Genomic DNA, 41,140 nt, shown 5'->3' on the forward strand with positions numbered 1-41,140 from the left:
CTTTGCAGACCCGCCCGCCTCATGCTACCCCGGCGCTGGCGCGGCCGGAACCTGCCGGCGCCAATCGGTCGCGATCGGGAAGCCATGAGCACAGCCAACAGCATCGCTTTCGTCTCGTCCGAGACAACAGACGCCAAGGCGGCGCTGGAGAGCCTGTCGGGGCGCTATGGCCAATGTTCGGTCGCCGAGGCGACTGTCGTGGTGGCGCTGGGTGGCGACGGCTTCTTGTTGCAGACCTTGCGCGACACGATGGGTACGGGAAAAAAAGTCTACGGCATGAACCGTGGCACAATCGGCTTCCTGATGAATGAGTACCGGTCCGGAGGACTGACCGAGCGCATCGCGGCCGCGGTCGCAGAAACGATCCGCCCGCTGGAGATGCTGGCAACCACCTCGGATGGCGAACAAGTCACGGCGCTGGCGATCAACGAAGTTGCGCTGTGGCGTCAATCCTATCAGACGGCCAAGATCCGCATCAGCGTCGATGACCAGATACGGCTCGAGGAACTGAACTGCGACGGCGTCATGATCGCGACGCCGGCCGGATCGACCGCATATAATCTTTCCGCGCACGGCCCCATCCTTCCGCTCGACGCGCCCCTTCTGGCTCTCACGCCGGTCAGCCCGTTTCGTCCGCGACGCTGGCGCGGCGCATTGCTTTCCAACAAGGCGACCGTGCGCTTCGACATTCTGGAGTCGGAAAAGCGGCCGGTGAACGCAGCCGCCGACCACACGGAGGTCAAGGCAGTGACCTCGGTCACGGTACGGGAATCGCCGACTGCCACCGCGACTTTGCTATTCGATCCCAACCATTCCTGGAACGAACGCATCCTGGCCGAACAGTTCCGTTACTGAGCCGGCACAGAGACAAGCGGCCGGATTAAGCATCGCGATTAAGGTTACAACTTCACAATCGCGCCAATCCTGCCCGTTTCTGTTGACAAATCGTGGGCTTGCGCCTAATCGCAATACCAATCTTGCAGGCGCGTGGCGCTTGCCGCGACGAATGACGTTGCGCTTCCCCGAACCAGCCAAAGACAGCAACACTTGTCCTCAGACACGACGATCGCTCAAGAAGCGTTGACCTTTTCAGACCTCGGCCTATCGCCGAAGGTGCTTTCCGCAGTCACCGATGCCGGCTACACCCAGCCGACCCCGATCCAGGCTGGCGCGATCCCGCACGCCTTGCTCGGCAAGGACGTGCTGGGCATTGCCCAGACCGGCACCGGCAAGACCGCCTCCTTCGTGCTGCCGATGCTGACCCGGCTCGAAAAGGGCCGCGCCCGCGCCCGCATGCCGCGCACGCTGATCCTGGAGCCGACGCGTGAGCTTGCCGCGCAGGTCGAAGAAAACTTCGTCAAATACGGCAAGAACCACAAGCTCAACATCGCGCTGCTGATCGGCGGCGTGTCGTTCGACGAGCAGGACAAGAAGCTGGAGCGCGGCGCCGATGTGCTGATCGCTACGCCAGGCCGTCTGCTCGACCACCGCGAGCGCGGCAAGCTGCTGCTCAACGGCGTCGAGATCCTCGTCATCGACGAGGCCGACCGCATGCTCGACATGGGTTTCATTCCCGACATCGAGCGCATCTGCGAGATGATCCCGTTCACCCGGCAGACGCTGTTCTTCTCGGCGACCATGCCGCCAGAGATCACCAAGCTGACGGAAAAATTCCTGCATGCGCCGGTGCGCGTCGAGGTCTCCAAGGCCGCGTCGGCGGCCACCAACATCATCCAGCGGCTGGTCAAATCGGGTTCGAAGCCTTGGGACAAGCGCGAAACGCTGCGCAACCTGATCAAGGCCGAGGACGCGGAGCTGAAGAACGCGATCATCTTCTGCAATCGCAAGATCGAGGTTTCGGAGCTGTTCCGCTCGCTGCTGAAATATGATTTCGACGCCGGTGCGCTGCATGGCGACATGGACCAGCGCGCGCGCATGCAGATGCTGGCCAATTTCCGCGACGGCAAGCTGCGCTATCTCGTCGCCTCGGATGTCGCCGCGCGCGGCCTCGACATTCCCGATGTCAGCCATGTCTTCAACTACGACGTGCCGATCCATGCCGAGGACTATGTCCACCGCATCGGCCGCACAGGCCGCGCCGGGCGCTCGGGCAAGTCCTTCACCATCGCGACCAAGTCCGACACCAAATATATCGACGCCATCGAACGGCTGATCGGCACCAAGATCGAGTGGCATGACGGCGACCTGTCGACGGTGGTTGCCAGCGAAGGCGAGGACGATGCTCCGCGCCGCGGCAAAGGCGCGCCGCGCCGCGCCGGCCGCAAGGACGAGGACCGCAGCGACAGGGGCGGACGCAAGAAGGGCGGCGAGCGTCGCGGCAGACACAGCGAGGAAGATGCAGCGACCGCGGTTGCTCAACCGCAGCCCGATGTGGCCGAGACGGCCGATATTGTCGAACGGCGCGCGCGCAAGGATGCAATCCGTTCGGAAAACACCGAACGCAAATCATCCGACCGCAATGAGCCGCGCGCACCTGAGCGTGGTGACACCAGGCCGCAGCGCAGCAACAACCGCCCTGCCCGCCACCATCAGGAAGACAACGACACCACAGTCGGCTTCGGCGACGACATGCCGGCCTTCATGCGCATCGTCGCCAAGGTCTGATTCCAGCCAGCAAGCCGGCTACCCGGCTTGCCTCCTTTTTTGCCCTGCCGCCAAGAGCAATTCGAGGAAAAGCCGCCTGGCGCTTTTCCGTCCGGAATTGCGTGGAAACGAAGCATTGGCGCGGTTCAGCAATTCTATTGGACGCTGGTCCGCTCCAGGTTACATCGGCCCGGGCATCATCTTGGTCGGTTTCTCCAGCATCGGAAACTCGGCCTTGTCGCATTTCACCTTCGGATTCGTCGGACTGAACATGCCGTTCGGATTGTCATCGAGCCAGGCGTGAAGATCGTAGTGGACGAACTCCCTCGGGATCAGCGGGTAGTGCCCCTCCATCGGGCCCATGAAGGTTTGACCAAACAGCTTTGGTGGCTCCTTGACGTCCGGGGTCAGCGGCACCAGCCACTCCACCCCAACCAAATGCAGGCCTTTTTTCGTTGGTTCGTAGATCAATACATTGGGATGCATCGGATCTAGTTTCTGGCCGACACTTGGAACGTTGACGAAATGGATGCCCATGGCGCCCTTCGGATAATTCATGGAGCCGGGTATCTTTTCTCCGCTGTAATAGACGCAGCCGACTGTCGACAGGTAGAGATCGCGGACGGCGGCGGTGTAGTCCTGATATTTGGCGAGCGATTTCTTCAACGCGTCGATGTCGGCCTTGTTGGCGTCCTCGGCATGAGCCGTGGTGAGGCCTAACCATGCACCTACGACGCTTGTCAAAGCGAGGACGCCGCAGCGCCCAAGACTGGCTGTTCTTGTCATGCATTCCTCCCAGATTTCATGATCTGGCCGTGCAAGACCGAGGCGGCAAAGATGTCGATTGCGCGGCCGATTAAACCGCCCCATCCCCTCTGGAACAGCGTCGATGCTAATCCTTTCCACGGCTGCGGAAAAGCACTTATTAGATATTGCTAATTTTATTTGACCACCGTCATGAAACCGGGCGCCAAAATACGCCTGGATAAAAAACGGCCCCCATGGGAGCCGTTTTTCGCATGAGACGCGATTCTGCTCAGGTGAGCGGCGAAAGCTGGATCTCGACGCGGCGGTTCTGGGCACGGCCCTCGGCGGTCGCATTGGACGCGACGGGCCGCGTCTTGCCAAATCCGGTGACGGCGAAGCGGCGCTGATCGACGCCCTGGCCGGACAGATAGTTCGCGACCGCCAGTGCACGGCGCTGCGACAGATCGAAATTGTGCTGGTCGCCACCGGTCGAATCGGTATGGCCGAAAACGTCGACCGTGGTCTGCTTGAACTTCTTCAACACCAGCGCCACCGAATTCAGCACCTGGTAGAAGCCGGGCTTCACCGCGTCCTGGTCGGTGTTGAAGGTGATGTCGGACGGCATGTTGAGGATGATCTGGTCGCCGCTACGGGTGACGCTGACGCCGGTGCCCTCGAGCTGCCGGCGCAATTCAGCCTCGTTCTGGTCCATGGTGGCGCCGATCGCGCCGCCTGCCAGCGCGCCGATGCCGGCGCCGATCAGCGCATTGCGGCGGTCATTGCCGCCGGCAAGCAGACCAAGGCTGGCGCCTGCCAGAGCGCCAAGACCCGCCCCCGCGGCCGTGTTGGAAATCTTCTGGTCGCCCGTATACGGATCGGTGGTGGTGCACGCGGTCACGAGCAGAGCCGTCGCCATAACGACGAGCACGGTCTTCTTCATAGGATGGTCCCTCTCCAAGTCACGCCTTACGATGGCGCCAAATCAGCCCTTGTCGCGACTTGTACCATGAAATGCGGCGAAAAACGGAACGGGAAAAGTGCCCGTCGCGGCTTTTCCCCCGGGTCCGTTGCGCATCGAAGCACCTGGACGGGTTACCAAAGATTCTTGCCGTCAATGACCACCACTTCGACCTTGTCGAGATCGAAGTCATCGAGCAGCCGCGAGTTGACGCTGATCTTTGGATTGTCGAAATCCGGCTCGCCGGTCGACCAGTCCGGCGTTTCGGTGAAGGTGCCGCAGCCGCAGGTTGCGCAAAAACCATGCTTTACGGTCTTCGAGCCCCATTGGTAGAAGGAAACGTTCTTCAGCGGCGTGATGAGCTTGAACTGGGACGGGGTGTAGTAGGCCCAGAGCGAGCCGCGTTTCGAGCAGAACGAACAGGTGCATTGTGTCACCGTCCGCGGCGCCTCCGACACCTCGAATATCGTCGCCTTGCAGTGGCAGCTTCCCTTGATGGCCATGAACATCACCTCTCCATTGTCCGTCGCCCAAGCGGCAAGGCACCATAAAGAAGCGATCCTGACAACCGTCCGTCAGCAGACGCGTCTGCCGAATGGCGTTGGCCGCCGGCGCAGCATCAAAAAGAGCGCGGCGGCACGAACAGGCATATCGTCTTGCCGGCGTCGAGACCGGCCTGATGAGCGCACCAGTGAAACTCGCCGTCAGGGCTGTCCTTGATGCGCTTGTCCGTCATGGGAACCACCTCGCCGGTGCCGGCGATCACGTAGCCCTCGGGTTTCTCCAGAACCTCGCCGGTATGCGTGGCCCGACAGTCATAGTTGGCGCAGCAGGCGAATGGATAACTCCAACCCTGCGGCTTTGCCGCCGTGGGCTTGGCGTCATGAGCAAAGGCAGCTGGCGCGAACATCGCGATCACGCCGACGGCGAACAGGGAAAACATAAGTCGGCCGACCGGTTGAACGGCTCGGGCCGATCTGGGCGTGGCAGCGGACATAGGACGTTCCTTTCGAGCGTCAAGCATTTCGCCTGCCCGTTCCCGGAACGTTTCTTCCCAGTGGCCGGATCGTCAGGTCGCAGATATGCCGCGTCCGGCCATAAATGCTTTTTGTCTCCCAGCGCTTGGATGCTGGGCTGATTCCTTGGTCGGCGCAAGAAGCCGCGGCGCCCGGATATGGGCGCACGCGCATGACATACTGCTACCGCTGACGAGATTCAGGCCAGGTTTGTTCCCGGCAGGCGGGGCATGCAAACAACGGGATTGATCCGGAGTGGTTCCAGCCGGCCGATCGTCAGATGCGCGCAATCACATGCTCTTGATTGCCGATGACATTGCCGCAGATCGTCCGCAATGGAGAACCAGCCGCCCCGCAGCCACGAAGATGTGGGCAGCCGGACGAACGGCAAACATGCGACGCGCCCGTTTTGGGGACAGGAAAAGACCCTCTTCCCGTACGAGAGCAATACGCCGAATCAGAAACCTTGCGATGGCCGGCGCGCTTGTTGCTGGCACCGGCGGAAAGCGTGTGGTCAACCGCTCACCGCACGGCGATACGTCCGCTTTTGCGACGAGCTCGCCGTCATTGCCCGCATGAGCAGCCTAATCCAGGTCGGCTACCACTTCGCCCGCGCCGCCCTCGATGCGTTGCGACAGCGAGGCTTCCATGAAGTCGTCGAGGTCGCCATCGAGCACGCTAGACGGGTTGGTGCTTTCGACGCCGGTGCGCAGATCCTTCACCAACTGATAGGGCTGCAGCACGTAGGAACGGATCTGGTGGCCCCACCCGATATCGCTCTTCGACGCCTCGGTCGCGTTGGCGACCGCTTCGCGCTTCTTAAGCTCTTCCTCGTAGAGTCGCGAGCGCAGCATTTCCCAAGCCTTGGCCTTGTTCTTGTGCTGCGAGCGTTCGGCCTGGCAGGCGACCGCGATGCCGGTGGCGATATGGGTGATGCGCACGGCCGAATCGGTGGTGTTGACGTGCTGGCCGCCCGAGCCGGACGAACGATAGGTATCGATGCGCACGTCGGATTCGGAGACGTCGATCTCTATCCTGTCGTCGACGACGGGATAGACCCAGACGCTGGAGAAGGACGTATGACGGCGCGCATTGCTGTCATAGGGTGAGATGCGCACCAGGCGGTGGACGCCGGATTCGGTCTTCATCCAGCCATAGGCATTGTGACCCTTGATCAGCAAGGTGGCGGACTTGATGCCGGCCTCTTCGCCGTCATGCACTTCCAGCACCTCGACCTTGAAGCGGCGGCGCTCGGCCCAGCGCGTGTACATGCGCAACAGCATCGAGGCCCAGTCCTGGCTTTCGGTACCGCCGGCGCCGGCATGGATTTCGAGATAGGTGTCGTTGGCGTCGGCCTCGCCCGAGAGCAACGTCTCGACTTGGCGGGCCTTTGCCTCGCCCTGCATCGAGCGGATCGCGGCCTCGGCCTCGGCGATGACGCCTTCGTCGCCCTCTTCCTCGCCAAGCTCGATCAGGCCGATATTGTCTTCCAGCGCCTGGGTCAGGCCCTTGACCGCCGCGATGCCTTCCTCGAGGCCCTGGCGTTCGCGCATCAGCTTCTGCGCTTCCAGCGGTTCGTTCCAGAGGCTTGCGTCCTCGGCCCGCACGTTCAGGTATTCAAGCCGCTTTATGGCCTGATCCCAGTCAAAGATGCCTCCTCAGCAGGGTAATCGCCTGCCTGATCTCATCGACAATATTCTGCGTTTCCGCGCGCATGGCCTGATATTTTGTCCTGTTGCTGAATGACGCTTCGGTCGGCGCGATACATAGGGACGGTGCCGCCATGTGTAAAGCGAAATGGGCCAGCCTCAGGCTGGCCCATTCGGACGTTTGAATTCGTCAGTAAAGGCCGCCGCCGCCGTCCTGGATGGCCTGGTTGGCCTGCGGCGACAGTGCGCCGCCGGAAGCGTTGGAGCCATCGGCGCCCATGCCGATCACCCAGTAGCTGTCGGCGGGGCCGGTGCCCGGCTTAAAGGCCTCGATGATGGTGCCGGGATCGCCCGAGGAGGCGCGCATGCCGGTCTTGCGGTTGATGGCAATCAGATTCATGCCGTCAGGCACCTTGAAGTCGACATTGGGCGTGCCATCCAGCGCCACGCGCATGAAATCCTTGAAGATCGGGGCGGCAAGGCCGCCGCCGGTGGCGCCATGGCCAAGGCCGCGCGGCGTGTCGTAGCCCATGTAGAGACCAACCACGAGGTTCGGCGTATAGCCGATGAACCAGGCGTCCTTCTCGTCGTTGGTGGTGCCGGTCTTGCCGGCGATGTGGCGGCCAAGCTCGCCGATGGTGGCGCCGGTGCCGCGCTGGACGACACCTTCCATCATCGAGGTGATCTGGTAGGCGGTCATCGGATCGAGCACCTGCTCGGAATTGTCGACCAGTTCCGGCTCCGGCTGGTTTTTCCATTCGGGCGCGTTGCAGCCTTCGCAGCCACGCTCATCCTGCTTGAACACCGTCTTGCCGTAGCGGTCCTGGATGCGGTCGATCAGCGTCGGTTTGATCGACTTGCCGCCATTGGCCATGATCGAATAGGCCGAAACCATGCGCATGACGGTCGTCTCGCCCGAACCCAGCGCCATCGGCAGATATGGCGCCAGATGATCATAGACGCCGAAGCGCTCGGCGTATTCGACGACCAGCTTCATGCCCATGTCATTGGCAAGCCGCACCGTCATCAGGTTGCGCGACTTCTCGATGCCGGAACGCAGTGTTGCCGGGCCGGCGACCGTGCCGTCATAGTTCTTCGGCGTCCAGGTGGTGTTGCCGCTCTGGATGGTGATCGGACCATCCATGATCACCGAGGCCGGGGTATAGCCATTGTCGAGCGCGGCCGAATAGACGATCGGCTTGAACGAGGAGCCCGGCTGGCGCATCGCCTGGGTGGCGCGGTTGAATTCGGATTGCGAATAAGAGAAACCGCCGACCATGGCCAGCACGCGGCCGGTGTGCGGATCCATCGCGATCAGGCCGCCTGCCACCTCGGGAACCTGGCGCAAGCTGTAGGTATTGTCGGAACCGTCGTTCTTCTGGACGAAGATGACGTCGCCCGGCTTCAGCACGTCGGCCGGCGACCTGGCCTTGACCGTCTTGCCGTCGACCACATGGCGCATGGCAAAGCCCATGTCTTCCTTGCTGACGGTGCCTTCGACGCGTTCCTTCACGATATCGCCCGACGCCTGGCGTGCGGGCTGAAGGCCGATCGACAGCCCGGACGCCGAACTGTCGAGCACGACGGCCAGCGACCACTCGGGAACGTCTTCCAGTCCCTTGACGGCACCCAATGGCACACCCCAGTCCCCGGAGACGTCGATCGTCTTCACCGGCCCGCGATAGCCGCGCAAAGTGTCGTATTTCATCAATCCATTCTGCATCGCCTTGCGGGCAATGAGCTGGACCTTCGGGTCCAGCGTGGTGCGAATCGACAGCCCGCCCTCATAGAGGGCGTTCTCGCCGTAGCGGGCGATGATCTGCCGACGAACCTCTTCCGTGAAATACTCGCCGGCGAAAAGGTAGGAGCCGGTGCGGCGCGGAGCAACGCCAAGCGGCTCGGCCTTCGCCTTCGCGCCCTCTTCAGGGGTCACGTAACCGTTTTCGACCATCTGGCCGATCACCCAGTTTCGCCGTTCAATTGCCCGGTCAGCGTGTTTGAAGGGATTGTAGTTGGCCGGACCTTTCGGGAGCGATGCCAGATAAGCGGCCTCGGCCACGGTCAGTTCGTTCACCGATTTATCGAAGTAGGTCAGTGCGGCACCGGCAACGCCATAGGCATTGAAGCCGAAGAAGATCTCATTGAGATAGAGCTCGAGGATGCGATCCTTGGAATAGGCCTGCTCGATGCGGAACGAAAGGATGGCTTCCTTGACCTTGCGTTCCAGGGAGCGCTCGTTGGTCAGCAGGAAGTTCTTGGCAACCTGTTGGGTGATCGTCGAGCCGCCCTGCATGGGGCCACCCGAAACGTAAGTCATCACCGCTCTGCCCAACCCCGTTATGTCGACACCAGGGTGGCTGTAGAAGTTCTTGTCCTCCGCGGACAGGAAGGCAGCCTTGACGCGATCCGGGATGGCCTGGATCGGCAAATAAAGGCGCCGTTCCCGTGCATACTCCGCCATCAGCGCGCCATCCGAGGCATGGATACGGGTGGTCACCGGAGGCTCGTACTTGGCCAGCACTTCGTAATCAGGCAGATCCTTTGCCACATGGCCGATGTAAAGGGCAACGCCCGCCGCGGCCAGGAGGGCCAGCGTCGTGCCGATGCCGAAGAAATAGCCAATGAGACGAATCATACCCGCTCCAGTCCTTGGTTCGGGAATTTCCTAAACGAAGCCGCCTTCCACGCAAGCTTTCGAGCCGGTCCCAACCCGTAATCGAAAACCCATGTCGCCCCCATGTGGACAAAATACGGCAGGGCCGTGTTTCGCGGCCGCAAGCCGGAAATAAAAGCAGCGGGTGTTGTCATCCCGCAACGCCGCCTCTGGTTGCAGGCGCTGCCGGGCATTGTCAACCTCCGGTTCCAGCCCCGGCGCGGGCGGAAGCGAACAACGCGACGGCGTTGGTGATGCTTTGCGCTGCCTTGCCGCGCCACTCGGTGTCGAGCAGTTGCGCCTCGTCCTTGGCGTTGGAGAGATAGCCGAGCTCGACCAGCACGGACGGCACGTCCGGGGCCTTCAGCACCTTGAATCCGGCCGAACGCTGCGGATTGTTGATAAGGCCGACGCTGGTCGAGAGCTGACCGACCAAGGTGTGGGCAAAACTCATGGAGAAATTGTGCGTCTCGCGGCGGATCAGGTCGATCAGGATGTCGGTCACTTCCTTGTTGTCGTCCTTGATGACCATGCCGGCGAACTGATCCGACAGGTTTTCACGGTCGGCAAGCGCCTGTGCTTGAGGGTCGGAAGCCTTGTCGGAGACCGTATAGACAGTGGCGCCGCGGATGCCCTTGACGCTGATCGTGTCGGCATGGATCGAAATAAGCAGATCGGCCTCATGCTGGCGGGCAATGCGGACGCGGTCGTCCAGGCGCAGATATTCATCGGTATCACGGGTCATGAAGACATCGTATTTGCCGACGGCCGCGAGCTTGTCGCGCAGCTCGGTGGCAAAGGCGAGCGTGACGTTCTTCTCGATGGTGCCGTTCAGGCCTTCGGCGCCGCCGTCCACGCCGCCATGGCCGGGGTCGATGACGACGGTGAACCTGTGGCCGGGATTGGAGACAGGTCCCGTGCCGACCCGGCCGCCTTTATCGGTCGAAACCGTGGAACCGGTGGTCAGCGCCTGATTGGCAAGGGCGGCGTCAAACTCACGTTCGGAGGCCGCGGACATGTCGATGGCAATGCGATAGCCGGTTCCGTCCTCGTTCTTGAGCACATCGAGCTTGTCGACGGCGAACGGTCCCTTGCCGGTCAGGATCAGTCGCGAAACGCCCTCGCCGAGTTCGCCGAGCCGCACCCCCTTGACCAGGCCACGCGGCTTCAAATCCTTGGCATCGATGGCAAATCGGGTGTTCGCAAGATCGATGACAAGGCGGTTGGGTCCGCGCAGCAGGAACCATTTGATGTCAGGCTCGCGATCGAAATCCATGACGATGCGCATCTTGGTGGCATCGCCGGCCATTTTGTAGCCCTTCGCCACAAGCGGCGCGTCGGCGGCACTGGCAATCGTGGAAAAGGCGGACGAAAACACCACCAGCAACATGAGACAGAAGGCACGGAGAATCTGGCCGCCAACACGACATCCCTTGTCTGTGAAGTCCGCCAGTCCCATTTCTCTTCTAGTCGCTCCCGCTTTGGCGCCAGACGCCGGCTCGTTTCGTCAAAGTGCCGGTTAGGCCGCGAACTCGATTAACGATTGGTATCCAGAGAAGGTTAACCAAGCCTTTTCACGCAAGGATCGGAACCAGGCTTACGCTACGGAACTGCTTTTTGCCGGCATCGGAAATCGGGGTTGCCTTCCAACCCGCCAAATCATAAAAGCGATGGTGGATCACTGCAATCCTGGAACCGCCCTCCTCCGCAGCTTCCTGCTACAGGGTCAGATGAAAGGCGGCTCCTTTCGCTTCACGCGAAAAGGCTTCAGGTGGTTGCGACGAATTTCGCAGGTGTGCTCCCGTGGCGGGGGAATCGCCTGCGTGAGGAAAACGGCCGGGTTTGTTCCCGCGCCGGCTCTGTATGAGCAAACAAGCTGGTCCGGTTTCCGGGCTTTGGTTCAAAAGGTTCTGCTGGTGACGATGGCTTCAAGCGCAATCATGGAAAGGTCCGCATCAAACCGCGCCAATATGGCTGCGGGCGGCACCGCCATGACACGCAGGCAGCGTCCGGCGGACGTTCAATTATCCGGCACCCACTCTCATCCAGACACACAGCAGCGGGCTTTGCCCCGCCAGCTGCGGCTGACGGCTGCCGGGGGGAAACGAAATAATGCCCAACAAAATGCTGATAGACGCCTCCCACCCGGAGGAAACACGCGTAGTCGTCGTACGCGGTAACCGTATCGAAGAATTCGACTTTGAATCCCAGGACAAGAAGCAGCTCAAAGGAAACATTTACCTCGCCCGCGTAACGCGCGTCGAACCCTCCCTTCAGGCAGCCTTTGTCGAATATGGCGGCAACCGTCACGGTTTTCTCGCCTTCAGTGAAATACACCCCGATTACTACCAGATTCCGGTCGCCGACCGTCAGGCACTGCTGCGCGCGGAAGCGCAGGAGGCCGAGGACGAGGAGAACGAGGACGGCGAAGGCGACGATCGCCAGAGCCGGGATCGTGGACGGCGCGGTCGACGGCGCGGCGGCAAGACCCGCGACCGTGGTGAAAACAGACGCGATGCCGGCACGGCCGATTCCGGCGAGGCAAACGAAGCCGCCGGCGAAACAGACGAAAACAACGACAATGGCCCGGATGCCGTAACCGAGGACATGTCCGACGTTTCAGGGACCGCGGAATACGTGTCAGATGCCTCGGAAGACGCCGGCGCATCCGAACATGACGGTGCACCCGAACATGACGGGGGTTCTTCCGAACAGGATGAAAGCGAGGCCAGCGAGGGCGGCCCCAAGTCGATCGCCGCCTCCGTCGAAGGCGATGTGATTTCCGAGCCCGTGCCGCAGGCGGAACAGGGCAGCGAAGCCACTTCCTCCGACAATGATCGTGGGATGCTCGAGGAGGTATCCTCTTCCCATCCAGACGATCATGAGATCGAATCGGTCGGCGCCGAGGACGCGCTCGAGGAAGTGCGCAATCGCCGCAAGCCGGTGCGCCGCCAGTACAAGATCCAGGAAGTGATCAAGCGCCGGCAGATCCTGCTGGTGCAGGTCGTCAAGGAGGAGCGTGGCAACAAGGGCGCGGCGCTCACCACCTACCTGTCGCTTGCCGGCCGCTATTCGGTGTTGATGCCGAACACAGCGCGCGGCGGCGGAATTTCGCGCAAGATCACCAGCGCGGTCGACCGCAAGCGCCTCAAGGAAGTCGTTGCCGATCTCGAAGTGCCGCAAGGCATGGGCGTCATCCTGCGCACCGCCGGCGAGAGCCGCACCAAGGCCGAGATCAAGCGCGACTATGAATATCTGATGCGGCTGTGGGAGAACGTGCGCAGTCTCACGCTCCAGTCCACGGCCCCTGCCCTCGTCTATGAGGAAGGCAGCCTGATCAAGCGCTCGGTGCGCGATCTCTACAACAAGGATATCGATGAGATCCTGGTTTCCGGCGAAGAGGGCTATCGCGAAGCCAAGGACTTCATGCGCATGCTAATGCCGAGCCACGCCAAGGTGGTTCAGCCGTTCCGCGACACGACGCCTATCTTCGTGCGCAACGGTATCGAGGCGCAGCTCGACCGCATGCTGCAGCCGCAAGTGACGCTGAAGAGCGGCGGCTACATCATCATCAACCAGACCGAAGCGCTGGTCGCCATCGACGTCAATTCGGGACGCTCCACCAAGGAGCACTCGATCGAGGACACCGCGCTCCACACCAATCTGGAAGCGGCCGAGGAAGTCGCCCGCCAGCTCCGGCTGCGCGATCTTGCCGGCCTGATCGTCATCGACTTCATCGATATGGAGGAGAACCGCAACAACCGCTCCGTCGAAAAGCGGCTGAAGGATCACCTCAAGAACGACCGCGCCCGCATCCAGGTCGGCCGCATCTCGCATTTCGGCTTGATGGAGATGTCGCGTCAGCGCATCCGCGCCAGCGTGCTGGAATCGACCATGAAGCCGTGCCCGCATTGCGGCGGCACCGGCCATGTGCGCTCCGATTCGTCGGTGGCGCTGATGGTGGTACGGGCGATCGAGGAGTTCCTGCTCAAGGATTCGCGCAGCCACATCACGGTGCGCACGCCGGCCGCGACCGCGCTCTACGTGCTTAACCACAAGCGCGGCACGCTGGTGGAACTGGAAAGCCGCTTCGGCCTGACCGTCACCATCGAGGCCGACGATGCGGTCGGTGCCCAGCACTACGCGATCTTCCGCGGCGCGCTGGCCGAAAAGCCGGAAGGCTTCGTCGAGGCGCGCAGCCTGCCGGCCTATGTCGAGCCGGAAGAGCCCGAGGACGAGATTGTCGTTGTCGAGGAAGATGACGAAGCACCGGTACAGGCCGAGCAACCACGGCACGCCCAGCCGTCGCAGCATCAGCAGCCCAGATCCGGCGAGGAAGGCGAAGGCCGCGACCGCAAGCGCCGCAAGCGTCGCAGGCGGCGCGGCGGCAAGGATCGCGAACGCGAGCATGGCGCCCCGACGGACGGCGCGTCCCTCTCCACGTCGGATGACGGCTTCACCGCGTCGGAAGGCGCGGCGGACCATGACGATGCCGAGGCAGACGACGAGGCTGCGGTCGCCGCAACCGAGACCGTCGAAACGGCGGAAGCATCCGACGATGGCCAGGGCAAGAAGCGCCGGCGCGGCAAGCGCGGCGGCAAGCGCAACCGTCGCGAAGACGGCGAAGGCGAGACCGAGGCGGCAGCCGGCGAAACGACCGAGCCTGCCGAAGCTGACGCTTCCCTGAGCGAGCCCGTGTCGATCGAGCCGGTGGCTGCCGCTGCCGTCGAAGAACCGGCGGCTACCGTGAGCGACGAGGTGCCAAGCACCGAGAAGCCCAAGAAGCCACGCCGCGCAGCCAAGCCGAAGAAGGCAGCAGCCGAGGCCGTCGCCGAGGAGCCGACCGCGGAAGTGGCCGTGCAGGCACCCTCCGAAACGCCAGCCACGGCATCGGACGAGGCGGCGGTCGCCGGAGAGACACCGAAAGCCCGGCCATCACGCCGCAAGGCGGCAGCCGCCGATACGCCTGTCGTGCCGGTGGTTTCCTCGACCGTCGCCGATGAGCCGGAAGCCAAGACCGAAGAAAAGCCGAAGCGTGCCGGCTGGTGGCAGCGGAAAGGCTTTTTCTAAGCTTTTCAAATGCTTGAATTGATTTTCTAACAAAAAGAATCCCGCGCCGATCAAAACGAACGGCGCGGGATTTTTCATATCCGGCAGAGTCGTGATCCCTATGGCGCGAAGATCGACCAGTTCATCATCCTGGCGAGCTTTTCCAGCGCGAGCGAACCCAGCTTGGAATTGCCGTTGGCGTTGAGGCCGGGCGACCAGACCGCGAGCGAAGCGACACCCGGCACAATACCCAATATGCCGCCGCCGACGCCGCTCTTGCCGGGAATACCGACGCGGAAAGCGAAATCGCCGGAGCCGTCATAGTGGCCGCAGGTTAGCATCATGGCGCCGATGCGCCGCGCCCGCTCCGCCGACACCACGGAAAGACCGGTTGCCGGGTTCTTGCCGCCATTGGCGAGGAAGCGGCCGGCCATCGCCAGTTGCCGGCAGCTCATGGCGATGGCGCAATGGTGGAAATAGACACCCAGCGCCAGTTCCGGCGCATGATGGAGATTGCCGAAGGATTTCATGTAATTGGCGAGTGCGAAGTTGCGGTAGCCGGTGGCGCGTTCGGACGCCGCGACCTCGCGGTCGATGATGATTGTCTCGTCGTCGCAGAGGAACTGTATGAAGCGCAGGATCTCGCCGATCGCCTCGCGCGGCTGGTGGCCTGCAAGCAGGATGTCGGAAATGACGATGGCGCCGGCATTGATGAACGGGTTGCGCGGAATGCCGTTCTCATGCTCGAGCTGGACAATCGAGTTGAACGGGTTGCCGGAGGGCTCGCGCCCCACCCGCTTCCACAGCGCGTCGCCGACATTGCCGAGCGCCAGCGTCAGGGTGAACACCTTCGAGATGCTCTGGATCGAAAAAGCCTGGTCGGCATCGCCGGCCACCAGCGTGCGGCCGTCATTGGTGACGGTCGCGATGCCGAATTTCTTCGGATCGACCTTGCCCAGTTGGGGAATATAGGTCGCGACATCGCCGCGATCGGTGCGTTCAGCCATTTCCGCCGCGACTTCCGCCAGCGCCTGTTCGAGCTCCGCCACGGCGCTACCTCAACCAGCGTTCGATGCGCACCATCGCCTCGACCATGTCGTCGTGGCTGCCGGCATAGGAAAACCGCATCGTGCGGTGCCCCGCCCGGGTGTCGAAGTCGCGGCCGGGCGTCGCCGCCACATGCGCCTCGGCCAGCAACTTGCGGGCAAAGGCCATGCTGTCATTGCTGTGCCGGGTGACATCGCAAAAGGCATAGAAGGCGCCATCCATGGGTGCCGCCAGGGGAAAACCCAGCTCCGGGAGACGCTTCATCAAGAGCTCGCGATTCCAGGCATAGCGCCGTTTTACCGCCTCCAACTCCTCGGTTGCGGCAAAGGCCTCGATCGCCGCGATCTGAGACAGCTCCGGCGGCGAGATGTAGAGGCTCTGGCCGATGCGCTCGACGGGGCGCACGAGTTCGTCCGGCAACACCATCCAGCCGATGCGCCAGCCGGTCATGCAGTAGTATTTCGAGAAAGAGTTGATCACCGTCACGCTGTTGCCAAAGGCGAGTGCGGTGGTGTCGGGGGCGCCATAGGCCAGCCGATGATAGATCTCATCGGAAATGACGGCGATACCGAGCGACTCCGCCGTGGTGACCAGGATCGCCAGCTCGTCGGCCGGTATGACGGCGCCGGTCGGATTGGCGGGACTTGCGAACAGCACACCCTTCAGCGGCTTCTCGCGATGCGCGGCCTCAAGATGGCCGGCATGCAGATAAGCCGCGTCACCGAGCTCGATTTCGACCACGTCGATGCCGAGGGCTGCCATGATGTTGCGATAGGCGGGGTAGCCGGGAGCGGCGATGGCGACCCGATCGCCTGGATCGAACATCGCCAGGAAGGCAAGATTGAAGGCCGCCGACGATCCGGTGGTCACCGCTATCCGGCCGGGGTCGACATCGAGGCCATAGTGATCCGCGTAGTGCCCGGCGATCGCCTTGCGCAGCGAGGCCAAACCCAAGGTGTCGGTATAGCCTATGCGTCCCTCCTCCAGCGCCTTGGCCGCGGCGGCGCGAACCCGTACAGGCGCTGGATCGGATGGCTGGCCGACCGCCATGGAAATCACCGGTATGCCCAGGGCCTTCAGCCGGTTCGCTTCGGCCAGTACATCCATGGCATGGAACGGCTCGACATTGCCGCGATGGGAGAGCGAAACGACCATTTTTACCCCTGTCCCGAGGATTGAGCGCGCCAGGTCCTGACGCATGCGCCGCACAAATGCCCGATTGATGTGAGGATCACAAGTTGAGGAAGTTTTTCAGGCGCCGACTTTTCATCTTTGGCCCGCTCGTCTACCAGTGGACACATTATGTTGAGCCGACCCAGATCGACAATTGCAAAGGCGGCGCGTGTCCTCGCCACGGCTTCGCTTGCCGCCGCAGTTGCGGTGGCCGGTTCGGTGACCGCCTTCGCCCAGGGCGTGCCAGTCGTACGCGACGCCGAGATCGAAGCTCTGGTGCGCGATTATGCACGGCCGATCTTCAAGGCGGCCGGGCTCGCGAATGACGGCATCGACATCGTGCTGGTCAACGATTCCAGCTTCAACGCCTTCGTCACCGGGCGCCGGCTGTTCATCAACACCGGCGCGCTGATGACGGCTGAGACGCCGAACGAAATCATCGGCGTCATCGCGCACGAAGCAGGCCATATCGCCGGCGGCCACCAGCAGAAACTGCGCGAACAGCTCGAACGCGCCAAGACCATGGCCATCATCGCCACCTTGCTCGGTGCCGGCGCCATGGTTGCCGGTGCGACCACCAACAGCCGCGGCCTTGCCGGCGCCGGCATGGGCGTGGCGGCTGGCGGCGGCGAGATGGCGCAGCGCAGCATCCTCGCCTATCAGCGCACCGAGGAAATCACGGCCGACCGCTCGGCCATCACCTATCTCAATGCCACCGGCCAGTCCGGCATGGGCATGCTGAAGACCTTCCACCGCTTCCAGACAGCACTGTCGCTGTCGGGCGCGCAGGTCGATCCCTACCGGATCAGCCATCCCATGCCGCAGGACCGCATCGCCAACCTCGAAGTGCTGGTCAAGCAGAGCCCCAATGTCGACAAGCTCGACCCGCCGACGCTGCAGCAGCGCCACGACATGATGCGGGTGAAGATTGCCGTCTACATGGAAGGCCAGGCCGCCGCGGCGCGGCTGATGCAAAAGATGCGCGGCAGCATGGCGGCGCTCTATGGCGATGCCCAGTCGACCTATCTCTACGGCAATCTCGCCGCGGCGCTCGCCAAGACCAACGCCCTGATCAAGGCGCAGCCCAAGAATGCTTACTTCCAGGAGCTGCGCGGCGATATATTGATGAAGGCGAACAAGCCCAAGGATGCGGTCGACGCCTACGCCAAGGCGGTCAACCTCGATCCGGCACGGTCCGGCCTGCTGCCTGTCTCGCTTGGCCAGGCGCTGATGGCGGTCGGCACGCCCGACTCGCTCAAGAAAGCTGTCGTGCAGATCAACAATGGCCTGGGGCGCGACAAGGAAAATTCCACCGGCTATCGTTATCTGGCACAGGCTTACGGCGAGCTGGGAGACATACCGGGCGCCGAGCTTGCCACCGCCGAAGGCCATTTCTATTCCGGCGACTACAAGGATGCGAAGATCTTCGCCATGCGGGCGCAACAGCAGATGAAGCGCGGCGAGCCACGCTGGATACGCGCCCAGGACATCATAAACTACAAATCATCAGGCAAGAGCCAGTAATCTCATGAACCCTCCGGCCGCGTGCTGCGACAGACCGGAAAACAGGCAGAAGGAACGAGAACGATGAAAAAGGCACTGCTGCTGGGCACCACGGGGGTTGCGGTCGCCCTTGCCATGCTGGCTTTCGGTTTCGTGGCCGGCAGTCCGCAAATTGCGAAGGCCGGAACGGCACAGCCTGTCCAGACGGCCCAGCCTGTCCAGACGGCACAGCCTGTCCAGACGGCCGGGGCCGATACCAAAATCGACCGCACCGAGGTCGAGGGAATCATCCGCGACTATCTCCTGAAGAATCCGGAAGTGCTGCTCGAAGTGCAGGACGCACTCGAGGCCAAGCAGAAGGAGGAACAGCGGCTCGCGGCGCTCGGCGTCATCAAGAACGCCAAGGACCAGATCTTCAATTCCACCTTCGACGGCGTCGTCGGCAACCCGAATGGCAAGGCCACGATCGTGGAGTTCTACGACTACAATTGCGGCTTCTGCAAACGCGCCATAGAGGACATGCGGGCCCTGACCAAGTCCGACCCGGATCTGCGTTTCGTGCTCAAGGAATTCCCGATCCTCGGCCCGGATTCGCAGAAGGCCAGCGTCGTTTCGATGGCGTTCCACCTGATGATGCCGGAGAAGTACGGCGAGTTCCACAATGCGCTGCTCGGCGGCCAGGGGCGCGCCACCGAGGCAACAGCGATCAAGATCGCGCTTTCACTCGGCGCCGACGAGGCGACGCTGCGCGAGAAGATGAAGGATGCGTCGATCCCCGAGGCCTTCTCCAAGACCTACGATCTTGCCAACAAGCTGCAGATCACCGGAACCCCTTCCTACGTCGTCGGCAACGAGGTCGTGTTCGGGGCGCTCGGGCAGGAAGTGCTCGCCGAAAAGATCAAGGCGGCGAAAGCCGCGCTTTGACCGGCGAGCGGTTTTCTTCCGGGCGCATTTCGGCCTGTTGTGGACAGTGAAAGAACGCACTTGCGCTCTTTCCGCGGGCGACTATGCCCGGTATAGAGGCCCAGCGCGCCGGCTTGACGCCGGCGCCGGAAAAGGTCGGCTTTTTTGAAAACGGTTTTCGTCCTGAACGGTCCCAATCTCAACGCGCTCGGCAAGCGCGAGCCGGGCATCTATGGCGGCAAGACGCTCGCGGCCATCGCGGACGACTGCAAGCAGGCAGGCAAATCGCTTGGGATCGAGATCGATTTCCGCCAGTCGAACCATGAAGGGGAGCTTGTCGACTGGATCCAGGAAGCCGGCGACAAGGCCGCCGGCATCGTCATCAACCCAGGCGCCTACAGCCATACCTCGATTGCCATCCACGACGCCATCCGCTCGATCGCGCCACTGCCGGTCGCTGAAGTTCACCTTTCCAACATTCACGCGCGGGAACCGTTCCGCCACGTCTCCATGGTCGCGCCGGTCGCTGTCGGCATGATCTGTGGCTTTGGGCCGCTCGGCTACACACTGGCGCTGCAAGCGCTGGCCGCACGCCTATGACCGGCCAACAAACAGAAGGCTCGAAAATGTCGATAAAGAAGACCGGTGTTGACCAGCAACTGATCCGCGATCTGGCGGGCATACTGAACGACACCAACCTGACCGAGATCGAGGTTGAACTCGGCGACTTGAAGGTTCGGGTGTCACGGCAGGCCCCCACCGTCCATGCGATCGCCGCACCGCAACCGGCCTATGCGCCGGCAGCGGCCGCCCAATCTGCAGCGGCGGCTGCCCCGGCGGCTGTCGACGTGTCGAAGAACGCCGTCCCTTCGCCCATGGTCGGCACCGCCTACCTGGCGCCGTCTCCTGACGCAAAGCCGTTCATCGAGATCGGCCAGAAGGTCAAGGAAGGCCAGACGCTGCTGATCATCGAGGCGATGAAGACGATGAACCAGATCCCCTCGCCGCGCGCCGGCACCGTGACGGCGATCCTGTTCGAGGACGCGGCGCCGGTCGAATACGGCATGCCGCTCGTCGTGATCGAATAGAGCGGACCTGATGTTCCAGAAGATCCTCATCGCCAATCGCGGCGAAATCGCGCTCCGGGTGCTGCGCGCCTGCAAGGAACTCGGCATACAGACCGTGGTGGTGCATTCGACCGCCGACGCTGACGCCATGCATGTCAGGCTCGCCGACGAAAGCGTGTGCATCGGTCCGCCGCCGTCGCGTGACAGCTATCTCAACATCCACCAGATCGTCGCGGCGTGCGAGATCACCGGCGCCGACGCCGTGCATCCGGGCTACGGCTTCCTGTCGGAGAACGCCAAGTTCGCCGACATCCTGGCGGCGCACAACATCACCTTCATCGGCCCGTCCGGCGACCATATCCGCATCATGGGCGACAAGATCGAGGCCAAACGCACGGCAAAGCGCCTCGGCATTCCGGTGGTGCCCGGCTCCGATGGCGCGGTGACCGAAGAAAAGGAAGCCAGGCGCATCGCCGCCGAGATCGGCTATCCCGTCATCATCAAGGCGTCGGCCGGCGGCGGCGGACGCGGCATGAAGGTGGCGCATACCGAGGCAGACCTCGAAATCGCCCTGCAGACGGCGCGCTCGGAAGCCGGGGCGGCCTTCGGCGACGACGCGGTCTACATCGAGAAATATCTGGAGAAACCGCGCCACATCGAGGTGCAGGTGTTCGGCGACGGCTTCGGCGGCGGCGTGCATTTCGGCGAGCGCGACTGTTCTTTGCAACGGCGCCACCAGAAAGTCTGGGAAGAGGCCAATTCGCCGGCGCTCAACGCCGAGGAACGGTCGCGCATCGGCGGCATCTGCGCCAAGGCGATTGCCGATCTCGGCTATTCGGGCGCCGGCACCATCGAGTTCCTGTACGAGAATGGCGAGTTCTATTTCATCGAGATGAATACGCGCCTCCAGGTCGAGCATCCGGTGACGGAAGCGATCACCGGCATCGATCTGGTACACGAACAGATCCGCGTCGCTTCCGGCGGCGGCCTTTCGGTCAAGCAGGAAGACATCAAGTTCAACGGCCACGCCATCGAATGCCGTATCAACGCCGAGGATCCGCGCACCTTCACCCCCTCGCCCGGCACGATCACCCATTTCCACACGCCCGGCGGCCTCGGCATCCGCGTCGATTCCGGTGTCTATTCCGGCTACAAGATCCCGCCCTACTATGACAGCCTGATCGGCAAGCTGATCGTGCATGGACGCAACCGCGTCGAATGCATGATGCGGCTGCGGCGGGCGCTCGATGAATTCGTCGTCGACGGGATCAAAACGACATTGCCGCTGTTTCGCGATCTCGTCGGTAATGCCGACATTGCCAATGGCGACTACGACATCCATTGGCTGGAAAAATATCTGGCCAAGGGCGAATAGCCCCAACTTGGCGCTATGATGACGCGATGACCCGACCCTACGCGCCAGGCTATCGCATTCCCACCGACCTTCTGCTCAAGGCATACGCCTCGGGCGTCTTTCCGATGGCCGAGAGTGCTGGTGATCCGGAGGTCTTCTGGGTGCGGCCGGAGACGCGCGGCATCATCCCGCTCGCAGATTTTCACACACCCAGAAGCCTGAAGAAGGCGATCCGCAAGCACGCATTCGAAATTCGTTTCGACTTCGATTTCGAGGCGACGATCGACGGTTGTGCCGAGAAGCGCGAAGAGCGCCGCTCGACCTGGATCAATGCGCCGATCCGCGAGGCCTACGTGCAGCTGCACCGTATGGGGCACTGCCATTCGGTCGAGGCCTGGCGCGAGGGGCGTCTGGTCGGCGGGCTCTATGGAGTCTCGCTGGGGCGGGTGTTTTTCGGCGAAAGCATGTTTTCCAAGGAGACGGACGCGTCGAAGACCTGCCTGGTGCATCTCGTCGAGCGCCTGAAGGCTCGGGGCTTCGCGCTGCTCGATACGCAGTTCACCACCGAACACCTCAAGCGCTTCGGCGCCGTCGACGTGCCGCGCGGCAAATACGAAAAGATGCTGGCCGACGCCCTGAAAGGTGAAGCGGTCTTTTTTCCGTAGTGATCACGGCCTACTTGGCGAAGCCGCGAGCGGCGTCTGCGCATGGAACATCATCTTCCAGCCGTTGGCGCGATGGACGTAGCCGGTGCTGACCAGCGCTGCATAGGGCTCGCCATTTTCCCTCGTCGCGTGCGCTTCGTAAGTCAGCATGACGATATCGCTACCGGGTTCGATTATTCCCTTGAGCTCGATGTCGAGGTCGCGCCAGCGGTTGGGTTTGGTTGCGGTTTTGGCCAGATCGGCATTGTCCATCGCCTGTGCCATCTGCGGAAACGCTACCAGGCATTCGGTATCAACATTGGCAGCATAGTAGGCAGCGTCACCTGTCCAGAACCCTTTTTCGAGTTCCAGCAACTCGGCCTTGTTGGCCATGATCCGCTTGCTGTCCGACATTGGCGTGTCCTCCACGCGCGTGGTGATTGTCCAACGCGCGCCAGCCATGGCGGTTCCAAGAGATCAGTTGGTGTCCGTCGTATCCGGTTCCGCGGCGTCGTCGGGCTGTGCCGCGTCCGGACTGACCGTGGGCTTTGGCTTGGCCGAGGCAGACTGGGTTGCGGCTGGCTTCGAAGCGTCGGTTTTCGCCCCGTCGGCCTTGGTCGCACCACTCTTGCCAGCATCGGGCGCCGGCACATCCGACTTCTGCTTGCACGCCTTCAACCAGACGTCATAGACGGCATGTTCGACGGCATTGAGACCCGGGCTTTCGGCGAACATCCAGCCAGTGAAGATGCGGCGGATCTTGCGGTCGAGCGTGATCTCGTCCACCTCGACGAAGGAGTCGGTCTTCGGCTCTTCGTTCTCCGGCCGGGAATAGCAGACCCGTGGCGTAACCTGCAGGGCGCCGAACTGCACAGTTTCGTCGATATAGACATCGAAAGTAATGATGCGGCCGGTGATCTTGTCGATGCCAGCGAACTCGGCGACCGGGTTGGTGATGCGATCCGATCCCGCGGGCGCCGTCGGCGCCGGAGCGGCGGGTGCAGGTGCGGGTGAAGCCGAAAAGGCGACGGTGCTGACGGCGAGGCTGGCGGCTAGCGCCAGACCGCCTGTCGATATCAGGTTGAAAAAGCTCATGCAGGGGTACCGGTGGTTCGCGCCCAGGTGATTCCGTCGATCGCCAAGGCTAGTCGCCGTTTTCTGATCAGCAAGCAGCTAAACACCAATTGTGGCGATAAAGGACCGGCCTGCACCTTACCGTTACAACCCGCGCCGTTACGACCCCGGCGTCCATGCGTCGTAATCGCCGGTGACCTGCGGGCGATGTTGATTGGTCAGCAGCGAGCCCTTCGGACGATAGGCCGCTGGCGTGCCGGTCAGATTGGGTAGATGCGGCTTTTGCCAGTCGCGCGGCCGGTAGTCATCGCTGGGGGGAGCGACATCGACCCGATGGTGAATCCAGCCGTGCCAGCCAGGCGGGATGGCCGAGGCTTCCGAATAGTTGCGGTAGATGACCCAGCGACGTGTGCGGCCTTCCGAATCGATGCCGCCTTCGTAATAGACATTGCCGGCCTCGTCCTGGCCGACTTCCTTGCCGTACCGCCAGGTGTGCAGGCGCGTTCCCAGCGTCTGGCTGTTCCACCAGGTGAAAAACTGCGTCAGGAAAGTCTTCATTTCAGAACCCTCGCGCTGGCGGCGCCCGTTTCCTGCTTATGGCGTCAGGCCTTCGGGAAGGCAAGGGTTTTGCCACGGGGAGCGCGCAAATGGCGCGCCAGGGCCCGACACAAGCCTGTGATCCCAAGGGATGGCCGGATGCGCGCTTGCCAAGCCTTGCCGCTCTTTCTAAAGCTCTGCGCGCCCATGCGGAAATCCTATCCGGCCGGGGGCAGAAGGAGGCGACGATTGGCCACGCAATTGCCGACCACCGATATCCGCATCGGCGCCGACCTGATTCGCCGCCGCAAGGGCGGCACACCGATCGTCTGCCTCACCGCCTACACCTACCCGATCGCCCGCCTGCTCGATCCCTATGTCGACCTGCTCCTGGTCGGCGACAGCGTCGCCATGGTCCTGCATGGCCATGAGACGACGCTGGGCGCCTCGCTGGAGATGATGATCGCGCACGGCCAAGCCGTGATGCGGGGCTCGGCCAAGGCCTGCGTCGTCGTCGACATGCCGGCCGGCACCTATGAGGATTCAGCCGCGCAGGCCGTGGCCTCGGCGCGGCGCATCGTCGGCGAGAGCGGCTGCCAGGCGGTGAAACTCGAGGGAGGCGTCGACATGGCCGCTCAGATCGCGGCGATCGTGGCCGCCGATATCCCAGTCATGGGCCATATCGGCCTCCAGCCGCAATCGGTGGAAAAGGATGGCGGCTACAAGATCAAGGGTCGCACGGACGAGAATGTGGCCGCCCTGATCGCCGACGCGAGCGCGGTCGAGAAGGCCGGTGCGTTTTCCCTGGTCATCGAAGGAACGATAGAGACGGTCGCCGCGGACATCACCCGCCGCATCGCCATTCCAACGATTGGCATCGGCGCCAGCGGCGAGTGCGACGGCCAGATCCTGGTCATCGACGACATGGTCGGGCTGACGGTCGATCGCGTGCCTAAATTCGTCAAGCAATACGCCGACCTGCGCAGTGTGATCCAGCATGCCGCCGAGCGCTACGCATCGGAGGTGCGGGACCGCGATTTCCCCGGCCCCACCCACGTCTTCTCGAGAACAAATGGCGGGGATGAATCATGAGCCGGCCCGACGTCGTCGACAGCGTTGCCGCACTTCGCGCGCGAATTAGCGACTGGCGGCGCGATGGGCTGCGCATCGCCTTGGTGCCGACCATGGGCGCATTGCATGACGGGCATCTTTCGCTGATCAAGATCGCGCTCGAAAGAGCGGATCGCTGCGTGGTGTCGATCTTCGTCAATCCGACGCAGTTCGCGCCGAGCGAGGATCTCGACAAGTACCCGCGCCAGTTGGCGCGCGACCTCGACATGCTGGCGACGGCCAAGGCAGATCTTGCCTTCACGCCTGATGTCAGCGAGATGTATCCCGCCGGTTTTGCCACGAGAATCTCGGTCGGCGGCCCGTCGGCCGGGCTCGAAACGGACTTTCGCCCCACCTTTTTCGACGGCGTCGCCACCGTGGTGGCCAAGCTTCTCCTGCAGGCTGCACCCGACGTCGCCATCTTTGGCGAAAAGGATTATCAGCAGCTTTGCGTCGTCAGGCAGCTTTGCCGCGACCTCGACCTGCCTGTCGAAGTCATCGGCGCACCGACCATACGCGATGCGCATGGCCTCGCCATGTCGTCGCGCAACGCCTATCTCGATGAAGCCGAACTCCGGATCGCGCGGCAGCTCAACCTTATCCTGCGCAAGGCGGCGGCGGCGCTGGCGGCGGGCGCAGGTCAAGAGGAAACGATCGCAGACGCAAGCCGCGCCCTGATCGCGGCCGGCTTCCAGAAGGTCGATTACGTCAAGGCCCGCGAAAGCCTGACACTTACGCCATGGCGGCACAACCGAGCGGGCCGCGTTCTCGCCGCCGCCTGGCTGGGAAAAACCAGGCTGATCGACAATGTGGAAGTTCCCATCGCCTGATCGGCGCGCGCTGAAAGCTCCGGCCTGAGCCGCTGCCTGGCAGGATCCGGCTACTTTGCCTTCTTGTATTTTTCGAGAAGTTTATCGAGGTCGTTGACGTCCAGAGGCGGATGTCCCGCCGCCGGGTCGTCTGCGGGGTTGAATGTGACGACGATGTCGCGCCACAAATCATAGTGGGCGGCGTAGGATGCCAGCCCAGGGAACGGCGCGCAGCGCGCGATTACCCGAATGGCGGCTTCGGCAACCTTATCCCGTGGTGGTGTCACAGGACCGACGATTTTTGGCGGGCCGGCGAGCGATCCGTCCTTGTTCAGGCTGATCTGAACGCGTGCAATGCTTGTGGTATTTGCAGGCATGTTCCAACAGGCTTGGATAGCCTTCATGAGATAGTCGCCGATATCGCGCTGGACCGCTGGTTCCGCCCCGCTCGAGCCACTGCTCGACACAAGTGACGCGGCAAGAATGCCGGCGAACATGAGGTTATTGCACAAATGATCGGCCGTGCCCTGGCGGGACCCGCCCGCCGTCGTAAGGTCAAAGCCCACGCTCAGGCCGCTTCGTCGGCGCGCTTCTTTTCGATCTGGCCGATGGCGTCGACCACGGCGTCGAAGGTCAGCATGGTCGACGCATGGCGCGCCTTGTAGTCGCGCACCGGCTCCAAATAGCCGAGGTCGGCAAAGCGTCCTTCGGGTGGCGCGCCGTTCTCCTTCAGCATCTTCAGCATGGTCTCGCGCACCGCGCGCAATTCCTCGGCACTGGCGCCGACGACATGTTGCGCCATGATCGAGGACGATGCCTGTCCGAGCGCGCAGGCTTTCACGTCGTGGGCGAAGTCGGTGACCACGCCGTCCTCCATCTTGAGGTCGACGGTAACGGTCGACCCGCACAGCTTGGAATGCGCCTTCGCGGTCGCGTCGGGATGATCGAGCCGGCCGATGCGGGCGATGTTTCCGGCAAAACCGAGAATTTTCGCGTTGTAGACGTCGTTGATCATTATTTTCCAATCCGTCGCCGCCAAGCAAACAGCGATTGCCGTTGTTGCGTCTTTCATTCGCCCGGCACGACCATATATAATGCTGGCAGTCCGGTATCGACAAGGCGGCGAGAGCCACTGTCCTTGCCGGGAAGTTCACGCCGCTTACGGGGCTGGAAACGGGGCGAGTTTCCGACACCGAAAGGTCGTGGTCCGTTCAACTCGTTCCTCCTGAGAGAGGGACTACGGGAGACGCCTTTTATGGATGCCGTCATCAAGAAACTCATGCCCCAGTCGGCCTATATGGAAAAGCCGGTCACCGACCGCCCGAGCGAGGCCGAAGTCGAAGCCGCCGTGCGCACATTGCTGCGCTGGACCGGGGACAACCCGGATCGCGAGGGTTTGATCGATACCCCCAAGCGGGTGGCCAAGGCGTTCCGTGAAATGTTCGGCGGCTACGATATGTGCCCAGCCGAGGAGCTTGGCCGTACTTTCGAGGAGGTCGCCGGCTATGACGATCTCGTGATCGTCAAGGACATCCAGTTCCATTCGCATTGCGAGCACCACATGGTGCCGATCATCGGCAAGGCGCATGTCGGCTATCTGCCCGACGGCAAGGTCGTCGGCCTGTCCAAGATCGCGCGCGTCGTCGATATCTTCGCCCATCGCCTGCAGACGCAGGAAGCCCTGACCGCGCAGATTGCCGGGGTCATCCAGGACGTGCTCAACCCGCGCGGCGTCGCCGTCATGATCGAGGCCGAGCACATGTGCATGGCCATGCGCGGCATCCGCAAGCAGGGCTCAACCACGCTGACCTCCACCTTCACCGGCGTTTTCAAGGATACGCCCGAAGAGCAGGTTCGTTTTGTCACCATGGTGCGCGGCGGCGGCAGGGCGTAAGCCCCTTGCCGACGTCACGGTCAACAGGAAAATGGACCGGCAATGTCGGCACTGGAATTTCCGAAAGCTCCCTCGGACAAGAATATCCTGGAAGAAGGCACGGTGTTCTCGCCGCGCTTCGATGCCGCCGGTCTTGTCACCGTCGTCGTGACCGATGCCGCCGACGGCATGCTGCTGATGGTCGCGCATATGAATGCGCAGGCGCTGGCGCTGACGCTGGAGACCGGCATTGCCCATTACTGGTCGCGCTCGCGCAACGCACTCTGGAAGAAGGGCGAAACCTCGGGCAATTTCCAGCATGTCGTCGAGATGCTCACGGATTGTGACCAGGACGCCATATGGTTGCGCGTCAAAGTGTTGGGCCACGACGCAACTTGTCACACTGGCCGGCGTTCATGCTTTTATCGGACGGTGGGGCTGATCGACGGCAAGGGGACGCTTGCCGGCGACGGCAGCAAGCCGCTGTTCGATGCGGAAAACACCTATCGAAAGCCATCAGCTTGAACCTTCTGCCTCACACCGATCACATAGATTCATCATTTCGATACGGCCCATCCGTATAGTAGCCTGGGACAAGGGAGATCATGATGCTCGAATGGGCGTCATTGCCTAACAGACCAGATGTCAGGGAGGCCAACGGCCTGTCCTCGGCCGGCGGCGCATCCGCGACAAACTCTCCAAAGAAAACCGGCATTTCGCTCGCGCTCGGCGGCGGTTGCGCCAGAGGCTGGGCTCATATCGGCGTGCTGCGGGCGCTCGATGAAGCCGGCATCGAAGTTTCCATGATCGCCGGCACCTCGATCGGTGCCCTGGTCGGCGGCTGTTATCTCGCCGGCAAACTAAATGAGCTGGAAGAGTTCGCCCGGAGCCTCACAAGGCGGCGCATCTTCGGCCTGCTCGATCTCAACCTGCGCGGCAGCGGCCTCTTCGGCGGCATGAAGCTGGACGCGCGCCTGCGCGAGCACGTGGCTGGTATCCGCTTCGACGATCTGCCCAAGCCATTTGTCTGCGTCGCGTCGGAAATCCGCACCGGCCACGAGATCTGGCTGTCGAGCGGCTCGCTGATCACGGCCATGCGCGCGTCCTACGCGCTGCCGGGCGTGTTCGAGCCTGTCGATTGCAACGGCCGCGTGCTGGTCGACGGAGCGCTGGTCAATCCGGTGCCCGTTTCGGTCTGCCGCGCCTACGAGCAGCCGCTCGTCGTGGCGGTCAACCTCCACTACGACCTGTTCGGCCGCGCCGCCGTGATCAAACACAGTGCCGGCGAGCTGGTTATCGAAAAGGATGCGCCAAGGCCCGGCCAGGTCAACTCCCAGCACCAATCGCACCAGACGCGTCTGGGCATCACCGGCGTGATGGTGGAAGCCTTCAACATCATCCAGGACCGCATTTCACGGGCGAGGCTTGCCGGCGATCCACCCGACATGTCGCTGCAGCCCAAGCTCAGCCATATCGGCCTCACCGAGTTCCACCGGGCCGACGAGGCGATCCAGATCGGCTATCAGGCCACGATGGCGCAGATCGCCGAACTGACGCGGCTGCAGACGGTTCTCGCCTAGATCATCTCATCAAGCTCTATTCGCTTCGGCATAAACTGATTGCAAAATGCAATTGGTTATGGTGATCTGGGCCGACAAAAGCGGAGGTGCCGATGGCCAGGATTATCTATTCCATGCTGACGTCGTTGGACGGCTATATCGCCCGATCGGACGAGGACATCGGCTTGCCGGTGCCCGAAGCGGAGCTGCACCAGCATTTCAACGACATGATGAGACAGGCCTCCGCCGTACTCGCGGGACGGCGCATGTACGAGACGATGCGCTTCTGGGACAGTCCTGAGCGCGAGACCGGCGCCGACGAGGTCGAGCGGGATTTTGCCCAGGCATGGCGCGAAACGCCGAAGATCGTTTTCTCGACCACGCTTCGGCAAGTCGGGTTCAATGCCCGCCTGGTGGATGACGATGCCGAGAACACGGTACGATCCCTCAAGGCGCAGGCCGATGGCCTCGTCATCCTCGGCGGTGCCGGACTTGCGGCCTCTCTGGCACGAGCCGGTCTCATCGACGAATACCGGCTCTATATGCATCCTGTGGTGCTGGGTGGCGGCAAGCCTTATTTCCAATCCGGCCTGTCGCTGGCGCTGAAACCGCTCGGTACGGAAAGTCTTACCCAGGGCGTGACGTTGCTGCGTTATGCGCCGGCCGGCTGAATTGCCCGGTTTCCGCCGCGCGCCTACGCCCGTGCGGCATCGATAATGCGAAATTGCACCGTACGGTTGCCGTTCCAGTGATTGCCCGACAGCGAGCCGGCGACATGCATCGTCTTGCCCCGGTTCTTGAACAGGAATTCGCCAAGCACCGTGTCGACGGCGCGAAAGGCGATCGCCTGGATACGGCCGCCGCTCTCCGACTGTAAATCGGCGCGAATATGGTTGGTGCCGACCGGCCTGATATCGACCAGCCGATGGCGCGGCAAAGCGAAAACCGGCGCGACATGCCCGGCGCCGAAAGGGCCCGCCTTCTCCAGGGCGTCGAGCAGGCCGAGCGTCGCGCCTTCCGCGGCAAGCGCGCCATCGATGGCCAGGGTTTCCTCGTCCTGCAACCGGAAAACGTCGGCGGCCGCCCGCTCCTCGAAGAAGGCCCTGAGCTCGCCCAGCCTTGCGCGCTCGACGGTGATGCCAGCAGCCATGCCATGGCCGCCGCCCTTGACGATGAGCCCGGCATTGGCGGCTTCGCGCACCAGCCGGCCAAGGTCGAAACCCGACACCGAACGGCCCGAGCCGGTGCCGGTGCCGCTGGCGTTGAAGGCGATGGCGAAGGCCGGCCGCCGAGCGTGATCCTTCAGTCGTGAGGCAAGCAGGCCGACGATGCCGGGGTGCCAGTTGTTGCTGGCGGTGACGACGATTGCCGGACCGCTGCCGCCCGCGAGCTCGGCATCGGCCTCGGCGCGCGCGGCGGCGAGCATCTCCTGCTCCATCAGCTGCCGTTCCTGGTTCAGCCGGTCGAGCGTCTCGGCGATGGTCTGCGCCTCGACCGGATCGTCCGTTGCAAGCAGCCGGCTGCCGAGCGCCGCATCGCCGATGCGCCCGCCCGCATTGATGCGCGGGCCGATCAGATAGGCGAGATGGAAGGTGCTGATCGGCTCGCCAATGCGTGACACCCGCGCAAGGGCAGCCATCCCTTCATTCTTCTGCTGCCGCGCCACGTGCAGGCCCTTGACGACGAAGGCGCGATTGACGCCCGTGAGCGGCACCACGTCGCAGACGGTGGCAAGCGCGACGAGATCGAGCAGCGAAAGCAGATCCGGCGGCGTGGCGTCGGTCATCGCGCGCAGCACCTTCGCGGTTTGCACCAGAGCGAGAAAGACCACGCCGGCGGCACAGAGATGACCCTGTCCGGAAAGGTCGTCGTCGCGGTTTGGATTGACGACGGCATGCGCCGCCGGCAGCGCGCCGCCAACCTGGTGGTGGTCCAGCACCACCACATCGGCGCCCGCCTCCTTGGCGGCCTCGACGGAGGCGGCGCTATTGGTGCCGCAATCGACAGTGACGATCAGCGTCGCGCCGCGCGAAACCAGTTCGCGCATGGCATCGGGATTGGGACCGTAGCCCTCGAAAATACGATCCGGGATATAGATTTCCGACGGCACCGAGAAATGCGTGAGAAACCGCTTCAGTAAAGCCGACGAGGCCGCGCCATCGACGTCGTAATCGCCGAAGATCGCTATTTTCTCCCGGGCAACGACGGCGGCGGCGATGCGGATGGCGGCCTTGTCCATGTCGGTCAGCGAGGCTGGGTTCGGCAACAGAGCGCGGATCGTCGGGTCGAGAAACCGCTCGGTCTCATCGACGGCAACGCCGCGTCCGGCAAGAACGCGCGCGACGATGTCGGGCACGCCATGACCTTGCGCAATGGCAAGCGCGATCATATCCTGCCGTTCGGTCAGCCGGTGCTCCCAGGAGAGACCGGTCGCCGACTGCCTGACATCGAGGAAGAGGCGCCTGTCGCCCATCATGCGCTTTGCCAACTCATGGTTGGCGGCAGGATAATGCATGTCGCCCAAAAGTGTGCAGCGGTTTTGGGATAACGACATGCAGGCGTCGCAGAAGAATTCAAGAAAAACTACGCTTTCCGCTTTTCAGCCTGGCGCCGGACCCACTCGTCGGCTGCATCTCCCATCGTCTTTTCCCGACCGTCCTTGAGCCATGCCATGAAGGGTCGATCGAACCTGAACGTGTCGCCGCATTCGCGGGTAAGAAAGCGGCGCACCTTCTGGGTGTTGCGGTAGGATTTCGTGACAGGAGTGGCACGCGAAATCGGATCCGCGTGCCAGTCGAACGCCTTCATCATTAGTCCTTGCGCGGCCAGGTTCAGATGCAGCCAATGGCTAACAACTGCGGCCCGGCTTCGCAAGCAGGTCTAGAACTTATCCAGATCCTGGTGCCGGGCTTTGATCTCCCGCACGGTACGCGACGATGAGCGCAGCACGATCGTATGCGTGGTGATGTAGGTTCGGCCGAACTTGACGCCGGCCAGCATGTTGCCGTCGGTGACGCCGGTGGCCGCGAACAGCACGTCGCCGCGCGCCATGTCCTCGGCCCGATAAACCCGCTTCGGATCGGCAATGCCCATCTTTGCCGCGCGGGCGACCTTCTCAGGCGTATCGAGGATCAGCCGGCCTAGCATCTGGCCGCCGGTGCAACGCAGGGCGGCCGCGGCCAGAACGCCTTCCGGTGCGCCTCCGGTGCCGAGATAGATGTCGATGCCGGTTTCTTCCGGGTCGGTGGTGTGGATGACGCCGGCGACGTCGCCGTCACCGATCAGCCGGATCGCGGCGCCGGTGGCACGCACGGCGTCGATCAGCTTGGCGTGGCGCGGCCGGTCGAGGATGCAGGCCGTGATATCGGACACAGCGACGCCCTTCGCCCGGGCGAGGCTGGCGATGTTCTCGGCCGGCGTGGCATCGATGTCGATGACGCCTTCGGCGTAACCCGGACCGACCGCGATCTTGTCCATGTAGACGTCGGGCGCGAACAGCAGGCTGCCCTTTTCGGCGATCGCGATCACGGCAAGCGCGTTCGGCAGGTTCTTGGCGCAGATTGTCGTCCCTTCGAGCGGATCAAGCGCGATATCGACCGCCGGGCCTTTGCCGGTCCCGACCTCCTCGCCGATATAGAGCATCGGCGCCTCGTCTCGCTCGCCCTCGCCGATCACCACCGTGCCCTTGATGGCGAGGCGGTTGAGTTCCTCGCGCATGGCGTCGACGGCGACCTGGTCGGCAGCCTTTTCGTCGCCGCGGCCGCGCAGCCGGGCGGCCGCGACTGCGGCCCGTTCGGTGACGCGCACCAGTTCCATGGTGAGTATCCGGTCAAGGCCGGCGACGATGTTCTGGGCCACATTCATTTCGGCAAATCCTCGTTTGATGCCGCCTCCCGCCGGAGGCGCGCCTGTTTTGTCAAACGAGCATGACAACGGCAAGACCTGCCGGCAGCTTTATCGAAAGGACAGCAATATCAATCGATTGAACCGCATTCCTGAAACAATGCCCACCCGGTTCGAGACGACCCGGGCCGATACGAAACGGGAAATCCCCGTACCTCGCAGCCTAGAAAACCGCGAGGTATTTGAGCAGCGAAACAATGCCGATGATGATGACGATGATCTGCACGATCTGTCTCATCCTGGCGTCGAGCGGCAGTCGCTGTACGAGATACAGAACCAGGATAATGACCAGGAATGTAATGAGAATGCCGATCAGCATGGACGACGCCATGATACCCTCCCCGAGACGGCCGTGTTGAAAAACGTGGCGAGATGGCCGGCCAAGCTGGCCGCCCTTGCGGCTAATGGTACCAGCGGCGTGGCGTGTCGTTCATCGACTGGCCGATCGCGAGGCCGGCCAGGAAGCCAAGTAAGCCGATCACGCCAACCACTGCGGTCGTCGTGCCCGGATTTTCGCGCGCGGCTTCTGAAACGGACTGAGCCTGGCTGCGCAACTGCTGCGCTGTCCGCGAGGCGCGGGAAGCGGCTGTATCGTAGAAATCCGATGCCTGTTCGCTGGCGTCTTCGAGCATTTCCGCGCTGCGCGCCGAAATGCTCTTGTTGATCTTGGTGATTTCCTTGCGCAGGTCTGCGATCTGCTTTTCCAGCGTCTTCTGGATGTCCTCGATGTCAGGAGGGCCGGATTTGTTGGTATCAGCCATGAAGCGGCTCCCTTGGTTGCTGACCAAGAGAACGGTACCGACGCCATTTCGTTCCGGGCGGCAGCGGGATCCTCACAGAACGGAAATGCGCCGCGGTGGTTATGCCCGCGACGATGAGGCCGCTGCTACCCTGCTCGCTCGATGCGGATGACCTGCGGCTTGTCGGTCAGATGGCCGTCCTTGGTGATGCCGTCGACGGCCTTGCGCACGGCGGCCTCGGTGGTCTCGTGGGTGACGAGGATCACTGTCTTCTGCGCCGCCGCCTCACCGCTGACCGCGTGCTGGACGATCGATTCCAGCGAAATATCGTTGTCGGCCATGCGCTTGGCGATCGCCGCGAACACGCCGATGCGGTCATGCACGGTCAGCCGGATGAAGTAACCGCCGGCATGGCTGCGCATCTGCGCCTTCTTATACGGTTTCAGTTCCTTCGCCGGCAGGCCGAAGACAGGACCATGCTGGAAGCCGGGCCGGCTCTTGGCGATGTCGGCGACGTCGCCGATGACCGCCGAGGCGGTGGCATTGCCGCCGGCGCCGGGACCGGAGAGCAGCAATTCGCCCAAAATGTCGGTCTCGATCGCCACCGCATTGGTGACGCCATGCACCTGCGCGATGACGGAAGCCGTCGGCACCATGGTCGGATGCACGCGCTGCTCGATGCCGCTTTCGGTGCGCTGGGCGACGCCGAGCAGCTTGATCCGGTAGCCAAGATCGCCTGCCGCACGGATGTCGGCCTGGGTGATGTTGGAAATGCCTTCCATGTAGATGTCGTTGGCGGCAATCCTGGTGCCGAAGGCAAGGCTGGTCAGGATCGACAGCTTGTGCGCGGTGTCATGGCCCTCGATGTCGAAGGTCGGATCGGCTTCGGCATAACCCAGCCGTTGTGCGTCCTTCAGCACGACGTCGAAGGAGACGCCCTCCGCCTCCATCCGCGTCAGGATATAGTTGCAGGTGCCGTTGAGAATGCCGAACACACGGCTGACCGAGTTGCCGGCCATCGCTTCGCGCATCGTCTTGATGACGGGAATGCCACCTGCCACCGCGGCCTCGTAGTTGAGCAGCACGCCCTTCTTCTCAGCGATTTCGGCAAGCGCCACGCCATGCTTGGCAAGCAGCGCCTTGTTGGCGGTGACGACATGGCGGCCGGCTTCGAGCGCCGCCTTCACAGAGGCACGCGCCGGCCCCTCATCGCCGCCGATCAGCTCGACGAAAACGTCGATCTCGGCGGTCTGTGCCATCTTCACCGGATCGTCGAACCAGTTCGCGGAGCTCAGATCGGTGCCACGGTCGCGTTTGCGGTCGCGTGCCGAAACCGCCGACACGATGATATCGCGCCCGCATTGGCGGGTCAGCTCCGCCGCCTTGTCGCGCAACACGCGCGCCACCGATGCACCGACCGTGCCAAGTCCGGCAATTCCAACACGCAGTGCTTCAGCCATGGGAAGGCGGCGCCCCTCAAATCAGATCGAATTTGTATTTAACGGTGGGCGGAAAGCGGCACCACATTGTTGGGCTGCTTGGCGCTGGCAGACAGGAAGCGCTTGATGTTGCGCGCCGCCTGGCGGATCCGGTGCTCGTTCTCGACCAGCGCCACGCGCACGAAATCGTCGCCATGCTCGCCGAAGCCGACACCGGGCGCCACCGCAACGTCGGCATGCTCGATGAGCAGCTTGGAGAATTCGAGGGATCCCAGATGCCGGAACGGCTCCGGGATCGGCGCCCAGGCGAACATCGAGGCCGCCGGTGCCGGAATGGTCCATCCGGCGCGGCCGAACGCGTCGACCATCACGTCGCGGCGCTTGTGATAGATGTCACGTACTTCGGCGATGTCGGCGCCGTCGCCATTGAGCGCGTGCGCGGCCGCCACCTGGATCGGCGTGAAGGCACCGTAATCGAGATAGGATTTGACCCGGGTCAGCGCCGAGATCAGCCGTTCATTGCCGACGGCGAAGCCCATGCGCCAGCCGGGCATGGAAAAGGTTTTCGACATCGAGGTGAACTCGACGCAGACATCGATGGCGCCCGGCACCTGCAGTACCGAGGGTGGCGGATTGCCGTCGAAGTAGATTTCGGAATAGGCAAGGTCGGACAGGATGATGATGTCGTTCTTCTTGGCGAAGGCCACCACGTCCTTGTAGAAATCGAGCGAGGCGACCAGCGCCGTCGGGTTCGACGGATAGTTGAGGATCAGCGCCAGCGGCTTCGGGATCGAATGGCGGACGCCGCGCTCGAGCGCGGGAATGAAGCCGTCATCGGGCTCGACCTGCAGCGAGCGGATGACGCCGCCCGACATGATGAAGCCGAAAGCGTGGATCGGGTAGGTCGGGTTGGGGCACAGGATCACGTCGCCGGGCGCGGTGATCGCCTGCGCCATGTTGGCGAAGCCCTCCTTCGAGCCAAGCGTGGCGACCACCTGGGTGTCGGGGTTGAGCTTCACGCCGAAGCGGCGGGCATAGTAGTTTGCCTGGGCGCGGCGCAGGCCGGGAATGCCGCGCGATGAGGAATAGCGGTGCGTCCGCGGATCGCGGACGACCTCGCACAATTTGTCGACGATGGCCTTGGGCGTCGGAAGGTCCGGATTGCCCATGCCGAGGTCGACGATATCGGCACCGCGCGAACGGGCGCTGGCCTTGAGCCGGTTGACCTGCTCGAACACGTAAGGCGGAAGCCGGCGGACCTTGTGAAATTCTTCCATGGCAGTTCCAGACAGCAAGGGAGCGTTGGGCGCGCGCTATATACTCATTTACAGGTAGGGTCGAGGGTGGGGTCGCATTTGCCTTCGATCTGCTTCAGCGTCTGCGGGCCATGTTTCTTGGCGAGATCGGTCAGCGACGCCTGGTTGGTGACGGCCGCGCCGCCGCCCTTGGCGCCTTGCCCGTTCTCGTCGGCCTTCAGTTGGGCGAGCTTTGCGTTCTTCTCGGTCTCGGTGAATTGTTTCGCCGCCACTTGCGGCGGGATGTTCAGGTTCGGAAAGGTACCGGTGTCCTTCGGACCCGCGTCGGTGGCCATCGGCACCGGACCGCCGGTATTTGTGCTCGAGCATCCGGCAACGCCCAGGAGCATGATTGTCGCGCCGATGCGGCAAAAGTGGCCGGCACCGAAAAAAACAGTCTCGCCAAACTTAATCGTCATATTGTTTCCTTGGCAGCCGGGGTAGAGCGAGATTGGACCCTGTCGGATGTCCCATGTTAATATGTCAAGAAAACGCTTCCGGAGGAACCCCGCGAACCATGTCCAAAACACCCGATTCGGGCAAAGCGGAAGATGGCGGACCTTCGACGGTCGAGCAATATCTGGTGAAGGACCCGGAACGCTTCGCGCTGAACATGGCGCGGATGATCGAGCAGGCCGGCAAGGCGGCGTCCGCCTGGGCCGAGCCGCGCGAAAAGGGTGAGGTGCGCGACCACGTCGCCGAGCCGGTCGTCGACATGGTCAAGACCTTCTCGAAGCTCAGCGAATACTGGCTTGCCGATCCGCAGCGTGCGCTCGAAGCGCAGACGCGGCTGTTCGCCGGCTATATGACGGTTTGGGCGAATGCCATCCAGCGCGTCAGCCCCAACGCCGAGGGTGCCGACGATGCCGTCAAGCCGGAGCGCGGCGACAAGCGCTTCCAGGATCCGGAATGGGGCCGCAACGCCTTCTTCGATTTCCTCAAGCAGGCCTATCTCGTCACCTCGCGCTGGGCGTCCGAACTGGTCGAGCACGCCGAAGGCCTGGACGAGCATACCCGCCACAAGGCGAGCTTCTACGTCAAGCAGGTATCCAACGCCATCTCGCCGTCCAATTTCATCCTGACCAATCCGGAATTGTTTCGCGAAACCGTCGCCTCCAACGGCGAAAACCTGGTGCGCGGCATGAAGATGCTGGCCGAGGACATCGCCGCCGGCAAGGGCGACCTGAAATTGCGCCAGGCCGATTATTCGCCTTTCGAGATCGGCAAGAACATCGCCACCACGCCCGGCAAGGTGGTCGGCCGCAGCGATGTCGCCGAGATCATCCAGTATGATGCGGCGACCGAGACGGTGCTGAAACGCCCGCTGCTGATCTGCCCGCCCTGGATCAACAAGTTCTACATCCTCGACCTCAACCCGCAGAAATCCTTCATCCGCTGGGCCATCGAGCAAGGCCACACCGTTTTCGTCATCTCCTGGATCAATCCGGACGAACGTCATGGCGCCAAGAACTGGGAAGCCTACATCCGGGAAGGCCTGCAATACGGCCTCGACACGATCGAGAAGGCGACCGGCGAACGCGACGTCAACGCCATTGGTTACTGCGTCGGAGGCACGCTGCTGGCGGCGGCATTGGCGCTGATGGCTGGAGAAGGCGACGACCGCATCAAGTCGGCGACCTTCTTCACCACACAGGTCGACTTCACCTATGCCGGCGACCTGAAAGTGTTCGTCGACGAGGAACAGGTCGCGGCGGTGGAAAAGGCTATGAACGAAAAGGGCTACCTCGACGGCACCAAGATGGCCACCGCCTTCAACATGCTGCGCTCGGGCGACCTGATCTGGCCCTATGTCGTCAACAACTACATGCGCGGCAAGGATCCCCTGCCCTTCGACCTGCTCTACTGGAACGCCGATTCGACCCGCATGGCGGCGGCCAACCACTCGTTCTACCTGCGCAACTGCTATCTCGAGAACAACCTCTCGCGCGGCACGATGGAACTTGCGGGCCACACGGTCTCGCTCGGCGATGTCACCATCCCGGTCTACAACCTCGCCTCGCGGGAAGATCACATCGCGCCGGCGCTGTCCGTCTTCCTCGGCTCGAAATATTTCGGCGGCAAGGTCGAATATGTGATGGCGGGATCGGGGCATATCGCGGGCGTCGTCAATCCGCCCGCATCCAACAAATACCAGTACTGGACCGGCGGCCCGCCGAAAGGCGACTTCGACCAGTGGATAGAAAGCGCCACGGACCATCCCGGGTCCTGGTGGCCACACTGGCAAAGTTGGATAGAGGCCAAGGACAACACCCGCGTAGCTGCCCGCAAACCCGGCAAGCATATGAAAACCTTGGGCGATGCTCCCGGCACCTATGTCAAGGTACGTGTGTAACGGACTGTAATGTCTGGTGAGTTGACGCCCCCGCAAAAGCGGGCGAAATGGTGTCGTCAACCATTAAGCAGCCGCAATTCGGCAATCGCTGCAAAAATACTTACAGGCTTGCTGATTTGACACAGGTCTCGTTTCCGGATCGGAGACAAGGGGCACCCTAACGCAGACATACCAGTCAGCGCCAAGGATACACCGACCGGACATCGAGGGGGAATTTGACTTTGAAATCAGCAGGATGGAGCCTCGCAAAGGGAGAACGCCGCGTCATCGTGGCAGCGTTCTGCTCGATGCTTCTGGCCTCCTGCACATCGGCTGGCGATCCGACAATGTCGGTCGGAATGCCCGGCTACAATGCTTCCGCATCCGACATCCACGCCGCCTCCACGGGCAAGCCCCTCGCCGCCGATTCGTCGTCGCAGGTAGCGACGGAGCAGACGACCGTGATGAGCGAAAGCGACACGGCACTCCCCGAAAAGGTTGCCTACCTACCGATGGCCAAGCCTGGGGCCACTTTCCCGCTCACCATACCAGCCAGCGCGGAAACGATCGCGGCACAGACGCCGCAGTCCTTGCAACAACCGGTACAGACGGCGCAGCAGACCGACGCGGTCGCCCAGAAGATCGCCGCCGCCGATGCCGCCGCGACAGCGCCGAAGCCGGCCGCGGCACCGGTGATGAACAATCCGGTTTACGTGACCGCTGGTGAGGCGCCGCAAACCGAGGCGCCGAAGAAAAAAGGCTTCCTGGCCTCGATGTTTGGCACCACCCCCGCTTCGGCAACACCCGCTCCGCTGGTCAACACACGATCGGGCGAACAGCCTGCCGCGCAGGCCAAGCCTGCCCCGGCGGCAGCAAAGCCGATCATCACACTGGCCTCGGCCGATTCCACGGCAAAGCCGATACAGTTGGCTTCGACCGGGGACGATGCCGTTCACATCACGGGTAGCGATGCCCTGCCTGGCGTGCGCCAGACAGCCCTGTTCGAGATCAAACGCAAATCCGGCCTCGACGACGAAAGCGACGTCGACCTCAATGAGGACGAAGGCTCGGGCGGCAGCTATCAGGTTGCGTCTGCGGCCGGCATGGCGCGCCTGGCGCCCAACGGACTGCTGAAGCAGAATGAGAGCGTGGACGTCGCCTGCCTGAAGCCATCGCTGGTGCGCGTGCTGAAGACGATCGAAGGCCACTACGGCCGCAAGATGATGGTGACCTCGGGCTATCGCGACCCGGCCCGCAACCGCCGCGCCAACGGCGCCAAGAATTCGTTGCACATGTATTGCGCCGCCGCCGACATCCAGGTGCCCGGCGTCTCCAAATGGGAGCTTGCGAGCTACATCAGGACCATGCCCGGCCGCGGCGGCGTCGGCACCTACTGCCACACCGAATCGGTCCATGTCGATGTCGGCCCCGAGCGCGACTGGAACTGGCGCTGCCGCCGGCGCAGCGGCGGTGACGACGGCTAACAGTGCTTTGACAGGCGAAGCTTTCAGCGGCGAAGGCCCCGACTTCGTCATCCACGGGCGAAGCAAGAGCGAAGCTCCGTCGCGAAGCCCCGAAATCCATGCCGTGATCCTGGCAAAGATCGCAACGGGAGCAGAATTCTGCAACGCGGCAACGCGTTGAAGTCGCGGCATGGATCCTCGGGTCCGCGCCGCGTCGCTATGCTCTTTGCCCTGCCCGTGGATGACGAAGCGACTAATATCACCGCTGATCGCCAAGCCCTGCCGATCCCTCGCGAAATCGCTGATTTGGCGGGCTGGAAAAAAGTTGTCCAAGGCGGCACCTAACGGGTTGCCGGTTACGCGCAACGCCAGTATAAGCCGCTTCGTCTGAGCGCGCCCATCGTCTAGCGGTTAGGACACCGCCCTTTCACGGCGGTAACAGGGGTTCGATTCCCCTTGGGCGTACCAGATCTTCCGGACCACCGGCCCCTCTTCCGATTCTACGCAGCGAAGGTAGTGTGCTGAGAGTTCTGCAAATTCGCTGAGAGAGGGCGGTCATGGCAGGCTGGTGATGTTCAACGTCACCTGATTCCCGCGAAGGAACGCCACCATGACCAAGATTGAGAGTAAGACCGCCAG

39 protein-coding genes and 1 tRNA gene are annotated in these 41,140 nt (G+C 62.8%); 18 read left to right on the forward strand and 22 right to left on the reverse strand.

Annotated elements, in window-relative coordinates; translation table 11 throughout:
- Window positions 1-84 precede the first annotated feature (84 nt).
- Together O7B34_RS24110 and O7B34_RS24115 are read left to right on the forward strand one after the other, a co-directional pair.
- Window positions 85-855 carry an NAD kinase gene (locus tag O7B34_RS24110; protein WP_337148401.1) on the forward strand — a complete coding sequence of 257 codons (771 nt, stop codon included), beginning with the start codon at window positions 85-87 and terminating at the stop codon, window positions 853-855.
- A 192-nt stretch (window positions 856-1,047) separates the two neighbouring features.
- Entirely contained in the window at window positions 1,048-2,625 is a 1,578-nt protein-coding gene (locus tag O7B34_RS24115) for a DEAD/DEAH box helicase (protein ID WP_337148402.1), read from the forward strand.
- Between the two features lie 159 nt (window positions 2,626-2,784).
- On the opposite strand, the gene O7B34_RS24120 is transcribed toward O7B34_RS24115, so the two are convergent.
- The 7 genes from O7B34_RS24120 to O7B34_RS24150 all read right to left on the reverse strand — a co-directional run bounded on the left by O7B34_RS24120 (window position 2,785) and on the right by O7B34_RS24150 (window position 11,086).
- The gene (locus O7B34_RS24120) at window positions 2,785-3,390 is read right to left on the reverse strand and encodes a hypothetical protein (RefSeq protein WP_337148403.1); all 606 of its coding nucleotides are present in this window, start codon (window positions 3,388-3,390) and stop codon (window positions 2,785-2,787) included.
- A 250-nt stretch (window positions 3,391-3,640) separates the two neighbouring features.
- A complete protein-coding gene (locus O7B34_RS24125; RefSeq protein WP_015318025.1) occupies window positions 3,641-4,291 on the reverse strand; it encodes an OmpA family protein in 651 nt (216 codons plus the stop codon).
- A 152-nt stretch (window positions 4,292-4,443) separates the two neighbouring features.
- Window positions 4,444-4,812: a GFA family protein gene (locus tag O7B34_RS24130; protein WP_337148434.1), complete on the reverse strand. Its 369-nt coding sequence runs from the start codon at window positions 4,810-4,812 to the stop codon at window positions 4,444-4,446.
- Window positions 4,813-4,928: 116 nt separating this feature from the next.
- Window positions 4,929-5,306: a hypothetical protein gene (locus O7B34_RS24135; RefSeq protein ID WP_027146856.1), complete on the reverse strand. Its 378-nt coding sequence runs from the start codon at window positions 5,304-5,306 to the stop codon at window positions 4,929-4,931.
- A 603-nt stretch (window positions 5,307-5,909) separates the two neighbouring features.
- Window positions 5,910-7,041, reverse strand: a protein-coding gene (gene prfB / locus O7B34_RS24140) for a peptide chain release factor 2 (RefSeq protein WP_140508819.1) whose coding sequence is annotated in 2 segments (ribosomal slippage) — window positions 5,910-6,974 and window positions 6,976-7,041 — 1,131 coding nt in all. Because the reading frame shifts where the segments join, the coding sequence is not laid out codon by codon here.
- A gap of 123 nt (window positions 7,042-7,164) precedes the next feature.
- The gene (locus O7B34_RS24145; protein WP_140711480.1) at window positions 7,165-9,609 is read right to left on the reverse strand and encodes a penicillin-binding protein 1A; all 2,445 of its coding nucleotides are present in this window, start codon (window positions 9,607-9,609) and stop codon (window positions 7,165-7,167) included.
- Between the two features lie 214 nt (window positions 9,610-9,823).
- Entirely contained in the window at window positions 9,824-11,086 is a 1,263-nt protein-coding gene (locus tag O7B34_RS24150; RefSeq protein ID WP_337148404.1) for an N-acetylmuramoyl-L-alanine amidase, read from the reverse strand.
- A gap of 653 nt (window positions 11,087-11,739) precedes the next feature.
- Between O7B34_RS24150 and O7B34_RS24155 the strand changes: the two genes are divergently transcribed.
- The gene (locus O7B34_RS24155; RefSeq protein WP_337148405.1) at window positions 11,740-14,697 is read left to right on the forward strand and encodes an Rne/Rng family ribonuclease; all 2,958 of its coding nucleotides are present in this window, start codon (window positions 11,740-11,742) and stop codon (window positions 14,695-14,697) included.
- Between the two features lie 98 nt (window positions 14,698-14,795).
- On the opposite strand, the gene O7B34_RS24160 is transcribed toward O7B34_RS24155, so the two are convergent.
- Window positions 14,796-15,725: a glutaminase gene (locus O7B34_RS24160; protein WP_337148406.1), complete on the reverse strand. Its 930-nt coding sequence runs from the start codon at window positions 15,723-15,725 to the stop codon at window positions 14,796-14,798.
- Window positions 15,726-15,729: 4 nt separating this feature from the next.
- Window positions 15,730-16,878, reverse strand: coding sequence for a pyridoxal phosphate-dependent aminotransferase (locus O7B34_RS24165; RefSeq protein ID WP_337148407.1), 1,149 nt, complete (start codon window positions 16,876-16,878; stop codon window positions 15,730-15,732).
- A gap of 147 nt (window positions 16,879-17,025) precedes the next feature.
- Here O7B34_RS24165 and O7B34_RS24170 point away from each other — a divergent pair, with 147 nt between their 5' ends.
- The 6 genes from O7B34_RS24170 (at window position 17,026) to aat (ending at window position 22,388) form a co-directional block, all read left to right on the forward strand.
- Window positions 17,026-18,420, forward strand: coding sequence for a M48 family metalloprotease (locus O7B34_RS24170; RefSeq protein WP_337148408.1), 1,395 nt, complete (start codon window positions 17,026-17,028; stop codon window positions 18,418-18,420).
- 63 nt (window positions 18,421-18,483) lie between these two features.
- Complete coding sequence (locus O7B34_RS24175) at window positions 18,484-19,323, forward strand: DsbA family protein (protein WP_027146848.1); 840 nt, start codon at window positions 18,484-18,486, stop codon at window positions 19,321-19,323.
- 144 nt (window positions 19,324-19,467) lie between these two features.
- Window positions 19,468-19,902 (forward strand): type II 3-dehydroquinate dehydratase, encoded by a 435-nt coding sequence (aroQ, locus tag O7B34_RS24180; RefSeq protein ID WP_140508807.1) that lies wholly within the window; start codon window positions 19,468-19,470, stop codon window positions 19,900-19,902.
- Between the two features lie 26 nt (window positions 19,903-19,928).
- The gene (gene accB / locus O7B34_RS24185; protein ID WP_337148409.1) at window positions 19,929-20,390 is read left to right on the forward strand and encodes an acetyl-CoA carboxylase biotin carboxyl carrier protein; all 462 of its coding nucleotides are present in this window, start codon (window positions 19,929-19,931) and stop codon (window positions 20,388-20,390) included.
- Between the two features lie 10 nt (window positions 20,391-20,400).
- On the forward strand, window positions 20,401-21,744 hold the full coding sequence (gene accC, locus O7B34_RS24190; RefSeq protein WP_015318039.1) for an acetyl-CoA carboxylase biotin carboxylase subunit: 1,344 nt from the start codon (window positions 20,401-20,403) through the stop codon (window positions 21,742-21,744).
- 26 nt (window positions 21,745-21,770) lie between these two features.
- Window positions 21,771-22,388, forward strand: coding sequence for a leucyl/phenylalanyl-tRNA--protein transferase (aat, locus tag O7B34_RS24195; protein WP_337148410.1), 618 nt, complete (start codon window positions 21,771-21,773; stop codon window positions 22,386-22,388).
- A gap of 3 nt (window positions 22,389-22,391) precedes the next feature.
- Here aat and O7B34_RS24200 read toward each other — a convergent pair whose 3' ends face one another.
- From O7B34_RS24200 to O7B34_RS24210, 3 genes are all read right to left on the reverse strand, one after another.
- Window positions 22,392-22,781: a hypothetical protein gene (locus tag O7B34_RS24200; RefSeq protein WP_337148435.1), complete on the reverse strand. Its 390-nt coding sequence runs from the start codon at window positions 22,779-22,781 to the stop codon at window positions 22,392-22,394.
- A 63-nt stretch (window positions 22,782-22,844) separates the two neighbouring features.
- Window positions 22,845-23,462, reverse strand: a complete 618-nt coding sequence (locus tag O7B34_RS24205; RefSeq protein ID WP_140508802.1) for a DUF2155 domain-containing protein — start codon at window positions 23,460-23,462, stop codon at window positions 22,845-22,847.
- 138 nt (window positions 23,463-23,600) lie between these two features.
- Complete coding sequence (locus tag O7B34_RS24210) at window positions 23,601-23,999, reverse strand: NADH:ubiquinone oxidoreductase subunit NDUFA12 (RefSeq protein WP_027146842.1); 399 nt, start codon at window positions 23,997-23,999, stop codon at window positions 23,601-23,603.
- A 228-nt stretch (window positions 24,000-24,227) separates the two neighbouring features.
- On the opposite strand from O7B34_RS24210, the gene panB reads away from it, so the two are divergent.
- Together panB and panC are read left to right on the forward strand one after the other, a co-directional pair.
- The gene (panB, locus tag O7B34_RS24215) at window positions 24,228-25,070 is read left to right on the forward strand and encodes a 3-methyl-2-oxobutanoate hydroxymethyltransferase (protein WP_337148411.1); all 843 of its coding nucleotides are present in this window, start codon (window positions 24,228-24,230) and stop codon (window positions 25,068-25,070) included.
- Window positions 25,067-25,918, forward strand: coding sequence for a pantoate--beta-alanine ligase (gene panC, locus O7B34_RS24220; RefSeq protein WP_337148412.1), 852 nt, complete (start codon window positions 25,067-25,069; stop codon window positions 25,916-25,918). The genes panB and panC overlap by 4 nt, the downstream gene beginning before the upstream one ends.
- Before the next feature lie 50 nt (window positions 25,919-25,968).
- Here panC and O7B34_RS24225 read toward each other — a convergent pair whose 3' ends face one another.
- Together O7B34_RS24225 and O7B34_RS24230 are read right to left on the reverse strand one after the other, a co-directional pair.
- Window positions 25,969-26,394 (reverse strand): cell envelope integrity protein TolA, encoded by a 426-nt coding sequence (locus O7B34_RS24225; protein ID WP_337148414.1) that lies wholly within the window; start codon window positions 26,392-26,394, stop codon window positions 25,969-25,971.
- Between the two features lie 71 nt (window positions 26,395-26,465).
- Window positions 26,466-26,912, reverse strand: coding sequence for an iron-sulfur cluster assembly scaffold protein (locus O7B34_RS24230; RefSeq protein WP_015317578.1), 447 nt, complete (start codon window positions 26,910-26,912; stop codon window positions 26,466-26,468).
- Between the two features lie 240 nt (window positions 26,913-27,152).
- Between O7B34_RS24230 and folE the strand changes: the two genes are divergently transcribed.
- The 4 genes from folE to O7B34_RS24250 all read left to right on the forward strand — a co-directional run bounded on the left by folE (window position 27,153) and on the right by O7B34_RS24250 (window position 30,000).
- A complete protein-coding gene (gene folE / locus O7B34_RS24235) occupies window positions 27,153-27,791 on the forward strand; it encodes a GTP cyclohydrolase I FolE (RefSeq protein ID WP_337148416.1) in 639 nt (212 codons plus the stop codon).
- Between the two features lie 42 nt (window positions 27,792-27,833).
- Window positions 27,834-28,295 carry a phosphoribosyl-AMP cyclohydrolase gene (hisI, locus tag O7B34_RS24240; RefSeq protein WP_337148418.1) on the forward strand — a complete coding sequence of 154 codons (462 nt, stop codon included), beginning with the start codon at window positions 27,834-27,836 and terminating at the stop codon, window positions 28,293-28,295.
- 83 nt (window positions 28,296-28,378) lie between these two features.
- Complete coding sequence (locus tag O7B34_RS24245; protein WP_337148420.1) at window positions 28,379-29,350, forward strand: patatin family protein; 972 nt, start codon at window positions 28,379-28,381, stop codon at window positions 29,348-29,350.
- A gap of 92 nt (window positions 29,351-29,442) precedes the next feature.
- Window positions 29,443-30,000, forward strand: coding sequence for a dihydrofolate reductase family protein (locus O7B34_RS24250; protein WP_337148422.1), 558 nt, complete (start codon window positions 29,443-29,445; stop codon window positions 29,998-30,000).
- A 23-nt stretch (window positions 30,001-30,023) separates the two neighbouring features.
- On the opposite strand, the gene recJ is transcribed toward O7B34_RS24250, so the two are convergent.
- From recJ to O7B34_RS24290, 8 genes are all read right to left on the reverse strand, one after another.
- Window positions 30,024-31,805 (reverse strand): single-stranded-DNA-specific exonuclease RecJ, encoded by a 1,782-nt coding sequence (recJ, locus tag O7B34_RS24255; RefSeq protein ID WP_337148436.1) that lies wholly within the window; start codon window positions 31,803-31,805, stop codon window positions 30,024-30,026.
- 107 nt (window positions 31,806-31,912) lie between these two features.
- On the reverse strand, window positions 31,913-32,137 hold the full coding sequence (locus O7B34_RS24260) for a DUF6434 domain-containing protein (protein ID WP_337148424.1): 225 nt from the start codon (window positions 32,135-32,137) through the stop codon (window positions 31,913-31,915).
- A gap of 72 nt (window positions 32,138-32,209) precedes the next feature.
- Window positions 32,210-33,193, reverse strand: coding sequence for a class II fructose-bisphosphatase (gene glpX, locus O7B34_RS24265; RefSeq protein WP_337140666.1), 984 nt, complete (start codon window positions 33,191-33,193; stop codon window positions 32,210-32,212).
- Window positions 33,194-33,395: 202 nt separating this feature from the next.
- A complete protein-coding gene (locus O7B34_RS24270; protein ID WP_084637105.1) occupies window positions 33,396-33,563 on the reverse strand; it encodes a Thivi_2564 family membrane protein in 168 nt (55 codons plus the stop codon).
- Window positions 33,564-33,633: 70 nt separating this feature from the next.
- Window positions 33,634-33,993 (reverse strand): DUF883 family protein, encoded by a 360-nt coding sequence (locus O7B34_RS24275; protein ID WP_027146832.1) that lies wholly within the window; start codon window positions 33,991-33,993, stop codon window positions 33,634-33,636.
- Between the two features lie 125 nt (window positions 33,994-34,118).
- Window positions 34,119-35,432, reverse strand: a complete 1,314-nt coding sequence (locus O7B34_RS24280) for a homoserine dehydrogenase (RefSeq protein ID WP_140508785.1) — start codon at window positions 35,430-35,432, stop codon at window positions 34,119-34,121.
- Between the two features lie 38 nt (window positions 35,433-35,470).
- Window positions 35,471-36,688 carry an LL-diaminopimelate aminotransferase gene (locus O7B34_RS24285; protein ID WP_015317568.1) on the reverse strand — a complete coding sequence of 406 codons (1,218 nt, stop codon included), beginning with the start codon at window positions 36,686-36,688 and terminating at the stop codon, window positions 35,471-35,473.
- A gap of 44 nt (window positions 36,689-36,732) precedes the next feature.
- The gene (locus tag O7B34_RS24290; protein WP_337148425.1) at window positions 36,733-37,125 is read right to left on the reverse strand and encodes a hypothetical protein; all 393 of its coding nucleotides are present in this window, start codon (window positions 37,123-37,125) and stop codon (window positions 36,733-36,735) included.
- A 98-nt stretch (window positions 37,126-37,223) separates the two neighbouring features.
- On the opposite strand from O7B34_RS24290, the gene phaC reads away from it, so the two are divergent.
- From phaC to O7B34_RS24305, 3 genes are all read left to right on the forward strand, one after another.
- Window positions 37,224-39,059: a class I poly(R)-hydroxyalkanoic acid synthase gene (gene phaC, locus O7B34_RS24295; RefSeq protein ID WP_337148426.1), complete on the forward strand. Its 1,836-nt coding sequence runs from the start codon at window positions 37,224-37,226 to the stop codon at window positions 39,057-39,059.
- Window positions 39,060-39,274: 215 nt separating this feature from the next.
- On the forward strand, window positions 39,275-40,522 hold the full coding sequence (locus O7B34_RS24300; protein ID WP_337148429.1) for a YcbK family protein: 1,248 nt from the start codon (window positions 39,275-39,277) through the stop codon (window positions 40,520-40,522).
- Window positions 40,523-40,894: 372 nt separating this feature from the next.
- Window positions 40,895-40,969 (forward strand) — tRNA-Glu (locus tag O7B34_RS24305).
- Window positions 40,970-41,140 lie beyond the last annotated feature (171 nt).

It is taken from the genome of Mesorhizobium sp. Cs1299R1N3 (assembly GCF_037179625.1).
Lineage (GTDB): Bacteria > Pseudomonadota > Alphaproteobacteria > Rhizobiales > Rhizobiaceae > Mesorhizobium > Mesorhizobium salmacidum.

Excerpts from the sequence above, each read along its gene's own strand:
- O7B34_RS24210 (WP_027146842.1), bottom strand. The coding sequence starts at position 23,999 with ATGAAGACTTTCCTGACGCAGTTTTTCACCTGGTGGAACAGCCAGACG.
- O7B34_RS24245 (WP_337148420.1), top strand. The coding sequence starts at position 28,379 with ATGCTCGAATGGGCGTCATTGCCTAACAGACCAGATGTCAGGGAGGCC.
- accC (WP_015318039.1), top strand. The coding sequence starts at position 20,401 with ATGTTCCAGAAGATCCTCATCGCCAATCGCGGCGAAATCGCGCTCCGG.
- O7B34_RS24275 (WP_027146832.1), bottom strand. The coding sequence starts at position 33,993 with ATGGCTGATACCAACAAATCCGGCCCTCCTGACATCGAGGACATCCAG.
- hisI (WP_337148418.1), top strand. The coding sequence starts at position 27,834 with ATGTCGGCACTGGAATTTCCGAAAGCTCCCTCGGACAAGAATATCCTG.
- O7B34_RS24205 (WP_140508802.1), bottom strand. The coding sequence starts at position 23,462 with ATGAGCTTTTTCAACCTGATATCGACAGGCGGTCTGGCGCTAGCCGCC.
- O7B34_RS24125 (WP_015318025.1), bottom strand. The coding sequence starts at position 4,291 with ATGAAGAAGACCGTGCTCGTCGTTATGGCGACGGCTCTGCTCGTGACC.
- O7B34_RS24145 (WP_140711480.1), bottom strand. The coding sequence starts at position 9,609 with ATGATTCGTCTCATTGGCTATTTCTTCGGCATCGGCACGACGCTGGCC.
- O7B34_RS24130 (WP_337148434.1), bottom strand. The coding sequence starts at position 4,812 with ATGGCCATCAAGGGAAGCTGCCACTGCAAGGCGACGATATTCGAGGTG.
- recJ (WP_337148436.1), bottom strand. The coding sequence starts at position 31,805 with ATGATGGGCGACAGGCGCCTCTTCCTCGATGTCAGGCAGTCGGCGACC.
- O7B34_RS24230 (WP_015317578.1), bottom strand. The coding sequence starts at position 26,912 with ATGATCAACGACGTCTACAACGCGAAAATTCTCGGTTTTGCCGGAAAC.
- O7B34_RS24135 (WP_027146856.1), bottom strand. The coding sequence starts at position 5,306 with ATGTCCGCTGCCACGCCCAGATCGGCCCGAGCCGTTCAACCGGTCGGC.
- O7B34_RS24260 (WP_337148424.1), bottom strand. The coding sequence starts at position 32,137 with ATGAAGGCGTTCGACTGGCACGCGGATCCGATTTCGCGTGCCACTCCT.
- O7B34_RS24285 (WP_015317568.1), bottom strand. The coding sequence starts at position 36,688 with ATGGAAGAATTTCACAAGGTCCGCCGGCTTCCGCCTTACGTGTTCGAG.
- folE (WP_337148416.1), top strand. The coding sequence starts at position 27,153 with ATGGATGCCGTCATCAAGAAACTCATGCCCCAGTCGGCCTATATGGAA.
- phaC (WP_337148426.1), top strand. The coding sequence starts at position 37,224 with ATGTCCAAAACACCCGATTCGGGCAAAGCGGAAGATGGCGGACCTTCG.
- O7B34_RS24110 (WP_337148401.1), top strand. The coding sequence starts at position 85 with ATGAGCACAGCCAACAGCATCGCTTTCGTCTCGTCCGAGACAACAGAC.
- O7B34_RS24290 (WP_337148425.1), bottom strand. The coding sequence starts at position 37,125 with ATGACGATTAAGTTTGGCGAGACTGTTTTTTTCGGTGCCGGCCACTTT.
- aat (WP_337148410.1), top strand. The coding sequence starts at position 21,771 with ATGACCCGACCCTACGCGCCAGGCTATCGCATTCCCACCGACCTTCTG.
- O7B34_RS24155 (WP_337148405.1), top strand. The coding sequence starts at position 11,740 with ATGCCCAACAAAATGCTGATAGACGCCTCCCACCCGGAGGAAACACGC.
- O7B34_RS24175 (WP_027146848.1), top strand. The coding sequence starts at position 18,484 with ATGAAAAAGGCACTGCTGCTGGGCACCACGGGGGTTGCGGTCGCCCTT.
- O7B34_RS24120 (WP_337148403.1), bottom strand. The coding sequence starts at position 3,390 with ATGACAAGAACAGCCAGTCTTGGGCGCTGCGGCGTCCTCGCTTTGACA.
- O7B34_RS24170 (WP_337148408.1), top strand. The coding sequence starts at position 17,026 with ATGTTGAGCCGACCCAGATCGACAATTGCAAAGGCGGCGCGTGTCCTC.
- glpX (WP_337140666.1), bottom strand. The coding sequence starts at position 33,193 with ATGAATGTGGCCCAGAACATCGTCGCCGGCCTTGACCGGATACTCACC.
- O7B34_RS24225 (WP_337148414.1), bottom strand. The coding sequence starts at position 26,394 with ATGTTCGCCGGCATTCTTGCCGCGTCACTTGTGTCGAGCAGTGGCTCG.
- O7B34_RS24150 (WP_337148404.1), bottom strand. The coding sequence starts at position 11,086 with ATGGGACTGGCGGACTTCACAGACAAGGGATGTCGTGTTGGCGGCCAG.
- panC (WP_337148412.1), top strand. The coding sequence starts at position 25,067 with ATGAGCCGGCCCGACGTCGTCGACAGCGTTGCCGCACTTCGCGCGCGA.
- O7B34_RS24270 (WP_084637105.1), bottom strand. The coding sequence starts at position 33,563 with ATGGCGTCGTCCATGCTGATCGGCATTCTCATTACATTCCTGGTCATT.
- O7B34_RS24165 (WP_337148407.1), bottom strand. The coding sequence starts at position 16,878 with ATGGTCGTTTCGCTCTCCCATCGCGGCAATGTCGAGCCGTTCCATGCC.
- O7B34_RS24200 (WP_337148435.1), bottom strand. The coding sequence starts at position 22,781 with ATGTCGGACAGCAAGCGGATCATGGCCAACAAGGCCGAGTTGCTGGAA.
- accB (WP_337148409.1), top strand. The coding sequence starts at position 19,929 with ATGTCGATAAAGAAGACCGGTGTTGACCAGCAACTGATCCGCGATCTG.
- O7B34_RS24250 (WP_337148422.1), top strand. The coding sequence starts at position 29,443 with ATGGCCAGGATTATCTATTCCATGCTGACGTCGTTGGACGGCTATATC.
- O7B34_RS24280 (WP_140508785.1), bottom strand. The coding sequence starts at position 35,432 with ATGGCTGAAGCACTGCGTGTTGGAATTGCCGGACTTGGCACGGTCGGT.